Here is a 55,254-nt window from a genome sequence, read left to right on the forward strand (position 1 = left end):
CCATGCCGAACTCGGCAGTGAAACCGCTCAGCGCCGAGGGTAGTGTGGGGACTCCCCATGCGAGACTAGGTCATCGTCAGGCACCCCTTCCGAAAAGCCCCGGCCCCATGGTCGGGGCTTTTTACTGTCCGGCTCATGGCCGCGCCGGTCACGCCCGGCGGGCAGTCATGGGCGGCCCTGCCGGCCGGGATGAGGCGCCGCGGCGCGTGCCGATCGCTCCGGAGGCGTGCTCACACGACTCGGCGGCAGGGCGAGCCCGGGCCTGGCGCGCCGCGCCGGCCCCGCACCCCCTCAGCCGGCGCCGATCTCGCCCAGGGCTTCGATCAGTGCCTGCATCTCGTCCTCGCTGCCGATCGAGATACGCAGGAAATCGCGCAGTTGATCAGTATTGAAGTGCCTGACCAGAATGCCGTACTCCTCCCGCAGCGCTGCAAAGATTTCGGCAGCAGGCTGGCGAGTAGCGCGCACGAGCAGGAAATTGGTCTGCGAGGGCAGGACCTCGAAGCCCATCGCTTCAAGTGCCTGGCGCGTGTGATCGCGGGTCGCCATGACCGCACGCCGACAGTGTTCGAAGTGGTCGCGATCGGCCAGGGCGGCAACGCCGGCTTCGATGGCCAGCATGTCGAGCGGGTAGGAGTTGAAGGAATCCTTGACCCGGTCGAGCCCTTCGATCAGCTCACGCGAGCCGATGGCAAAGCCGATGCGCAATCCCGCCAGGCTGCGCGACTTGGAGAAGGTGCCGGTCACCAGCAGGTTGGGATGCTCTTCGATCAGCGGCACGGCGCTCTCGCCACCGAAGTCGGCGTAGGCCTCATCGATCAGCACCACCCGTTCACGCATCCGCTCGAGCAGTCTGCGAATGTCGGCACGCTCATGACCATGCCCGGTGGGCGCGTTGGGGTTGGCGAAGACGATACCGGCGTGCTCTCCCTCGAAGCCCTCCAGATCCACCTGCCACTGCTCGTTCAGCGGGATGGTGCGGGGCCCGATACCGTAGAGCCGGCAGTAGACCGGATAGAAGCTGTAGCTGATTTCCGGCATCAGCAGTGGCGCGTCATGCAAAAAGAAGGCCTGAAAGGCCAGCGCCAGTACTTCATCGGAACCATTGCCGACAAAGACCTGACTGACATCGACCGAATACTCTCTCGCCAGTGCCTCGCGCAGCGCCGTGGCTTCCGGATCGGGATAACGGCGCAGCTGTTCGCTTTCGAAGTGGCGCAGCACCCGTTCGACGCCCGGTGCCGGCGGCCACGGGTTCTCGTTGGTATTCAGCTTGATCAGCTTCTGGCGAGGCTGCTCGCCGGGTGTATAGGGGGTCAACCGGTGAACCCCCGGGCTCCAGAACTGGCTCATTGATACTCGAACTCGGCATGAGTGGCGACGATCGCGTTCGCGACCGGAATGGGTCAGTTTTCATGATGCCGCCCGGTAGTAGCGAGGTGCAAGGTTCCCTTTGCCGAATTCAGCGGTATCATTAACCGGCTAATCAAAACGGGTCGTACTGGCTGCGACCGCTTCGGGAACGAGAGGAAGAATGTCTGTCAGGGAGTGGATAGCGGGTTTTCGGTCCCGGGTTTCACGGCAGGAGCTGTGGCGCTGGGCCAACTGGTTTGTCTTTTTCAATGGCCTGCTGGCCGCGCTGATTGCACTGCGTCTGGTGGAGTGGGCCGATCCGCGGGACTGGCAGGATCGCCTCTGGACAGGGCTTGCGCTGCCGGCGCATTTTCTGGCTCTGGCCGCGCTGGCACTGCTCGTGCTTTGGCCGCTGCTGCTGCTGCTGCCAAGGCCACGGTTGATTCGGCCGCCGGCCATCGTGCTGGCGACGCTGGCCCAGCTGACACTGCTGATCGATACTGAAGTCTTCGCCCAGTATCGCTTTCATCTCAGCGGTTTCATCTTCGATCTGATGCTGCATGCCGGCGGCGAAGTCTTCTCCTTCTCGGCGCTGACCTGGCTGGTCACCGGTGTCAGTGTTGCCGCACTGCTGGCCATGATGGTCGGGCTCTCCGCGCTCGGTGGCCGCCTGGCCCGCCGCGGGGCCCGGGGCTTCGGCTGGCTGGCCACGGCGGTGACGATCGTGCTGCTGCCGCTGGTGCATGGCTGGCACGCCTGGGCCGATGCACACTACAATCGCGGCATTACTTCCCTCGACCGGGTACTGCCGCTGTTCTACCCGGCGACCGCCAAGCGGTTCTTTACCGATCACGGCTGGGTCGATCTACAGCAGCAGCGCGATCATCGCCCGACCGATCTTGCGGTGCATCATGACCAGGACCATGCGCTCGATTATCCGACCCGGCCCCTGCAGTGCGACCGGCCGGCCGAGCGGCCCAATGTGCTGATTGTCGGCATCGACGCCTGGCGTGCCGATACCCTCGATGCTCAGGCCACACCCAATATTGCCGACTTTGCCCGAGGCGAGCACATCCTGCGCTTTCGCCATCATCTGTCAGGCGGCAACTCCACCAAGGCGGGGTTGTTCAGTCTCTTCTACGGTCTGCCCAGCACCTACTGGGATGCCTTCGCCGCCAGTCAGCGGGCGCCGGTGATGATGCGTCAGTTCCAGCGTGACGGCTATGATCTGAAGGTGCTGGGCTCGGCCACCCTGACCAGCCCGGCCTTTGATCGCACTGCCTTCTCCTCGGTCAGCAATCTGCGGACCTCCACGCCCGGGGCCACCCCCTGGCAGCGCGATGCGCGGATTACCCGGGATTTCCTCCATTATCTGGAGCATCGCCCCACCGGTGAAACGGGCGAACCGAAGCCCTTCTTCGGCTTTCTGTTCTATGACGCCGTGCATGGTTACAGCGTGCCCCCGGACTTTCCGCACCCCTTCCAGCCCTACTGGCAGAAGGTGCAGCATCTGGAGCTGGGGCCGAATTTCGATCCCGCACCGTACTACAACCGCTATCGGACCGCGGCGCGGTATGATGATCGGCTGATCGGGAAGATACTGGCAGATCTGCAACGAAAGGGGCTGCTGGAGAACACCATCGTGATCTTCACCAGCGATCATGGCGAGGAGTTCAATGACAACCATCGCAACTTCTGGGGCCATGGCAGCAACTTCACCGATGCCCAGACCCATGTACCGCTGATCATCCACTGGCCCGGGCGGGCGGCCATGAGTATCGATCGCACCACCAGCCACATGGACATCGTCCCGACGCTGATGAAACAGGTGCTGGGCTGTCAGGCACCCGCTTTTGCCTATGGGATCGGGCAGTCACTGTTCGATCACGAGCCCCGGCGCTGGTGGCTGATCGGCAGCTACATGGATTACGCCGTCCGGACCCGGCAGCATATCGTCGAGGCTTATCCGGGTGGCAACTATCAGACCTTCGATCTGCACAACAGACCGGTCGAGGATTTTCAGCTCGATCAGCAGATCGCTCTGCAGGTGATCCGGTCGTTGTCACGCTTTTATAAGTAAGACCGTTATCCGTAATACCGTGACGGGAGGTCGCATGCGCGGCAGGGCAGTTACAGGGTGTGGCAGGGCAGGTGGCACCCTGTTGGCACTGATGCTGATCTTCGGGGTGCTGGCGCTGCCCCATCAGCGCGAGATGCTGACCCCGCTGGCCGGGCTCCGGGCCCCCGTCGAGCTGCCGGTCATCGTCCTGCTGCTGGCACTCACGCCACGCGCACTGCGGACACCGGTCTGCACGCTGATGGCCGTGCTGCTGACCCTGCTGACGCTGTTCAAGCTGGCCGACATGGTGGCGCTGGTCGCCTACTGGCGCATCTTCGACCCGGTCGCCGACTGGCGCCTGCTGATGCCGGCGTGGGATTTCCTCAGCGGCAGCCTGGGTCGTGGCCCGGCACTGGCGCTGCTGGTTGGGGCTGCGGTAGTGCTGCTGCTGCTGGCATGGCTGCTGCAGCGTGCCCTGTTGCGCATTGCCCGCCGTGCCCGGGCCGCGCTGCAGAGCCATGCCGGACGGCGCGGCTGGCAGGGGGGTGCGGTACTCTATGCCGTCTGGCTGGCCGGCACCCTGGCGCTCGGCCAGCCAGCGCCGAACCAGCAACCGGCGGCGCCGGCGCACTCGAGTCGACTGCTGCTGGCGCATGTGCAGCAGTCATGGCGCAATCTGCACGAGCTGGCCGAGCTGCGCCGGGAGGTGGCCCGGCATCCCGATATTGATGTGCCCACTGCCCGACTGTTCTCGCAGCTGGCCGGCAAGGACATCGTGATCGTCTTTCTCGAATCCTATGGACGCAGTGCCCTCGAGGACCCCCGTTACGCGCCGCAGCTCGAACAGCGCCTGCGCACCATCGAGGGCGAGCTCGAGCGCAGCGGGTTTCGCACCCGCAGCGCCTGGGTGCATTCGCCCACCGTGGGAGGACAGAGCTGGCTGGCGCATACCACGCTGCAGACCGGGCTGTGGATCGACAGCCAGCGGCGCTACAACTGGGTCATCGGCAGTCAGCGGGTGCCACTGGCCCGGCTGTTCGGGCGCGCCGGCTGGCGTACCGTGGATGTCTCACCGGCCATTACCTCGGACTGGCCGGCGGGACGCTGGTTCGGCTTCCAGCGGACTCTGGATGCACGCAACCTGGGGTATCGGGGCAGACCCTACAACTGGATCACCATGCCCGATCAATACACCTACTCGGCCTTCCAGCGTCTCGAACTGGGACGTGATGATCGGCCGCCACTGATGGCAATGATTTCCACGGTCTCGAGCCATGCGCCCTGGGTGCCGGTACCCCCCATGGTGGGCTGGGAGCAGGTGAAGGAGGGGCGCATCCTTTCCCGGTGGGCCGATGCCAATGACCCGCCCTCGGTCGTCTGGCAGGACAGCGATCGGGTAAGACACCAGTACCGCAAGGCGATCGACTACTCGCTTCAGGCGCTGGGGTCATTCGTTGCCTATTATGGTGACGACGACCTGGTGGTCATCGCCCTGGGGGATCACCAGCCGGCCTCGATCATTACCGGTAACCACGCCTCGCGCGAAGTACCGGTGCATCTGATGACCCGTGATCGCGAAGTGTTGCAGGCATTCGGTCGGTGGGGCTGGACCCGGGGCATGATTCCCGGCGAGACGTCGGCGACCTGGGGCATGGATGAGTTCCGGCAGCGGCTGATCAAGGGATTCAGCGGCTCGTCAGCAGCGCCTGCCAGCGAATCTCCCGCGGATGGTTGATAAGCTACCTAATGATCGCCATATCCTCGTTCACGGCAACAGTCCTGTCCGGCGAGCGTGCTGCCGGACATCATGGCAAAGGAGATTCGTGTGGCATACCCGACACTGTTCACCCCGCTGAAGCTGGGTTCGCTGGAGATTCCCAACCGGGTAATCATGGCGCCGCTGACCCGGGCACGGATGCCCGATCGCATTCCCGGCGAAATGCACGCCACCTACTACGGCCAGCGTGCCGGCGCCGGCATGATCATCTGCGAGGCCACCAATGTCTCGCCCACCGCGGTCGGCTACGTCTATACTCCCGGCATCTGGAACGATCAGCAGGAAGCCGGCTGGAAACAAGTGGTCGAGGCCGTGCATGCTCGCGGTGGCCGTATCGCCATGCAGCTCTGGCACGTGGGCCGGGTCTCCAACGAGCGGGTCCAGCCGAACGGCCAGAAGCCGGTGGCGCCCAGTGCCATTCGTGGTGAGGGCGCCCAGTGCTATGTCGAGTTCGAGGACGGCACCTCCGGGCGCGAGGATGCCAGCACGCCGCGGGCGCTGGAAACCGAGGAGATCCCCGAGCTGGTGGAGAGCTACCGCCAGGCCGCCGTTCGCTCGAAGCGGGCCGGCTTCGACATGGTCGAGGTGCATGCCGCCAACGCCTATCTGCTGCAGCAGTTCATGGCGACCGGCTCGAATCAGCGTACCGATCGCTACGGCGGTTCACTGGAGAATCGCGCCCGGGTGGTGCTGGAGATCGTCGACGCCGTGGCCAGCGTCTACGGCTACGACCGGGTCGGCATCCGCATGTCGCCGTTCATCGAGATCTTCGGTCTCAAGGACGACGAGTCCGAGGCGATGATGTATTATATGGCCGAGCAGCTCAACGTGCGCGGCCTGGCCTATCTGCACATCAACGAGCCGGACTGGGCGGGCGATGACATTCACCTCACCGACGATTTCCGGCGTGCCGTGCGCGCGCGTTTCCGCTACGGGGCCCTGCTGTTCTGCGGTCACTATACCGCCGAACGGGAACAGGACCTGATCGAGCGCGGGATCGGTGATGCCGCCGTGTTCGGTCGCCCCTTCATTGCCAATCCCGATCTGCCGGAGCGTTTCCGGACCGGGGCCGCGCTCAACGAACCCGATCCCGATACCTTCTACGGGGGCGGGGCAGAAGGCTATATCGACTACCCCTTCCTCGAGCAGCAGACCGACCGCTGAACGGATCGCTGCCCGCACTCATGCACCCCGGCCTGCCCGGGGTGTTTTTGTGACTGGCCGATGTGGTGGTGATGGCGCTATGCTGGGACGCCACCAGCCCAACGGCGGTGTTATTCCATGCATCAGGAGGAAGCTCATGCAGATCAGGACGTTGCTGGCCGGGTCCGCCATGCTGGCGCTGCTTGCCGGCTGTGCCGGTTCGGGTACCCAGAGCGGTGGCGAAACCGATACCAGCGCCATGCAATCCCAGGCGGCCACCTATACCGGCACCCTGCCGTGCCGCAGCTGCAAGGGCATCGAGCTGACGGTCAATCTGAAGGGCAGCGAAGAGGCGCCGAGTGCACAGCGCACCTTTACGCTGGACGCGGAGTACCTGCAGCATCCCCAGAATCCGCCCACCGAACACTATCAGGGGAACTGGGAAGTGCTCAGCGGCACCCAGAATGATCCTTCCGCCACGGTCTACGAGCTGACCCCCAACGGTGAGGGCCAGACCTACTACTTCGAGAAGGTGGATCCACAGCATCTCGAACTGATCGATCCCCAGCTGCGCCGTTTCGAGAACGGGCAGAATCTGCAGCTGACGCGTCAGTAGATCGCGCGGCACCGTCAGGGCGTCATGCGGCGGCCTGACGGACTACCGGGCAAGGGCGTCGTGTTTGCAGAGGGCAGCCGGCGCTGCAGCAAAGGGCGGTCGCGACCGCCCTTTTGTCGTATGCAGCCATCACGATGGCCGTGATGCAGCGAGTTCAGCATGGCGAAAGCGAAAACAGCCTTTGTATGCACCGAGTGCGGTGCCGAATTCTCCAAGTGGCAGGGCCAGTGCAGCAACTGCCGGGAGTGGAATACCCTGACCGAGCTGCGGGTGGCTCCGGCCCGGCCCGGCAGCGCCGGCGGTGGCGGCGGCCGCCAGGGCTACGCCGGCAGCAGCTCATCGAGCGTGACCGATCTCTCGGCGGTCGATCTCTCCGAAGTGCCGCGCTTCTCCTCCACCTTCGGCGAGTTCGACCGGGTACTGGGGGGTGGTCTGGTCCCCGGCTCGGCGATTCTGCTCGGCGGCAGTCCCGGCGCCGGCAAATCCACCCTGCTGCTGCAGACCGCCTGCAAGCTGGCCCAGCAGCGCAGCGTACTGTATGTCACCGGCGAGGAGTCGCTCTCCCAGGTGGCGATGCGCGCTCATCGCCTGTCGCTGCCGACCCGGGGGCTGAAGATGCTGGCCGAGACCAGCGTGGAAACGGTACTGGGGACCGCCGAGCGCGAACATCCGGATGTACTGATCATCGACTCGATCCAGACCATGCATCTGGAGGATCTGTCGTCGGCCCCGGGCGGGGTGGCCCAGGTGCGCGAAGCCGCGGCGGCACTGACCCGTTACGCCAAGCAGAGCAATACGGTGCTGATGCTGGTAGGCCATGTCACCAAGGATGGCAGCCTCGCCGGGCCGAAGGTGCTCGAGCACATGATCGACGCCTCGCTGCTGCTCGAAGGGGATACCGATTCGCGCTTTCGTACCCTGCGCGGGCAGAAGAACCGCTTCGGCGCGGTCAACGAGCTGGGCGTGTTCGCGATGCTCGAACAGGGCCTCAAGGAGGTGAAGAACCCCAGTGCCATCTTTCTCTCGCGCAGCGAGGAGCAGGCTGCCGGCAGTCTGGTGATGGTGGTCTGGGAGGGCACCCGGCCGATTCTGGTGGAAGTGCAGGCGCTGCTGGATGAGTCGGCGATGGGCAATCCGCGCCGGGTGGCGGTGGGCGTCGATGCCCAGCGGCTGTCGCTGCTGCTGGCGGTGCTGCACAAGCATGGCGGACTGTTTACCGGCGATCAGGATGTCTTTGTCAACGTGGTTGGTGGCGTCAAGGCGCTGGAAACCAGTGCCGATCTGGCGATCGTGCTGGCAGTGGTCTCCAGTCTGCAGAATCGGCCATTGCCGCGGGAGCTGGTGGTGTTCGGTGAAGTGGGGCTTTCCGGCGAGATCCGCCCCGTACCCAGCGGTCAGGAGCGCATTGTCGAGGCCGCCAAGCACGGCTTTACCCGGGCGATCGTGCCGCGTGGCAATGCGCCGCGCAAGGCGCCGGACGGCATGGAAGTGGTCGCCGTGGAGAAACTGGCGGATGCCCTCGACGCCCTCTGAATGCACGATCGTCCGATCGGGCACTGTGCTTCGAATCGGAGTGCGTTAGCATGGCCCCCGAAGGCGCCCCGGCGACGGATGCCGGGGGCGCGCAATGATCACAGGAGCGACCGATGACCTCGATTCGCCTGACCCAGTACAGCCATGGCGCAGGCTGCGGCTGCAAGATCGCCCCGGATGTGCTCGATTCGATTCTGGCCGCGGCCGGGCAGGGCGCGTCCAGCGACCGGCTGATCGTCGGCAACCAGGGGCGCGAGGATGCCGCCGTCTATGACCTGGGAGACGGCCAGGGGCTGATCGCCACTACCGATTTCTTCACCCCGATTGTCGATGATCCGTTCGATTTCGGCCGCATAGCCGCCACCAATGCCATCAGCGATGTGTTTGCCATGGGCGGTCGGCCGATTCTGGCGCTGGGCATCCTGGGCTGGCCGGTGGACACGCTGGCCGCGAGCATCGCCGGCGAAGTGGTAGCCGGTGCCCAGATGGTCTGTCGCGAGCAGGGGCTGGCCCTCTCCGGCGGCCATTCGATCGACTCGCCCGAGCCGATCTTCGGACTGGCGGTCAATGGTCTGGTCGAGCTCGATCATCTCAGACTCAACAGTGGCGCCCGCCCGGGCGACAAGCTCTATCTCACCAAGCCGCTGGGAGTGGGGATCCTCACCACCGCCGAAAAGCGCGGCTGGCTCGACGCCGAGCATCACGGGCTGGCACGCGACACCATGCTCAGGTCCAATGCCATTGGCCGCGAACTGGCGAAGGTCAAGGGCGTGCACGCCATGACCGATGTCACCGGGTTCGGACTGGCCGGTCATCTCAGCGAGATCTGTACCGCCAGCGGAGTGGCGGCACGCATCGATTTCAACCGGCTGCCGCGGCTGCGGGCCGCCGAGGGCTATCTGCGCCGCGGAGCGGTGCCGGGCGGGACCGGGCGCAACCGGCAGGCGCTGGGCACACTGCTGCCGGAGATGGACGAGGCGCACTGGCAGTGGCTGTGTGATCCGCAGACCTCGGGCGGGCTGGTGATCGCGGTGGATCCCGCCTGGGAGGACGACGTCGAGCGTATCGGGCGTGAGCGCGGTCTGAGCCTGGAAGCCTTCGGCGAGTGCGTCAGTCGCGAGGGCGATGCCGTCATCCAGGTGCGTGGCTGAGCGTGTCGATGCCCTATCAGCTGCCGGCCAGTCTGGAACTGCTGCATCACCGCCCGCCACTGATCGACGTGCGTGCGCCGATCGAGTTTGCCCGCGGCGCCGTGCCCGGCGCCATCAATCTGCCGCTGATGGATGATGACGAGCGCCGTCGGGTGGGGGAACGCTACCATCGCAACGGCAACGAAGCCGCGGTTGCGCTGGGCCATCAGCTGGTCAGCGGCCGACTGCGCGAGCGGCGGCTTGACGCGTGGCGCGACTTCATTGCCGCCCATCCGGGGGCAATGCTCTACTGCGCCCGCGGGGGCCAGCGTTCCGCCATCGCCCAGCGCTGGCTGGCCGAGGCGGGCAGCGAGGTGGCGCGGCTGCAGGGCGGGTACAAGTCGGCCCGCCAGACCCTGATGCAGGCCACCGAACAGGCGGCCCGCGCGCCGATGGTGGTGGTCTCGGGGCTGACCGGCTGTGCCAAGACCCGGCTGCTGCTGGCGCTGGAGCATGGCGTCGACCTCGAGGGGCATGCGCGCCACAAGGGCTCGAGTTTCGGCCGCCAGCCGGTGGAGACGCCCACCCAGATCGATTTCGAACATCAGCTGGCGCTCGATCTGGCCGAGCGGCCGACTCCCTTCGTGCTCGAGGACGAGTCGCGCTCGATCGGCGCCGTCGAGATTCCGCTGCCGCTCTGGGAGGCCATGAAGCCGGCGCCCCGGGTGCGGGTGGAGATGCCGCTGGACTGGCGGATCGAGCAGATCCGGCGGGATTACATCGATGACCTGTGGGTGCGCTATCGCGATCACTACGGCGAGTGGCTCGGCTGGACCCTGATGCGGCGGCAGCTGGTCAGTGCGCTGGTGCGGCTGCGCAAGCGCCTGGGCCAGGATCGGCTGGACCGGCTGCTGAACCGGCAGCAGCACGCCTTTGCCCAGCACCGGCGCAGCGGCGACAGTCGCGCTCATCATGGCTGGCTGGCACCGCTGCTGCAGGAGTATTACGACCCGCTCTACCATCATCAGCTGGCGCGCAGCGGGCAGCAGGCGCTGTTCGTGGGGGACTGGCAGGCGTGCCTCGAGTTCGTGGCGGACTACTGCCAGCGCCACCACGGTGAACCGATACTGGCGCAGTCGGTGGCTCCCTGAAGCTCCGCCCGGCAGGCGCTGGCGTCAGCGGCCGGGCACTAGTACATGAAGGGCTGCAGCCAGTCCGTCATCAGCCGGTCGAGCGTCGGTGCCAGGCGATCCAGCCGCCGCTGGCCGTCACGCATCTCGTCAAAGGACTGGACCCATGGGCCGGTCAGCGCGTGCACGCTGTCATCGGCACCGTCGAGGCAGTCGTTCAGCCAGCCGCGGGTGGTTTCGAGATGACATTGCAGGGCGACCACGCGGGCGCCGTCCCAGCTGAAGCCCTGCACCGGACTGGCCTCGCTGGCGCCGATCGGCGTACTGTCCTCGGGCAGGCCGAAGATCTCCTGATGCCAGTGAAAGGCGTCAAAGCTCTCCGGCAGGTCGAGATCGCAGCGATCACTGCGGGTGACCCGGTGCCAGCCCAGTTCCGGCTGGGGCGAACGCGACACGATGGCACCCAGCGCATCAGCGATCAGCTGGGCCCCGAAGCCGATCCCCATGACCGGCCTGGAGCTCTTCAGGACCCGGTCGATCAGCTTGCGTTCGCGCCGGATCCAGGGGTGCGCGGCATCGTCATGAATACTCATGGCGCCACCCAGCACGATCAGGGCATCGAAGTCGTGCAGCTGGGGCGGGGGGAGCTCTCCGGTATACAGCGGCCGCATGTTGAAGCTGTGACCCATGCTGGCCAGCCAGTCGGCCAGCCGCCCCGGGCCCTGCGCGGGTGTGTGCTGAAGGAAATAGATGTGCATGATAGAGGCAATGATGGACAACGCGACTGCAGGCGTCCAGTGGGAGCAACGGCATGCGTGCGGAACTGCGTGAGCAGGTCACGACCATTATCGCGAGCATCCCGGCGGGTCGGGTGACCACCTACGGACGCATTGCGAAAATGACCGAAGGGGCGACCGCCCGCTCCGTCGGCGCGGTACTGCGCACCCTGCCCGAAGGGCACCGGTTGCCGTGGTTTCGGGTGGTCGCCGCCGGTGGTCGGCTGGCCGATCACGAGGGCGCGAGCGAACAGCGTCGTCTGCTGGCGGCCGAAGGCGTGGTGTTCGACGAGCGCGGCCGCATCCCGGCGCACTGTTTCTGGCCGGAGTGACACCGACCGGCGGGCGTGCCCCGGTCTGCCGCCGGCAGGGAACCTGTCCCGCACCAACGATGGAGGAGTACCCGGCATGAGCGCCGACAACCCGATCGACTTTCCCGGCGAGCTGCATCGCGCCCTTGAGCGACTCGATCCACGCCCCGGACTGGCCTTCATGGCGGCACTGTGCGAGCGCCTGCTTCCCAATCACCTGCTCTATGCCGAGCTGACCGGCGATGGGGACGCCAGGGGCGTGCGAGCGGTGATGGATCTGATCTGGGAATCACTGACGGTACGCGAGGCCCGCATCGACTTCGAGCGTCAGGCGGAGAAGCTGGCCGCCTGCGAGCCGGAGAGTACCGATGACAGCTTCGGTACCCGCTCGGCGCTGGAGGTCACGCTGGCGCTCTCGTCCTGTCTGGATGTGCTGCGCGGCAGTGCCGTGGGCGCTCCGGTCGAGGTCAGCCGTATCTCGATCGGTGGGGTCGAGCGCTATATCGACATGGTCGAGGGGGCGCAGTGGGCGGATGACAGTGAGCGTGAGGCGCGGCTTGCGGCGCATCCGCTGATGGCCGACGAGCGCGCCTTTCAGCAGGCGGTATTCGATGAGCTCGAGGCCGGGGCGCTGGATCGCGAGCGACTGAAGGCGCTGCGCCGACTGGGCCGCAACGATGGAGTCAGCAACCTGGGGCTGTCACTGGAAGAGTAGCCGAGAGGCACCCGGCATCGCCGGGTGCGGGCACGGTTACAGCCGGACCTCGATGCCGTGCTCGGCCATGTAGCGCTTCGCGTCCTCCACGCTGTATTCGCCGAAGTGAAAGATGCTGGCGGCCAGGACCGCGTCGGCGCCCCCTTCCTTCACCCCGGCGACCAGGTGGTCGAGACTGCCGACGCCGCCCGAGGCAATGAGCGGTACCGAGACGGCATCACTGATGGCGCGGGTGACGCCGATGTCGAAACCCTCACGGGTGCCGTCGCGATCCATGCTGGTCAGCAGCAGCTCACCGGCGCCGTAATCGACCATCTTCTGCGCCCACTCGATGGCGTCCAGCCCGGTGGGGGTGCGGCCGCCGTGGGTGAAGATCTCCCAGCGCGGTGATTCGCCCTCGTCACTGACCCGCTTGGCATCGATGGCCACCACGATGCACTGGCTGCCGAAGCGCTCGGCGGCCTCGCGCACGAATTCCGGATGCGTCACCGCGGCGGTGTTGATCGATACCTTGTCGGCACCGGCATTGAGCAGGGCGCGAATATCGTCGCAGGTACGCACGCCGCCGCCCACGGTCAGCGGGATGAACACCTCGCCGGCGATGCGGCTGACCATCTCCAGGGTGGTGCCGCGCTTTTCGTGGCTGGCGGTGATGTCGAGAAAGGTGATCTCGTCGGCGTTCTGCTCGTTGTAGCGCCGGGCCACTTCCACCGGGTCGCCGGCATCACGGATGCCGACGAAATTGACGCCCTTGACCACCCGGCCGCCGTCGACGTCCAGGCAGGGAATGATGCGTTTTGCCAGGGTCATGGTCGCTGGACCTCGCCTGCGTTGCGATCAATGGTGTCACACAGCATCTGGGCCTCGGCGAGATCGAGCCGGCCCTCGTAGATGGCCCGACCGGTAATGGCGCCGAGAATGCCCGAGGGGGCCACGTCCGCCAGCTGCTGGATGTCGTCGAGCGACGTGACCCCGCCCGAGGCGATCACCGGTACGCCCCCGTGGCTAGCCATTTCCACCGTGGCCTCGATGTTGACCCCCTGCATCATGCCATCGCGGGAGATGTCGGTATAGACGATGGCCGAGACCCCGTCGCTGGCGAAGCGCCGGGCCAGATCGACAGCGCGTACCGAAGAGACCTCCTCCCAGCCGTCGGTGGCGACATGACCATCACGAGCGTCGATGCCGACGATGATGTGGCCGGGGAACTCGCGACACATCGCGGTGACGAAGTCCGGGTCCTGGACGGCGCGGGTGCCGATGATTACCCAGGAGACGCCGGCGTCGAGATAGCGGGCAATGGTCTCGCGCGAGCGGATGCCGCCGCCGATCTGGATCGGCAGGTCGGGGAACTCGGCCGCGATGGCATTGATCGCTTCGGCGTTGACCGGGCTGCCGGCAAAGGCGCCGTTGAGATCGACCAGATGGAGGCGGCGGGCGCCGGCCTCGACCCAGCGCGCCGCCATGGCCACCGGATCGTCACCGTAACTGGTGGCCTCGTTCATGCGGCCCTGTCTGAGCCGCACGCACTGCCCGTCCTTGAGATCGATGGCGGGGATAACCAGCATGCAGGAGATCCTCGTGCTGACGGGCGCCCGTTCAGGGCGACCATTGAATGAAGTTGGAAAGCAGCCTCAGCCCGGCCCCGGCGCTCTTCTCCGGGTGGAACTGGACGGCGAAGGTGGCGTCACGCCCGGTGGCGACATGCGCGCGGACCGTGCCGTAGTCGATGTAACCCATGACATGAGCATCCTCCTCGGCCTGCACGTGGTAGCTGTGCACGAAGTAGAAGCGCTCGCCGGTCGGGATGCCCTCCCAGAGCGGGTGCATGTGGTGCTGGTGCACCCGGTTCCAGCCCATGTGGGGCACCTTGAGCCGGTTGCCGTCGGCATCGCGCATGGTGTCATCGAAGTGGCGCACCCGGCCGGGCATGTAGCCCAGACACCAGACGCCGCCGTTTTCGTCGCTCTTGTCCATCAGCATCTGCTGGCCGACGCAGATGCCCAGCAGCGGCTTGTTGCCATCCGCCAGCATCTCCTTCACCAGCCCGGTCAGCTCGGTATGCTCGAGCTCGCTCATGCAGTCGCGAATGGCGCCCTGACCGGGCAGGATCAGGCGGGTGGCCCCCTTGATGGCGCGCGGATCCCGGGTGATGGTGACCCGTTCGTTCTCGGAGACATGCTCGAGCGCCTTGGCCACCGAGTGCAGATTGCCCATGCCGTAATCGATGATGGCGATGGTCATGCCGATAACTCCTGTTGCCGCACAGCAAGAATGGGGCGGGCGCCGGTCACAGGCTGCCCTTGGTCGAGGCGATGCGACCCGCCATGCGTTCATCCGGCTCGACCGCCATGCGCAGCGCCCGGCCGAAGGCCTTGAACAGGGTCTCCGCCTGGTGATGGGCGTTGATGCCCCTGAGGTTGTCGAGATGCAGCGTCGCCCGGGCGTGGCTGGCCAGTCCGGTGAAGAATTCGCGGAACAGCTGGGTGTCGAAGCTGCCGATGCGCTCGCTGGTGAAGTCGGCCTGCATGTAGAGCCCGGGACGACCGGAGAAGTCGATTACCACCCGTGACAGGGCCTCGTCGAGCGGGACATAGGCGTGCCCGTAGCGGGTGATGCCGCGCTTGTCGCCCAGCGCTTCCAGCAGGGCCTGGCCGAGGGTGATGCCGATGTCCTCGACCGTATGGTGATCATCGATGTGGCGGTCGCCCTCGGCGTGCACCTCGAGATCGATCATGCCGTGACGGGCGATCTGATCGAGCATGTGCTCGAGAAAGGGCACGCCGGTCTCGGCTGTCAGTGTACCACTGCCGTCGAGATCGACGCTGACCCTGACCCGGGTTTCACTGGTGTCGCGCGTAATGCTGGCGCGACGCGGGGCTGGGGTACTCATGGGCTCTCCTCGCGGGCCTGGGACCAGGAATGCCGAAACCGGAAGCGATACCCGGTAACCGGGCGCCGTCGGCGCCCTGAAGGCAGGGGTTGCATTATAGAGAACCCGGGGCGCCATCCGCTACACTAGCGGCCGGATGCGCGTCGCGGGGAGCGGTGTCATGCAGCGATACGCCATGGCAGCGGTCGGGTCCGGCTGAATGGGCGCGCATGCCGGAACTTCAGCCGGTTCGGGGTGACAGACAAGAGTGCATCAGATGAAGCGACTGTTTCGTATCCTGCTGGCCGGAATCGGCGTACTGGCCCTGCTGGCAGTAGCCGGGGTGGTCTATGTTACCACCTTCGTCGATCCCAATGATCTCAAGCCCCGGCTGGTCGAAGCGGTCGAGGAGCGCACCGGGCTCAACCTGTCGCTCAACGGCCCGATCTCCTGGACCTTCTATCCGCGACTGGGCGTGACCGTCGAGGATGCCGTGGCACGCCTGCCCGATCAGGATCAGGTCAGCGAGCCGTTTGCCGCCTTCGACCGCGCCGATGTCAAGGTTCGGCTTGCCCCGCTGATTACCGGTGATGTCTCGGTGGACGGGGTCACGCTCGATGGGCTCAAGCTCAATCTGGTCCGCGATGCCGAGGGGCATGGCAACTGGCAGACCCTGGCCGAGGAAACGGCCGAGCGGGCCGAGCAGGGGGCGGATGACAGTCGGCCGCCGCAATCGGGCAACGGATCGCAGGGCGGTGTCAGTCATGCGGCAGAGCGCCCGCTGTCAGTGGATATTGCCAGCGTCGAGGTCATCAATGGCCGGGTACACTATCTCGATCGGCAGAAGCACAGGGATGCCACGCTCTCGAAGCTGAATCTCGGTGCCAGCAACGTCAGTCTGAACGATGATTTTCCGCTGCAGCTGTCGTTCGACATGGCCAGTGTCAGTCCGGCGCTCAACGGCCACCTCGAGCTCGGCGGCAGTGCCCGGCTGAACCTGCGCGAGCAGCGTTACGCCATGAACGGCTTCACCCTGGAGACCGATCTGCAGCTGCCGATGCTCAACGATACCCGGAGTCAGCACTTCTCGCTGACCGGCGACCGGCTCGCGGCCGATATCGCGTCGCGCCACTATCAGCTCGAGGGTGGTGCGCTTGCTGCCGAGCTGCATCTGGCTGCCGACGAGCGTCAGACCCTGCCGCTGCAGGCGAACTTCAACGCCGAGGCCGATCTCGGCGAGGGCACGGCCCGGCTCAACGACCTGGTCATCACCAGCGGCAATGAGCTGCATCTGGCCGGTGGCCTGCAGGCCAGCTCCCTGACCGACAATCCGAGCTGGCAGGGCGAGCTTCATCTCGACCCGCTGAATCTGCGCCAGTGGCTGGGTCGCTTCGGCCGGGCGCCGGAGAGTGCCGACGCACAGACCCTGACCCGGGTGGCCTTCGACACTCGGCTTGAGGGCAGCCGGCAGCTGGCTGCCTTCCACGATCTCTCGCTGAGGGTGGATGACACCACCCTGACGGGCAGCGTCGGCGTGGGCATGCACGGTGAGCGGCTGAACTTCGATCTGACCGGCAACACCCTCGACCTGGATCGCTATCTGCCGCCGCGTGAACAGGCCGGCGCGCAGGAGGATCGGACCGCCATGCTGGAGCTCATGGGGGTGCGTCCGGCGCTGGCGGCCAGCGAAGGCGCCGAACTGCTGCCGGTCGAGCTGCTGCGTTCGCTGACCCTCGACGGTCGGCTGCGACTGGATGCGCTGGCGGTCCACGGGGCGAAACTCTCCGGCGTGCTGCTGAAGGTGGCCGGCAGTGATGGTCGCCACCGGCTCGAACAGCTGACGGCCGGGCTCTACAACGGCACCTTCAATGCTTCCGGCACGCTGGATGTGCGTCAGACCCCACTGCAGCTGACGTTCAAGGAGCAGCTCGAGGGCGTGCAGCTGCAGCCGCTGCTGGCGGATGTGGCCCGGCGCGGCCAGCTGATGCGCGGTACCCTGACGCTCGATGGGCAGTTCCGCTCGCGTACCAATCGGCTCGACACCCTGACCCGCAACCTCAACGGCAAGGCTTCGATGAGGGTGACGGACGGGGCGCTGCTGGGGGCCAACATTTCGCAGCAGCTGTGCACGGCCGCTGCGGCCCTGCAGGGGCGCAGTTCCGACCGGGAGTGGAGCGATGACACGCCCTTCGAGACGCTCAGCGCCACGGCGACGATTACCGACGGTGTGGTCAACAATGACGACCTGCAGGTCGCCATTCCGGGCATCGAGCTGAGTGGCCGGGGACAGGCCAACCTGGCGACCCACCGCTTTGCCTACCAGCTGGGCGCCCGCTTCGTGGATACCGCCGACAGTCAGGCATGCCGGGTCACCGATGCCCTGTCACAGGTGCGCCTGCCGGTGCAGTGCGCCGGTGATTTCTCGGATCCGCCGGCCCAGTGGTGCCATTTCGACCGTGACGCCTTCGGCAAGGTGCTGACGAAGATGGCCGCTTCGAAGGGGCAGCGCGAACTCGGTGACCAGCTCGACAGGCAGCTGGATGGCAAGCTGGGCAGAAAGCTCGAAGAGAAGCTGGGTGAAGAGGGAAGCAGGAATCTCAGGGATCGCCTGGAAGGCCTGTTCAAATAGTACCAAGCCCGTCACGGCACTCTCCCGCAGGAGGGTGCCGTCTCCGGCAGGAATGTCATGAACGACGAGAATCACTCCGCGACCCGGGCCCCGGACGAGGCCCGGTGGCAGGCCATCGAACTCTCGCCGGCCACCTTCGGCCAGCGGCTTTTGGCGTGGTTCGACCGTCACGGCCGCCATCATCTGCCCTGGCAGCAGGAGCAGACCCCCTATCGGGTCTGGGTCTCCGAGATCATGCTGCAGCAGACCCAGGTGGCCACCGTGATCGACTACTACCAGCGTTTCATGACGCGCTTTCCGGATGTGCAGGCGCTGGCGGCAGCCGAACAGGATGAGGTGCTGCATCTGTGGACCGGGCTCGGTTACTACGCCCGGGCGCGCAACCTGCACCGGGCCGCGCAGGTGGTGGTCGAGGCACATGCCGGTGTCTTTCCGACCCACAGCGTCGAGGCGCTGGCCGCGCTGCCGGGGATCGGCCGCTCCACGGCCGGCGCCATCATCGCCCTGTCGACCGGCGCCCGGGCGCCCATTCTCGACGGCAACGTCAAGCGGGTACTGACTCGCCTGCATGCCGTGCCGGGCTGGCCGGGCAGGCCGCGGGTCGAGCGTACCCTGTGGCAGCTGGCCGAGCGCTATACGCCGCATGAGCGGGTGGGGGACTTCACCCAGGCGATGATGGATCTCGGCGCCACGATCTGCACGCGTCGGCGTCCGGCCTGCCTGCTGTGCCCCTTCGAGGATGCCTGTGCCGCGCATGCCCGCGGGGTCGAGCATGACTTCCCCGCGTCGAAGCCGAAAACCGCCAGGCCGACCCGCGAGACCTGCTTTCTGATGCTGCGCGACCGCCGGGGCCGGGTGCTGTTGCAGCAGCGTCCGGCGCAGGGTGTATGGGGCGGGCTGTGGTGCTTTCCCCAGTTCGATTCGCTGCAGGAGGCGCGCGACTGGCTCGCTGCCCATGCCCCCCGGGCCACGCTCGAGTCGCCGTGGAGCGCGTTTACCCACGCCTTTACCCATTTTCGCTATGCAATCACCCCGCTGCCGGCGCTTGTCGATGCTCCGATCGGCGTGAGCGAGGGCGAGCGCTGGTATGACCCCGAACAACCGGACAGCGTGGGGCTGGCGGCGCCGGTGCGCACGCTGCTCGACAGGCTGGCTTCGTCAGCCACACTGGTGTGAGACAATCGGCGCTTTGAATCCGCAGGGAGAGTGACATGGGACGCACGGTATTCTGCCGCAAGTATCAGCAGGAGATGGAAGGGCTCGACATGCCGCCGCTGCCCGGCAAGAAGGGCCAGGAGGTGTACGAGAACGTCTCGAAGCAGGCCTGGGAGGAGTGGCAGGCCCAGCAGACCCGGCTGATCAACGAAAAGCACCTCAACATGCTGGAGCCGGAGACCCGGCGTTATCTGATGGAGCAGATGGAACGCTTTCTGGATAACGAGGAGGTCGACCAGGCGCAGGGCTACGTACCGCCCTCTTCCTGAGGCCGTGAGCAGGCGTCATGGCAGTCGATTCGGGAAAATCTTCGCCAGGTGCTTGACCCATGGTCCGGTTTTCGGTTTAATACGCAGCCGTTGGCGACGGCCAGATAGCTCAGTCGGTAGAGCAGTGGATTGAAAATCCTCGTGTCGGCGGTTCGATTCCGTCTCTGGCCACCATCTGGTGGGGTATAGCCAAGCGGTAAGGCACCGGTTTTTGGTACCGGCATTCGCAGGTTCGAGTCCTGCTACCCCAGCCACGCCAGCCTCCTTCCAAAAGGAATTCCCGCTGCCGGCATAGCTCAGTTGGTAGAGCAACTGACTTGTAATCAGTAGGTCCGGGGTTCGACTCCTCGTGCCGGCACCATTGATTTTTCCAGTTTTATCAATGGTTTGGAAGACATCAAAGGCCGCCGTCAGGGCGGCTTTTTTGTGTCCGTGCGTACCATTCGACGTACTGAACCGGCGGTTTTCAGCGCTCATCCGACGACCCAACTACCGGGTTGCCAATGATCCTGCCCGGGACCGGCACCGAGGGTGCGGATATCCCCCTTCATGAGCTGCCTCGGGAAAAGTGCCTCGGGCCGCGAGACTTCGCGCCATTTTTCTGTCAGAATTAAAATGATAATAATTCGTATTGTTATACCGGAGGAGTTCAGGGGGTCGCGCAGCTGACAGGCGCAGCTGCCCGATAACGCCGAACCGGTCCGGCAAGGTGAGGATGATCGCGGTCGGCACGTGCCGTCCGGGAGCTCGCCTTCCCCTTGCGAACACCCATCCATCCTGTCCTGTACCCGTTGCCGGAGGAGCGTACTCTGCCGTCACGGCTATCGGGCCCGAACTGCCGGGAGAATGGCAACAATGAGGTCGAGTCTGAAGTTCCCGTTCAAATGTTCGCTGCTGCTGGGAGCCGGGCTCTGCCTTGCTGTGACGGCAGCGGTGGCGCAGGCACGGACTGTCGCTACCGCCCATGGCGAGATTGACATCGATGGCCGGCCCGAACGGGTGGTGACCCTGTACGAGGGGGCTCTGGATGCGGCCCTGGTGGCAGGCGTAACGCCGCTGGGGGCGGTAGCGACCCGAGGGGGCAAGGGCGTGGCCGCATACCTGCAGTCGCAGGCCGGGGATGTCGCCATTGTCGGTACGGCCAGGGAGACCAATATCGAAGCGGTGGCGGCGCTGGGGCCGGACCTGATCCTGGCTGCCCCCTCCCTTTCCGATGAGCAGTATCAGCTGCTGTCACGACTGGCGCCGACGATCGTGCCGGCCGATACCGGCTTTCGGCCCGATGCCTGGAAGGAGCAGGCGCGACTCTACGCCCGGGCACTCGACCGGGAAGCGCCGGTGAGCGCAGCCATTGAAGCGGTCGAGCAGCGGGCCGATGCGCTGGCGGAACAGCAGCCTGCAGGTGAAACGACAGCTACGCTGGCACGCTGGATGCCCCACGGTCCCATGATCATGTCCACCCGGCTGTTTTCCACCGGTCTGCTTGCGGCCAGTGGCTATGCGGTCAGGGACGGCGGTGCCGTCAGGGAGGGGCGTCCGCATAGCGATCCCCTGAGCCTGGAAAACCTGGCGCGCATCGACAGCGATCGGTTGTTTCTGGCAACGCTGAATGATGACGGGGACAAGGCGCTCGCCGCGGCCCGCCGGTCGCCGGCATTCGAGCGCCTGCAGGTAGTGGACGACGGCCATGTCGTGGCCGTCGATGGACAGCTGTGGACCAGCGCCTCGGGGCCGCTTGCCGCCCAGCGCGTGCTGGACGATATCGAGCAGGCGCTGGCGCAGTGAAGGGCGTTTTCCGGACAGCGGGGGCGCATGACTGAAAGGACTGCTGCCGGGCGCGTGGCGCTCCCCCGGCTGATGCTGATGCTGCTGGCTGTTCTCGGGCTGGTCATGCTGACCAGCCTGCTGTTCGGGGCCGGAAGCGTAGGCCCCGAGGCCGCCTGGCGTGTTCTGGCCGGTGGTGGCAGTGGCGATGAGCGTTTCACGGTACTGTCGCTGCGCCTGCCGCGCGCGCTCGTGGGACTGGCAGTGGGGGCCGCTCTCGGCATCGCGGGAGGGCTGATCCAGGCGGCGGCACGCAACCCGCTGGCGGAACCGGGGCTGCTCGGTGTCAGCGCCGGAAGCGCACTGGCGGTTGCCGTGGCGCTGGTGCTGGGGGCCAGCGCGGCCACGCTCAGGGTGTCCGTGGCTCAGCTCGGTGCCCTGGTCGGCTGTCTGCTGGTGCTGGCGGCGGCCCGGCTCAATGGTGCCGGCAGTGATCCGGTGCGGCTGGTGCTGGCGGGGGCGGTGCTGTCAGGACTGCTGGGCGCACTGACCTCACTGCTGCTGCTGGCGGATCAGCGCAGTGCCGATGAAATCCGCTTCTGGATCGTGGGCAGCCTGGCCGGTCGGCGGCTGCAGGAGCTCAAGGCCATCCTGCCGAGTCTGGCCGTTGCCGGAGTGCTTGTCATGCTGATCGCCCGCCCGCTGGCGGCCATGGCACTGGGCGAGCGGATCGCCACGGGGCTGGGACATCATCCCGGCCTGATCCGCCTGCTGACCGTGCTTGCGGTGGCCCTGCTGGTCGGCGCCGCTACGGCAGTAGCCGGGCCGATTGCCTTCATCGGGCTGGTGGTCCCGTTTGCGGCCAGAGCCCTGGCCGGCCCTGATGTTCGTCGCACCCTGTGGCTGGCACTGCCGCTGGGTCCCATCCTGACGGTGGGCGCCGATATCCTGTCGCGTTTGCTGATAGCGCCCTCGGAAATGCCGCTGGGCGTGATTACGGCACTGATCGGGGCACCCGTGCTGATTGCCGTGGTCCGTGCTCACCGATTACCTGCGGTCTGAAAAGCATGAAACCCGATGCCGCTGACTTGTTGATGACCTGCTCCGCTGACCGCGATGGCGTACCGGCGCCCGCCGGCTTCCGGCGGCTGGGGGGTGTGGTGTGTGGCAGGGAGTATTCGCTGCTCATCGATCGCCGGGCTGCCCTGGCCAACCTGCTGCTGCTGGCGGCGGTGCTGCTGGTCGCGGTGCTGGCGCTTTCGCTGTGCAGTATCACGCTGTCGCCGCGACAGGCGCTGGCGGGGCTTTTCGGAACCGGCGAGGCGATTCATGTGTTCGTGGTGCAGGAGCTGCGGCTGGTGCGCCTGATGGCCGGGCTGGCGACCGGCGCGGCCTTCTCGCTGGCGGGCTGTTTGATGCAGACCGTGGCCCGGAACCGGCTGGCGACGCCCGGCATCATCGGTATTGACAACGGCGCCACCGCCTTTGCTGTTGCCTCTGTCGTGGGGCTCGGCGTCGGTCTGGCGCCGCCGCCAATGGCCCTGGCCGGAGCCGCGACGGCAACGGTGGTGACCTTTGCTCTGGCCTGTGATGTCGGCACCCGGGGGTATCGTTTCATCGTGGCGGGCATCGGCGTCGGAGCGGTGTTCGGCGCGCTGACGCAGCTTTTGATGATGCGGGTGGCGATTGATGTCGCCAATGCGGCCTATCCCTGGACGGTGGGCAGTCTCAATGCCCGCAATTCCGAGGCACTGCGCTGGCTGCTGATCGGTCTGCTCCCGGGGTTCGCAGTGGCTCTCCGACTGGCGCGGGCGCTGACGATACTGCGCTTTTCCGATGCCATTGCCCGGGGGCTGGGCTATCGCGCGAGTGCCTGTCGCCATGCTGCCCTGGCGCTTTCGGTGACACTTACGGCGCTGGCTGTCGCCGTGGCCGGCCCGGTGGGGCTGGTGGCCCTGATCGGGCCGGAAATGGCCCGTCGGCTCTCCTCGCCACGCGGGGTGCCGCTGACGGCAGCGATGCTGGCCGGTGCACTGCTCATGACCCTTGCCGACCTGGTCGGGCGACTGCTGCTGGCTCCCATCGAGGTGCCGGTCGGTATCGTCACGGCCATTGTCGGCGCGCCCCTTCTGCTGTGGATGCTGCTGCGCCCCGAGGCGAGGTTGACGTGATGAGTGAAGCGAACGATACGGTTTCGACGCTGGCTGCCAGCCGGCTCACCCTGGGGTATGGGCGTGGGCGTGCCAGGCGCCCGGTCATCGCCGGGCTCGATCTGTCCCTGCCGCCCGGTCGGGTGACGGCCATCGTCGGCCCCAACGGCTGTGGCAAGTCGACCCTGCTGGCCGGACTGGCGCGTCTGCATGCGCCGGATGGTGGCGCGGTACTGCTTGATGGCCATGATATCCGGCGACTGCCGGTGCGCGAGATGGCGAGAAGGCTGGCGCTGCTGCCCCAGGAGGCACAGGCGCCGGAGGGCTTGACCGTGGCAGAGCTGATCCGCTTCGGGCGTCAGCCGCATCAGCGACTGTTTCAGCAGTGGTCGGCCCGGGATCGGCGTATCGTGGATGAGGCCCTGACCGCTGCTGATCTGCACGAGCTTGCGGATCGGCCGCTGGAGGCGATGTCCGGCGGGCAGCGTCAGCGTGCCTGGATTGCCATGGCGATCGCTCAGCAGACGCCCCTGCTGCTGCTCGATGAGCCGACTGCGGCACTGGATCTGGGTCACCAGCTCGAGGTCTTCGAGCTGCTCCGGGGGCTGGCCGCCACGGGCAAGACACTGGCCATGGTGGTACATGACCTGGCCAGCGCCTGCCGCTTTGCCGATTATCTGGTCGCCATGAAGGAGGGTGCCATCGTGGCAGCGGGCGCGCCGCGGGAGGTGGTCACGCAGCAGCTGGTACGCGATCTCTACGGGGTCGAGTGTACCCTGCTGGAGGACCCGATCACCGGTAGTCCCGTGCTGACCGGCCTGCGTGCCCTGAAATGAGGGTATCGGCCGTGCGGAAGAGTGGCTCCGGCGTGGGATGATTTTACGCAACCCTTCATTTTCCGCGCTGCCGGCCGATGCTGCTTGTGGCGTTGCGCCCTGTTGCCGAGACCTGCCTGATGAATATTGCCCCTCCGAGCCATGGCGATGCCAGTCGCCCTCCGCCCAGCTGCTTTCTCTGTGGCAGTCAGCTCTTCGTGATCGATCCGGCTGATATCGACGAGAGCCGGGTAAACTGCGCCCGCTGTCGGGCCTATCTGGGGCGGGTTGACGATCTTCTCAGCGAACTCACCCTGCGCAATCGCGTCCCGTGGGGCTGATCGGGGCCGCCGGGCTTGCACCTCACGCAGTAAAGGTCATGATGAGGCCTTCATTCACCGGCGGTGTCGGATGCATGGATATTCGTTTGCTGCACGGCCGCGAGATGGCGCCCTGGCTCGATGAGCTGGCCCGCCTGCGGATCACCGTTTTCCGTGAGTTCCCCTATCTCTATGATGGTTCGGCCGCCTACGAGGCCGACTATCTGCAGACCTATGTCGAGTCACCCCGGAGCCTTTGCGTTCTGGTACTGGATGCCGACCGGGTGGTCGGCGCCTCGACCGCCCTGCCGCTGACGGACGAGACCGAGGAGTTCATGCGCCCCTTTCGCACGGCGGGCTGGGCCCCGGAACGGATCTGTTATTTCGGTGAGTCGATTCTTCTGCCTGAGTGGCGGGGCCAGGGACTGGGCGTGCGCTTTTTCGAGGCCCGTGAAGCGCACGCCCGGCAGCTGGAGCATGTCGACCGGTGCGCCTTCTGCGCCGTGGAACGGCCCGCGGATCATCCGTTGCGCCCGCCAGACTATCGACCGCTCGATGAGTTCTGGCGCCGGCGCGGCTACCGTCATCATCCCGAATTGCGCACCGACTATGTCTGGCAGGATGTCGATGCGTCACGGCCCTCTGCCAAGCCGCTCTCCTTCTGGATGCGCAAGCTGCCCTGAGCGCTTGATCCGTCAGTCGCTCAGCCCCTGCAGCCAGCGCCCGCGTACCAGCCGACCGTCATGATAGTCGCAGCGGTAGGTAACCGGCAGCCGGGGGTCGAAGCGGCTCAGACCCAGCAGTACGCCACGGACAATGACCACGTCGTCATCGTCATCGTGGCTGATTCGTGAGGTGACATCGGTGGCCCGGGTGACCGGCGCATAGGCCAGCATGGTGGTGGCACAGGCCTGTTGCAGATCCTCGGTATCGTGGCCGGGGTGGGTGTTGATCTCCAGCGGAGCGGCGGCCGGACGAGAGAGGTCTTCCGGAACCCCTCCGGCGCAGGCAGAGAGCGCGCATAGAGCGGAGAGCAGCAGTGTCGTGCGAAGCAGCATGGTGGTGAATTCTCCCGTTGGCATGCGTCCCTTCGGACCCGTCAGCGAAGGTGACCACCCCCATGCAGTATCCCGCTCAGGGTCGGCATGGCAGGCCGTTACAGCCTGCCACGTCAGTACACCCGCCCGCTGTGCCAATAGCAGTGGCCGATGATCTGCACGTTGCCGAGCTGCTCCGGCTCGATGATCTCCGGTGCATAATGATCGTTGTCCGAGGAGAGCCGCAGGGCGCCACTGGCCAGTCGCTGTACCCGCTTGATGCGCAGCTCGTCGCCCACGCGGATCAGGAAGACGCCATCGGGTCGGATGATGGAACGATTGATCAGCACCGTATCGCCATCCTTGAGGGTACCGTCCATGGAATCGCCGCGGACGCGTACGGCCACCAGGTCCTTGAGGTGCAGGCCCTCCTTGAGGATCCAGTCGTGGCGAAAGCTGAGAAAGGTCTCCACCTGCTCACTGTCGAACAGCTGGCCCGGCCCGGCCGCAGCCTCGATGTCATAGAGTGGCACGCCCACGAAATCGCGCAGGGCGAAATGCGACGGCAGGTCGCTGTCCGGCTCGCTCCAGGCGGGCGTCGCCGGCATTTCCCAGGGCGGCGCGCCCTTGCCCATGATCAGCCAGTCCAGGCTGGCATCATATTCAACTGAAAGTTCAATACACTCATCGATCGGGACCGTTCCGCGCTTCTTCCAGTTGTGTATGGCACTGGTGGACTTGCCAAAGCGCTGAGCCAGCTGATAGTCGGATGAAACGCCAAGTAGCTGTTTCATGCGGGCCATGATGGCATTGGTCATAGCCAGACTTTCGCTGTCCCCGGTGGGCGACATAGTCATAATTGATCGCCTTAAAGTTGACCAATCCCCTTAAAGGGCATAGATTGTGAGCCGTAAATGATGAACTTATAGGAGCTTACTACAGGTTGCCGCCGTTGTCCGCCGCTTTGCATGCCGGATTGTGCTGATCCGGGCGAGAGCGATGACAGGTAACCGGGCTCCGATACAACGAGAGGAGGTATATTCATGGAACGACGCAACAACATGCGGCTGAGCTGCCCCCACTGCGGTGAATTTGCCCGTATTCGCAAGAGTCAGCAGCTGACCCCGGTCTATCGGGAGGCCACCGTCGAGTGTCAGAACCCGGATTGCGGCTGGCGGGGCAAGATGGCGCTGGAAATGACCCAGACCCTGACCTTCAGCCAGCAGCCCAATCCGGAGATCCGGCTGCCGATGTCCCCCCGGCTGCGGGACAGCATTCGTGAACAGCTGACGCAGTAGGATTGACATGGAGTGCGATACGATCATGGAACAGGTCAGGGAGAAGATGCAGCCCCGGGGTACGCTGTGCGAAACCGGGGCGCTGACCATCATTCGCGATGGCGAGGTCCATCGCTACGAGCGGGCGATGCTGCTGACCTTCGAGGAAGTGGAGCAGCTGCAGGAGGCGCTGGCCTCCCGCCACTGCGCCTGGCGCTTCCAGCGGGAACCCGGGCCGCAGCATTCGTGACCGGCACCGTGCTGCCGGTCCGGCATTTCAGAGCTCGAACAGGCGGCCCCATTCCACGTCGGTCTGGTGATGCTTGAACTTCATCAGGCCGGCGGTCGGTGTAAAGGTCAGCTCGCCGAAATAGACCTGACCATCCACCAGGTAGAAATCGACCCGCACGTAAGAGAACCCTTCCGACAGTTTCAGGGCGAGCTCCTGAGCGTGATCGAGCAGAGCCGGCTTGGGCATCGGCTGACCGCTGCTGAAGCGATCCTCGCGCACCTCCACCATGTTCCACTGCTGGTCATAGAAGTCCACCCGATAATCGGAAAAGCGGTCATGGGTGACCTCGATGAAGACCACCGGTTCCTGGCCGCTCGGCCGAAAGACATGGAACTTGTAATCCTTGGGCACATTGCCGTTTTCATCCAGCAGCAGTCGCTCGATGATCAGGCGCGGCTTGATGTCCTGATAGTGCGCTTCCCGCGAGATTCTGGAGAAGTCCTCCCCGAGCCAGGCCTGACTGAGGTTATAGAGCATGGGGTAAGGGTAGTCCCGCTTGTCCCGCACCAGCATGTTGTAGCCGAAGCCGTGATTGGCCTTCATGACGAAACTGGCCGGCAGCTCGTGATAGATATCCGGCGTCAGCTCCTCACAGATGGCGTGACATGGCACCAGGTGTTCGCCGCCGATCACGCCGGCGACGTGATCCCGGGCAGCAATCTTGTCACTCAGGATCGAGTAGCTCGGTTCGGGATACAGCTTGCGATAACAGATCTTCTCGTTGAAGGTCTGCGGGTGCTCGAGATCGGGGAATCTGCCGAATACCCGACGATAGCGCAGCGCAACATGCAGCCGGTCGGGCAGTGCCTGCATGATGCGGTGGCGCAGACTACCCACGGCCTGGTTCAGGCGCTGTCCGAGGGGAGGTTTACCGCCTGACTCGCCATGCGCATTCATAGCGGTTCCTGTACCGATGGATAGTGAGCCTTGCATGACATTCCTGATGGCCCTGGGCATGGGCTCTCCTTCTCTGATTCGTGCCGGACGTGCTGCACCCCGGTTTTACGGAGTCACGGTCCATGTTGAGTGCAGCCGTCCTTGTCCCTGGCATGCGCGGTCGGCAGCAGAGCGATGAGCCGGTCTGGATGAGTTGCCGGAAGGCGAAAGTCGACCAGGCCCGGGATCATCACGGTGCGGTGATCGACACTGCGCTCGGTTCCTTGTCTCTGAACAGTCTTTCTGTTGAACACCCTGACGCATCGCACCATGGGTCAGGTCGTGCCATCCCGTGCGCCAGACGATGTCATATCTCGGTTACAAGGGTGGCACGTCGCCCCGATAAGCGATGTGCTGAAATGGTTGTATTGTGTTGGCTCGCTTCAATAACAGCCAGGCCGATCAATCGGCATGTTCCATGACCGGCAGCCGACAGCGCGGTGCGGCAGGCAGTCAGCCTTGCGGCCGGGCTGCCGGTCGTTCATCGGTCAGCAGTGACAGTGTTGCTTCGAGCCTTTCAGCAGCCATCTCACGTGTGATGAACACCAGTGTGGACTGCTGCCTGCCATCCGGCCAGTCTTCCAGCTGCCGGGGAGGCTGAAGTGTATGCTGTACGCCGTGAACCACGCTCGGTCGCGGTTCGTCGGCGATGGCCAGTACTGCCTTGAGGCGCAGGAAGTCGGGGCCCATCAGGGACTCGATGTGTGCAAGCCAGCGCGCTAGGCGCGAGCGCTCAATGGGCTCGGTGAGAACAATGCAGTGTGCCCGGGTCCGGTCGTCGTGAGCGTGATCGTCGCTCGGCAGCATCAGGGGCGCGCCGCGCACGGGTGTCAGCGAGCCGGCGACCCTGGTGGCGGGAGCGATGGCTGCTGCCGGGGCGAGCAGGGCCTCCGCCGCGATCATGCCGTCCCGGATGCACTGCTGTCCGGCAGCGGGATTGAGCCGGGTCAGCCGCTGCTGCAGGGCCGTCACCCGCTCGTCATCGGCGGCATCGGTTTTGGTAATCAGCAGCAGGTCCGCCATGCCGGCCTGGGCGCGTGCTTCGGGATGGCGCTCAAGGCTCGCCTCGCCATGCAGGGCATCAATGGTCGTGATCACGCCATCGAGCCGGAAGTGCCGGGCAACGCGCTGCGCCGCCAGTACGGTGTGCAGAATGGGCGCCGGGTCGGCCAGGCCGGAGGTCTCGATGATGACCCGATCGAACTGGCGCTGCCCCTCGCGTGAAAAGCGCCACACACTGTCACGCAGCGTGCGGGTGAGATCACCGCGCACCGCACAGCACAGACAGCCGCTGCTCAGTTCCACCACCTGCGTTTCGTGACTGGCGCTGAACAGCTGATGATCCAGGCCGATGTCACCGAACTCGTTGATGATGACCAGCGCCCGGGACATGGCCGGCTGACGGACCAGCTGATTGAGCAGGGTGGTCTTGCCGCTGCCGAGAAAGCCGGTCAGGACGGTCACGGGGATGCGCTGGTGGCGGCTGTCGGTCATGAAGGCGTCCGGGGGCTGCTGCACTCTGCGCGACTCTAGCAGAGTCTCGGGTCGACTGCCCGAACCGGGAATCTTGCCCGGCGGTCATGAACAGGGTACCGGTCAAAGTGCCACGCTGCCGATCAGCCAGCCATTGTACCCGCCAAAACAGGCCAGCAGTGCGGCGCCTTCGAAGCGGTTGATGCGACCCTGCCTGCCCCGGGCATAGCCCAGCATGAAGAGCGCCAGCGTCAGCGTCATCATTACCGGCATGTCGCGGTAGAGCACTGCCGGTTCGACCGCCATCGGATGAATGGCCCCGGCGATACCCACCACGGCCAGGGTGTTGAACAGATTGGAGCCGATCACATTGCCCAGGGCAATCTCGTGCTCACCCTTGCGGGTGGCAATGATCGAGGAGGCCAGCTCCGGCAGGGAGGTCCCGATCGCCATGATGGTCAGCCCGACGATCAGATCGCTGATGCCCAGTCCGCGGGCCGTTTCGACCGCGCCCCAGACCAGAATGCGCGAACTCACGATCAGCAGGATCAGGCCGATGGCAAGGCGCAGCATGGCGGCGGTCGGTGACCCGGAGGCGTCGGCATACCCGGCGCTTGCTTCGCCTGAATAGGTATCGCGCTGCGGGCGCATGCCCTGCCGGATGGACCAGCCCATCAGACAGCAGAACACGCCCAGCAGTACTATCGCGTCAGGGCGTGAAAGGCGGCCATCCCAGAGCTGCCAGATCGCCAGCCCGGTGACCACCGCCAGCACGGGCAGTTCGATGCGCAGTAGGCGTGAGCGCACGGCAATGGGTGCGATCAGGGCGGTCACGCCCAGGATGAGGGCGATGTTGGCGATGTTCGAGCCGTAGGCATTGCCGAGCGCAATACCGGGATTGCCCTGAAGGGCTGCCAGGGCCGATACCACCATTTCCGGCGCGGAGGTTCCGAAGCCGACGATAACCATGCCGACCAGCAGTGGCGGCATGCCGAAGTGGCGTGCGGTCAAGGCCGCGCCCTCGACAAAGCGCCCGGCGCTCCAGACCAGCAGCAGCAGGCCGAATACGACAGCCGTCAGGGAAAGTATCATGAGGTCTTCGTTCCGTTGCGTTACCCGATGATGCGTCCCTGACTGTAGCAGTCCCGGTGCTCGCAGGGTGGTCCGCTGGTGCACCTTCCGGGTCGCTCCGGACGGGCCAGGAAGCCGTCCGGCACGGACATTGCCTGCCGGCTGCGAACATGGGGTCCGGATTGCGGTCGGGAGCGGGCACGGCAAGGGACAGTCAGAGTCGCCCGGGCAGTCGGCAAATGTTGCCTGACATGTTGCCTCAGCCATGCCCGATACAGTCCATCTGATGCCTGATTGATCAAATTCCGACCATGGCGGCATTCAGATGTGTCGTAAGCCACTGTCCGGACAAAGAAAAGGGCCGCTGATGGCTCAGCGGCCCTTGTGCTGTTTGGTGGAGGCGGCGGGAGTTGAACCCGCGTCCGCCGGTGCTCGCCCTTCGGATCTACATGCTTAGTTCCGTCTTTTGATTTAGCCGCATCGGCTCCGACGATCAGGATCCGATACAGCGAGTCTTCCGGATTTTAACGAATGACGTGAAGACGCCGTCATTCGCGATCCTGTCAGCTTTGGCTCACGCCCATCCACGATGAACAGGCACATCGCTTCAGGGTAGAAAGATTACCCGCAGGGTTTATGCTGCGAGTGCACCTTCCTGAGCATAGGTTTCGTCGTTTGCGACTATCTTTAAAGGTAACGTTGGATTTACGAGATACGCTACGCTCTCGGCATGCACCTCAGGGGTCACTACCGGCGTCGAATCCGGAACGCCCCCGATACGTTATACAGTGTAGTCATGAATCCCGGTCATGTACAGCCATCCGGACGGCCGGATTCAGCGCGTGGTACGCATGATGCGCGCCTTCTGACGCTCCCAGTCACGCTTTTTCTCGGTATCACGCTTGTCGCGCTGCTGCTTGCCCACCACCAGCGCCAGTTCGCACTTGACCAGCGGGCCCTTCCAGTAGAGGCGCAACGGCACACAGGTATGCCCCTTGTCCTGGGTGCGCGAGAAGATCCGGGCGATCTCCTTTTTGTGCAGCAGCAGCTTGCGGGTGCGGTCCGGTTCCACTGCGGTGTGGGTGCTGGCCGTGGTCAGGGGCGTGATGTGCGTGCCCAGCAGCCAGGCTTCGCCACGACGCACCAGGATGTAGGTGTCCACCAGCTGGCAGCGTCCGGCACGCAGGCTCTTGACCTCCCAGCCTGCCAGGGAAACGCCGGCCTCGAAGGTTTCCTCGATGAAATATTCATGCCGAGCCTTGCGATTCTGGGCAATCAGATTGCCACCTTGCGCCTTGCCTTTCTTCTTGCCCATGGGTGTCCTGTGTCATGTCTCGGATGAAACGGGAAGTGTAAGCTATTCTTTACGCAGTGCATCGAAGGCCGCCGAAGCGGCGGCTGCTGCGTGTTACAATGCGTTTTCCATTCGATTCAAACCGGCCATGATACGCCTGCAGGGGCATGGCCGTCAGCGGAGAGGTGAATGCCTACAGTCAATCGCTCGGCGCTGGTTCGACATACCGACCGACAGATGTTCGACCTCGTCAACGATTTTTCCAGCTACCCCGAATTCCTGCCCGGCTGCCGCCATGCGCGGGTCATCGAGGAGCGTGACGATCTGCTGATCGGTGAGCTGACGCTCGGTCGGGGCGGCATCGAGCAGACCTTCAGTACCCGTAACGAGCTGCATCCTCCCCAGCGCATCGAGATGAGGCTCAATGAGGGCCCTTTCAAGCGCTTTGAAGGCCAGTGGCTGTTTACCTCGATGGGGGACGAGGCATGCCGGGTATCGCTGAACCTGGAGTTCGAGTTTTCCAGTCGACTGATCGGCATGGCCTTCGGCCGACTGTTCGGTCAGATCGCCGGTCAGCTGGTGGATGCCTTCGTCAGACGTGCCGATGAAGTCTATGGCAGGTGAGCGAATCGATATCGAGCTGGTCTATGCCGAACCCCGCGACCAGCAATTGATTGCACTGGAAGTTACCGCGGGCACCACCCTGCTCGAGGCCTTCGAGTTCTCGGGATTGCGCCACCGCTGTGCCGCACTGAAGGATGTGCCGGCCACGGCACTGGATTTCGGCATCTTCGGCGAGCCGGTGGCCGAGCCGGCCTCCCGGGAGTTGCGTGCGGGAGACCGTATCGAGATCTATCGCCCGCTCAGGCGGGATCCGAAGCAGGCACGCCGCGCACGAGCCCGACAGCAGCGCTGATGCCGGGCTGAAACGGTGAGCCTGCCACGCGGCCGTGCTGCCGCGCGTTCAGTAACCACCGCCCTGATCGGGAGAAACCACCTCGCCGGGCTGAATGGCCGCCCCGGAAGCGGGAGCGCCCTTGTCCGATGCCCGTTCACTGGCATCGATATTGCCCGATTTCTCGATTCCGGCCAGCTGGTTGTTGTCGAAATTCAGCGTCACCCGCTTGCGAATCACCTCGCCTTCGGCCGTTTTCAGGCGATAGACGTAATCCCACACCGATGCATCGAAGGGGTCGTCCAGCAGCGGGCTGCCCATGACCTGCTGGACCTGCTGTCTGCTCATTCCGGGCTGGAGCCGGGAGACCATGTCGGGCGTGATCAGGTTGCCCTGCGGCAGGTCTCTCTTGTAGACGCATCCTGCTGTCAGAATACTGATAAAGCAGCAAAAAGCGACGAGTCTGAACGTGTTTTGCATTTGCCCCTGACTTTCCCTATCGTTTGCCTTAGCCGATCATACCCGATACATCAAGTGACTGCGAAGAGATGCCATGTCCGATAGAAATCAGGAACTGCGCAAGGCGGGGCTGAAGGTCACCCTGCCACGTGTGAAGATCCTGCAGATCCTGGAAGCCACCCGGGAGGAAGAGGAGCTCCACATGAGCGCCGAGGACGTCTACAAGGCGTTGCTCGACTCCGGTGAAGATGTGGGACTGGCTACGGTGTATCGCGTGCTGACCCAGTTCGAGGCTGCCGGTCTGGTGGTGCGACACAACTTCGACGGCGGTCATGCCGTGTTCGAAATGTCCCAGGAGGAGCATCACGACCACATGCTCTGTCTGGAGAGCGGTGAAATCATCGAGTTCTACGATCAGGACATCGAACGACGCCAGCGCGAGCTGGCCGAGCAGCGCGGCTATGAGTTGGTGGATCATGCCCTGGTGCTGTATGTACGGCCCAAGGGATCGACGGCAACCCGCCAGGATAGCGGCGGCAACCGGCGCTGAGACATGGCACCGGTCGGCGGTCCGACGGACGCCGTGAGACAGGCGCATTGAAAGGGGCGCTGCAGCCGGGCTGCAGCGCCCCTTTCATCTTTGCTTCTCCGACTTGAGGAACGTGTTCGGCCAGCGGGCCGATCAGCGCATTCAGTCAGTGGGCCGAGTGCTGACTGCTGGCGAGCATCTCACGGGCGTGTGCCAGCGTATGGTCGGACAGATTGACCCCGCCGAGCATGCGGGCCAGCTCGCGAATCCGGCCGCTTTCGTCCAGCAGCGCCATCGAGGTATGGGTGCTGTCCTCGCCCGCCTGTTTTTCGATGTGCAGATGCTGATGGCCCTGGGCTGCCACCTGGGGCAGGTGTGTCACGCACAGGACCTGACCATGGGTGCCCAGCTGGCGCAGCAGCTGACCGACGATTTCCGCGGTGGCGCCGGAGATGCCGACATCGACCTCGTCGAAGACCAGCGGTGCCATGGTACTGTGCCGGGCAGCCACGACCTGGATGGCCAGACTGATGCGCGACAGCTCACCGCCCGAGGCCACCCGGGTGAGCGGGCGGGCCGGCTGCCCCGGATTGGCACAGATCAGAAAGCGGACATGATCGAAACCGTCGGGCTGGGCGCTCTCCCGCTTGTTGACGGCGACCTCGAACTCGGCCTTTTCCATGCCGAGAAAGGCCAGCTGCTCCTGTACCGCACTGCCCAGTTCGACTGCCGCCTGATGACGTTGCTCCGAAACGGAGCGTGCCAGTTCGCGCCAGTTCTCCCGGGCTTCCTCGCTCTCGCGGGTGAGGGTGTCGATATCCTGCTCATCGTTGTCGAGCTGGCTGAGCTCATCGCGCAGCCGCCGGTGCAGCGCCATCACCTCTTCCGGCATGACATGGTGCTTGCGGGCAATGCGGTGTACCTCTGCCAGGCGCTCCTCGACACGCTCCAGCCGCTCGGGATCGAGTTCGGTGGTCTCGACGTGGTGATGCAGTTCACGGCCGGCTTCCTCGAGCTGAATGCGGGCGCTGTCGAGCATCTCGCGGACCTCGGCCAGTCTGCCGCGATCGGCGCCGGGCAGCTGATCGAGGCGCTGCATGGCCCGTGAGAGCCGCAGCAGGGCGCCATCCTCGTCGTGATCGCAGCAGTCCGCGGCGAAGCGGGCATCGCCGACGATCTGTTCGGCGTTGGCCAGTTCGGTCTGCTGCCGTTCCAGCTCCTCCAGCTCGTTCTCTTCCAGTGCAAGGTGATCGAGCTCCTCGACCTGGTAGCGCAGCAGCTGCCGGCGTGCCCGGGTTTCGTCGTCCGCTTCCCGGGCCTGCTTGAGCCGGCGGCGGATCTGCTGCCACCGGCGATGGCAGTGCTTCAGCTCTTCCACCCGGGGCTGCAGCCCGGCAAATTCGTCGAGCATGCGCAGATGGGCCTCTTCACGCAGCAGAGCCTGATGGGCATGCTGGCCGTGAATGTGAATCAGCTGCTCGCCGAGGGAGCGAAGATCCGCAATGGTACAGGGCGTGCCGTTGATCCAGGCCTTCGAGCGCCCTTCACTGGCGACGGTGCGGCGCAGCAGACACTCCTCATCATCCAGTTCACGCTCTCGCAGCCAGGCGCGGGCTTCCGGCAGATGGCTGACGTCGAAGCGGGCCGACAGCTCGGCCCGGCGCGCACCATGGCGCACGCTGCCGGCATCGGCACGTTCGCCCAGACAGAGCGACAGCGCGCCCAGCAGGATCGACTTGCCGGCGCCGGTTTCGCCGGTAATGGCCGTCATGCCGCTGCGGAAGTCCAGTTCCAGATGTTCAACGATGGCGTAATCACGGATGGTGAGCTGTGCCAGCATGCTCGCTCCCTGTATAAAATTACGGGTCTGGTTTTTTATACAGTTATCGCTTCCGGGCTTCAATCCCTGCCTGATCGCCTGCCCGTTTACCCTTCGGCCTTGCCAGCCGTACCGGGAGAGCCGGAGAGAGCGGCATTTTACCGGTGTCTGCAGGGGAATGACTTGAGATCGCAGCGATCATCCCCATTACAGGGCGCAGACAGCGCCGCCATCGTGTCGGCACCGTCCGGTTGCCGTTTGCACGGCAAAACCGGAGAGGCAACGGTTTGAACAGGAGGCTTCTCGTATGGCCAGAGATCCACAGCAATCCGGTGGTGATGAAGAGCTCGAGCGCGCGCAGCGTGATGCCGAGCCGCAACCGCTGGAAGACGACGAGCAGCAGACGCCGGAGAGTCTCGGCGAAACGCTGGAAGAGAGCGATGCCCTGCACGAGGAAGGGGAGACGCTCGAGGCAAATGATGCCGAAGCCGATGTGCTGGCCTCGCGTGTGGCCGAGCTGGAGTCCCAGCTCGAGCAGGCCAGGGATCAGCAGACAAGGTCAGCCGCGGAGGCCCAGAACGCCCGGCGCCGCGCCGAGCAGGATGTCGAAAAGGCCCGCAAGTTCGCTCTGGAGAAGTTCGTCAAGGAGCTGCTGCCGGTGGTCGACAGTCTCGAGAAGGCGCTGGAGAACATGGGCGACGAGGCCACCGAAACGCATCGCGAGGGGGTGTCGATGACCCTCAAGATGCAGCTCGATGTGCTCGGCAAGTTCGGAGTGGAACAGCTTGACCCCGAGGGGGAACCCTTCGATCCCCAGTATCACGAAGCCATGTCGATGGTGCCCAGCCCGGAGCTGGAGCCCAACACCGTCATGAACGTGATGCAGAAGGGGTACAGCCTCAACGGCCGGCTGGTTCGACCTGCCATGGTCGTGGTCAGCAAGACCCCGGAGGAGCAGGGCTCCTGAACTGCTGAGCCGGGAGAATCCGGACAGGCCTTGAAAGCGGTCCGGGTGTCCCCCACATAAGCAGACAACCACGCGGCAGTCGCCGCAGATGATTGAGTCAGACGATTTTTTCGAGGTGAGACCATGGGACGCATTATCGGTATCGACCTGGGAACGACCAACTCCTGCGTGGCCGTTCTCGATGGTGACAAGACGCGGGTCATCGAAAACGCAGAAGGTGCACGCACGACGCCTTCCATCGTTGGTTATACCGATGATGGCGAGACGCTGGTGGGTCAGGCTGCCAAGCGTCAGGCCGTCACCAACCCGTCCAACACGCTGTATGCCATCAAGCGCCTGATCGGCCGCAAGTTCAACGACGACGTGGTCCAGAAGGACATCAAGATGGTGCCCTTCAAGATCGTCGAGGCCGACAACGGCGATGCCTGGGTACAGGTCAACGACCAGAAGATGGCGCCGCCGCAGGTCAGCGCCGAAGTGCTCAAGAAGATGAAGAAGACCGCCGAGGACTATCTCGGCGAGGAAGTCACCGAAGCGGTCATCACCGTGCCGGCCTACTTCAACGACTCGCAGCGCCAGGCTACCAAGGATGCCGGTCGCATCGCCGGGCTCGAGGTCAAGCGTATCATCAACGAGCCGACGGCGGCCGCACTGGCCTATGGCATGGATCGCAGCGGCGGTGATCGCACCATCGCGGTCTATGACCTGGGCGGCGGTACCTTCGATATCTCGATCATCGAAGTTGCCGATGTCGATGGCGAGAAGCAGTTCGAAGTGCTGGCCACCAACGGCGATACCTTCCTGGGCGGCGAGGACTTCGACCTCAAGCTGATCGACTATCTCGTTCAGCAGTTCCAGAACGATTCGGGTATCGACCTTTCCGGTGACTCGCTGGCCATGCAGCGTCTCAAGGAAGCTGCCGAAAAGGCCAAGATCGAGCTGTCGGCCGCGCAGCAGACCGAGGTCAACCTGCCCTATATCACGGCCGATCAGAACGGTCCCAAGCACATGGCCGTCAAGGTCACGCGGGCCAAGCTGGAATCGCTGGTCGAGGATCTGGTGCAGCGTTCGCTGGAGCCCTGCAAGACCGCCATGGAAGATGCCGGCCTGTCCAGCAGCGAGATCCAGGACGTGATCCTGGTCGGCGGTCAGACCCGCATGCCGCTGGTGCAGAAGAAGGTCGCCGAATTCTTCGGCAAGGATGCCCGCAAGGACGTCAATCCGGACGAGGCCGTGGCGGTCGGTGCCGCGCTGCAGGGCGGCGTGCTCGGCGGCGACGTCAAGGACGTGCTGCTGCTTGACGTGACCCCGCTGACGCTGGGTATCGAGACGCTGGGTGGCGTGATGACGCCGCTGATCGAGAAGAACACCACGATCCCGACCAAGAAGACCCAGACCTTCTCGACTGCCGAGGACAACCAGACGGCCGTGACCATTCACGTGCTGCAGGGTGAGCGCAAGCAGTCCGGGCAGAACAAGTCGCTGGGTCGCTTCGATCTCTCCGACATTCCGCCGGCGCCGCGCGGCGTGCCGCAGATCGAGGTGGCGTTCGATCTCGATGCCAACGGTATCCTCAACGTCTCCGCCAAGGACAAGGCGACCGGCAAGGAGCAGTCGATCGAGATCAAGGCTTCCGGCGGTCTGACCGAGGAAGATATCGATCAGATGGTCAAGGATGCCGAAGCGCATGAGGCCGAGGACAAGAAGTTCGAGGAACTTGTGCAGCTGCGCAACCAAGCCGACGGCATGATTCACGCAGCGCGCAAGACGCTTGATGAAGCCGGCGACAAGGCCAGCGATGAAGAGCGTCAGCAGATCGAGACTGCCATCAGCGAGCTCGAGGAAGCGAACAAGGGTGATGATCAGGAGCACATCCAGTCGAAGCTCGATGCCCTGACCGAGGCTTCCGGTAACCTGGCCCAGAAGATGTACGCCGAGCAGGGTGAAGACCAGAGCGGCGGACAGGCTCAGGGCAGCACCGGCAATTCCGATGATGATGTGGTCGACGCGGACTATGAAGAAGTCAACGACGACCAGAAGAAGCAGTAAGGCAGGCACCTGTCTGAGGCGCGACGCGGGAGCCCTGCTCCCGCGTTGTTTTTGCGGGTGTGTGACTTCGGAGGGCGCAGTGATTCATGGCCAAACGTGACTATTACGAGATACTCGGCGTCGACCGCAACGCCGATGCCAGAGAGATCAAGAAGGCGTATCGACGCCTGGCACAGAAATACCATCCTGACCGCAACCCCGATGATGACAATGCGGCAGAGAACTTCCGCGAAGTTTCCGACGCCTATGAAGTCCTGAGCGACGACGAGAAGCGTGCAGCCTACGATCAGTTCGGCCATGCCGGCGTCGACGGCCAGGGCGGTGGCGGCGGCGGCGGTTTCGGCGGTGCCGGAGCCGGCGGTTTCAGCGACATCTTCGGCGACGTGTTCGGCGACATCTTCGGCGGTGGTGGCCGACGCAACCCCAATGCACCGCAGCGCGGCGCCGATCTGCGCTACAACCTCGAGGTCGATCTCGAGGATGCCGTGGCCGGTACCACGGTCGATATCCGCGTGCCGCGGCTGGTCGAGTGTGAGCGCTGCAGCGGTGATGGCGCCGAGCCGGGGACCAACAAGAAGGGCTGTCCGACCTGTCACGGCATGGGCCAGGTGCGCATGCAGCAGGGCTTCTTCGCGGTGCAGCAGACCTGTCCGACCTGCCATGGCCGGGGCGAGGTGGTCGAAAGTCCGTGTCGCAAGTGCCATGGCGAAGGTCGGGTGCAGGAGACGCGCACCCTGTCGGTGAAGATTCCCGCCGGTGTCGACACCGGTGATCGCATTCGTCTCAACAGCGAGGGCGAGGCCGGGGTCAACGGTGGTCCGGCAGGCGATCTCTATGTTCAGGTGGCGATCAAGAGCCACCCGATCTTCGAGCGGGATGGGCGCGACCTGCACTGTGAGGTGCCGATCAGCTTCGTGGATGCCACCCTAGGCGGTGAGCTGGAAGTGCCGACCCTCGAGGGACGCGTCAAGCTCAGGATTCCCGCCGAGACGCAGACCGGCAAGCTGTTCCGGCTGCGCGGCAAGGGCGTCAAGCCGGTACGCGGTGGTTCGCCCGGTGACCTGATCTGCAAGGTCGTGCTGGAGACCCCGGTCAATCTGACCGAAGAGCAGCAGCAGCTGCTGCGCCAGTTCCAGGAGAGCCTGGATGGCACCGGCACCAAGCACTCGCCGCGCAAGAGCAGCTGGTTCGACGGTGTGAAGAAGTTCTTCGAGGACATGCGTTCCTGATCGCCTGATCGGGATACAGCCGATCCGGCCCCATCCGTTGCTTCGGATGGGGCCTTTCATCGTCGGCCGACGGGCCATTCGCGGTTTCGCAGCAGCGGGGCGCTGAACTACGCTGTTATCGAAAGTCCTGATCGGTGCAGCCGATCCGTACCACACCCTTCAGCAGGAGTTCTCTCATGTCGGTCATGTATCAGACCTCGGTCGCGGTCTCCGGTGGTGGACGCAACGGTCATGCACGCAGCGATGACGGCATCCTCGATGTCGACCTGGCCATGCCGGGCAGTGGCGAATCGGCCACCAATCCCGAACAGCTCTTTGCCGCCGGCTATGCGGCCTGCTTCGCCAGCGCCGCCAAGGCGCTGGCGAAGCAGCAGGGGCATGAGCTCGAGGATATTCCGGTGACCGCCGAGGTGGCACTGCACTCGGAGAATCACGACTACTCGCTGGGCGTGAAGCTGATCGCCGAAGTGGCGCTGCCGCAGGCGGACGCCGAGGCGCTGATTCGGCAGGCCCACGAAATGTGCCCGTATTCGAAGGCCACCCGCGGCAATCTCGAGGTCGAACTCGAGGTCCGGGGGCAGTAATCGGCTGATGCCCGCCGGCCGATGCGCTCTGCCGGCGGGCGCCTTTTCCCTTTACCCTGCCAGACGGCACCCCTGTCATCATGAGTTCGAATGGCCCCTGATCGGATTCTCCGTCATCTGTCGTTCACCGTGGCACTGGCGAGTGCCCTGGTGCTCTCCGGCTGTGCCGGCCCCTCGGTCGATTCGGCCGCGGGTAGCGTACAGCGAGGCGAAGCCTCCTATTATGCCAGCCGCTACGTCGGCCGGCAGACCGCCAGCGGCGAGCGTCTGAGTGCGCAGCAACTGACGGCGGCTCATCGCAGTCTGCCCTTCGGCACCCGGGTGCGGGTGATCAATCTCGACAATGATCGGCAGGTGACCGTGCGTATCAATGATCGCGGGCCCTTTACTGCGGGCCGGATCATCGACCTCTCCCCGCTGGCGGCACGGCGGCTGCACATGCTGCAGTCGGGCACGGCGCCGGTACGCCTCGAGGTGCTGGCGCGGTAGGGCTTACTGCCCGTCGACAGTGATATCGAGGCAGCTGAGCAGGGTGGACTGCAGCAGACTGTAGTTGTCATCGCTGACCATCAGATAGCGGTGGGCGTCGATTCGGGTCAGTCCCTCGAAGTTGTCCAGCCGCCAGCCATCGGCGCTGGAGAGTCGCGCCAGCGTGGTTACCGAAGTGCTGCCATCCTCATTGAGCCGGGTGCGGCGCAGGCTGATGACCAGCGGGTGGGGCGGGTCGAAGGCGCGTTCCAGCGTCAGCAGCTCTTCGTCCGCGGGCTGTCCGGGTACCGTCAGTGGCGCCATTGCGGTCAGCCCGCTGGCCGGCTCGTCTGCCAGCACATAGTGCCACTGTTGCCCGCGGTCATTGAACAGCCGGGTCGTGCGTGCCGCACTGTCCCGGGGCGGTTTCTCCAGCCCTGCCATCAGCCCGTGTCGCGCCGTCAGTGTCATGGCCTCGACGCCACCGTTGTAGCGGGCGCCTTCAAGCGCCTCGGGACGCATCGGTGCGGCCACGGCCTGCCCGGTCAGCGAAAAGCGCTGGAGGCGATGATCACGCTCGAAACCGATCAGCAGGGTGGCTGGCGTTTCGGTCGTGTCCAGGGTCATTGATTCGGCATCGGCCCGGGGCATCTCCAGCGCCCGGCCATCACGGTCGCGCAGGCGATGCGAGGCCGTAATGACCAGCTCGTCGAGCTGGCCGCGCTCGAAGCGGGGCCGGGCCTGAAACAGCCAGCCCCGATCGGAGAGCAGGTAGAGGGTATCGGTCCTTGCCTGCCAGGCGAGATCGGAGAGTCCGCCAAGCTCGACATCCTGCGGGGTGTGATCGGACAGTCGCAGCGTGCCGCACCAGTCGACATGCCGCGAAGGCGGAGCGTTGGCATTGCCCATGTCGACCGGCCCGGCCAGGATGCAGCCGGACAGGGCCGGCAGGACAGTCAGGATCAGAAGCTGAGCGCAGAGGGCGCGGGGCATGCAATGGACTCCAGCAGTCGGGACGGCAGCACGGGAAGCAATGGTATAGTGTCAGGACATCTTCGAACATGACAGGAGCAGGCATGACGCGCATTGCCGTGGTAGGCGCCGCCGGGCGCATGGGTCGCATTCTGATCGAGGCGACCCAGCGTGACGAACAGGCCGAGCTGAGCGCGGCCGTAGTACGCCCGGAGAGTTCGCTCATCGGCGCCGATGTCGGTGAGGTGACCGGGCAGGGGCGACTGGGCGTGGCGCTGAGCGGCTCGGTCGAAGAGGTGATCGGGCAGTTCGATGTGCTGATCGATTTCACCACCCCGGCGCTGACGCTGGAGAACCTGGCGCTGTGTGCCGCGTACGGCAGGCGCATGGTCATCGGTACCACCGGATTCAGCGATGAGCAGCTTGCCGAACTCGAGGGCTACGCCGATCGGCTTCCGTTCGTGTTTGCCGCCAACATGAGCACCGGCATCAATCTCACCACCAATCTCTTGACGACCGCGGCACGTGCGCTGGGTGACGCCGGTTTCGATATCGAGATCATCGAGGCTCATCACCGTCACAAGGTCGATGCCCCTTCAGGGACCGCGCTGATGCTGGGGGAGGCCGTGGCCGAGCCGCTGGGGCGTGACCTGAAGCAGGAGGGCGTGTTCGAGCGTCATGGCCAGATCGGCGCGCGCCGCGAGCGCGAGATCGGTTTTTCCACCATCCGCGGCGGCGACATTGTTGGCGAACATACCGTGCTGTTTGCCGGCGATGGCGAACGCATCGAGATCACCCACAAGGCGTCGAGCCGGCTGACCTTCGGCAATGGTGCCGTGCGGGCCGCACACTGGCTGATGGAACAGGGCCCGGGGCGCTATGACATGCAGGATGTGCTGGGGCTGAAAGGCTGACTCTATCCGAAGGGCTACCGCTGCTATCCGTTTCAGGGTGAATCGTCATGACCGATCTACCCGCCTGTCTCGTGACCGACCGTCTGACATTGCTGCCGATCAGCGTCGATGATGCCGAGGCACTGCACGCTGCCCTGTTTGAGTCCATGACAGTACTGATGCCGTGGCTGGCATGGGCGAGCCCCGAATCGACACTGCAGGAGCGGCGTGATTTCTGCAGGCAGGCTGAGTGCGCGCTGCACGATAGAACGGGAGTCACGTACGCACTGTGGCTTGCAGGAGATCAGGTGCCCAACAGACTGGCGGGCGTCATGGACGTGCAGGATATCGACTGGCAGGTACCGGCAGGCACGCTGGGTTACTGGTGTCATAGGGCTTTTCAGGGGCAGTGGTTGATCACCGAGGCGCTGCAGGCGTTGAGTCACGCATTACTGGTCGAATATGGTTTCCAGCGACTGGCGCTGACCTGTGATGAACGCAACCTTGCCAGCTGCCGAGTCGCCGAGCGGTCCGGTTATCGTCTGGAAGGTATCCGGCGTCATGACTGCCGCGATCATTTTGGAGAGCTGCGCAATACCTGCTGTTATGCGCGCCTGAGAGGGGATGAAGGATGAAAGGGGCATGAGCCGTCTGGTGTGCGGGTGGCCACCGCTCTGGTGGCTGTCGCTGAAGGGGCTGGCGGGACGCTATCGTTACCGGGGGCCGGTCAGCGATCACTTCGACGGTGAGCGCTTTCACAATGTACCGCCCCTGCCCCCCAGGGCGCCGGGCGCCTTTCGCCAGTGGCGCGAGGAGCGCCGCCAGCGTCCGGCCTGGCAGTGGCGTGATCTCGCAGTCGGGCCGACGCCGCCGGCGCGGTCGGCACCGGATGAACTTCGGGTGACCCTGGTCAATCATGCCACCTTCCTGATCCAGTCGGGCGGTCTCAACGTACTGACCGATCCGGTCTGGTCGAAACGGGTCAGTCCGCTCAGCTTCGCCGGGCCGGCCCGCTTTCATCCGCCGGGGCTGACGCTCGAGCAGCTGCCGCCGCTGGATGTCATCTTCGTCAGTCACAGCCACTACGATCACTGCGATCTTCGGTCGCTGCGCCAGCTCGCGCACCGTCACCCGCAGACGCTGCTGGTCACGGGGCTGGGCAACGAGACACTGATGCGTGAGCTCGGCTTTGTTAATGTCGTGGCGCTGGACTGGTGGCAGACGCACACCCTGGCCGGCAGTGCCCGGCTGACATTCACCCCGGCGCAGCACTGGAGTGCCCGGACCCGGCATGATGCCCGGCGTACCCTGTGGGGCGGCCTGTGGCTGGAAACGAGGGGGGCCGGGGCGCTCTATTTTGCCGGCGACAGCGGCTTCAGCGCGCCCCTGTTCACCAATCTGGCCGAGCGGCTGGGCACGCCCCGCTGTGCGCTGCTGCCGATTGGCGCCTTCCGCCCCGAATGGTTCATGGCGCCGGTCCACATGGGGCCGCGGGAAGCGGTTGAAGTACACCGCCTGCTGGGCTGCGAGGTCAGTATTGCCTGTCACTTCGGCTGCTTCGCGCTGGCCGACGAGGGTCAGGAGGAAGCTCAGCAGACGCTGGCGGAGGCGCGCGCGAAGGCCGGCATGGCGGCGGCCGCGTTTCGGGTGCCCTGTCCGGGGCAACCGATTGTGGTCGAGCCGCCAGCGGTAATCGGGGCCGGGCACGATGGCGTGAGCGATCGGAATCGGGTATGATCGGCCCAATTTGGCCGGGTAAAACCCGAGGCCCTGTCAGACTGCAAGCGGGAGGAGATTCTTCGGGATTTCTTCCCGCTTTTTTGCAACCTGACATCGCCCGGGAGGCATTCGACGGCCGTTTCGGTTTGCTCTTTCACGCCCGGTAGCGCTCACGGCGAAGGGTCACCCGGTGGGTGCCCCGTGTGCCTGAGGCCGCCGGCGATCAACTTGCCCCGGGGAGGATGTTGCGTTGATCAAACCTGCGATACTGGCGCTCGAGGATGGCAGCGTATTTCACGGTCAGGCCATCGGCACCGATGGCCTGACCAGTGGCGAGGTGGTATTCAATACTGCCATGACCGGCTATCAGGAAATTCTCACCGACCCCTCCTACTCCCGTCAGATCGTCACCCTGACCTATCCGCATATCGGCAATACCGGCATCAATGACGAGGATCTCGAGTCCACGCGCATTCAGGCGGCCGGACTGGTCATTCGCGATCTGCCCCGGCTGGTCAGCAACTTTCGCAGCGTGCGCTCGCTGGATGAGTACCTGCGGGCCCAGCGCGTGGTCGGTATCGCCGACATCGACACCCGCCGGCTGACCCGGCTGTTGCGTGACAAGGGGGCCCAGAACGGTGCCATCCTCGCCGGCGCCGAGGCCGAGGGTGACGATGCCGAGGCACGAGCGCTGGCGGCAGCCAGGGATTTCCCCGGGCTCAAGGGCATGGATCTGGCCGACCAGGCCAGCGTGACCGATATGGCCGACTGGCATGTCGGGGAGTGGACCCTGGGGGCCGGACACGCCGATCTGGCCGGGCGCGAGCAGCCCTGGCACGTGGTGGCCTATGACTATGGTACCAAGCACAACATCTTTCGCATGCTGACCAGCCGGGGCTGCCGGCTCACCATCGTGCCGGCCCGCACGCCGGCCAGCCGGGTGCTGGAGCTGCAGCCCGATGGGGTGTTTCTGGCCAACGGGCCGGGCGATCCGGAACCCTGCGACTATGCCATCGAGGCGATCCGCACGATTCTCGAGACCGGCACCCCGGTGTTCGGCATCTGCCTGGGGCATCAGCTGCTGGCGCTGGCTTCCGGAGCTCGCACGGTGAAGATGAAGCAGGGCCACCACGGCGCCAACCATCCGGTGCTCGATCTGGAGACCGGCCATGTGCTGATTACCAGTCAGAACCATGGTTTCGCTGCCGACGAGGCCACGCTGCCGGCCAACGTGCGGGCGACCCACCGCTCGCTGTTCGATGGCACCCTGCAGGGGATCGAGCGCACCGACTGCCCGGCCTTCAGCTTCCAGGGGCATCCCGAGGCCAGCCCCGGCCCGCATGACATGGCACTGCTGTTCGACCGCTTCGTGTCGATGATGGCAACCCGCCGTCAGGCCGCATGAGCGTCGCCCCCGGTCGCTGCCGGCCGGGGCAGATGTGCTGCCACCCCGTTTTCGAACTTCCAACGCTGCGATACCGTCATGCCAAAACGAACCGATCTGCACAGCATCCTGATCATCGGCGCCGGCCCCATCGTCATCGGCCAGGCCTGCGAATTCGACTACTCCGGCGCCCAGGCCTGCAAGGCCCTGCGTGAAGAGGGCTACCGGGTGATCCTGGTGAACTCCAACCCGGCCACCATCATGACCGATCCGGTGATGGCGGATGCCACCTACATCGAGCCGATTACCCGCGAGGCGGTGGCGCGCATCATCGAGCGCGAGCGCCCGGACGCGCTGCTGCCGACCATGGGTGGGCAGACCGCGCTGAACTGCGCCCTCGAACTCGAGCGTCACGGGGTGCTGAAGCAGTTCGGCGTCGAGATGATCGGCGCCAATGCGCAGGCCATCGAGAAGGCCGAGGATCGCGACCTGTTCGACAAGGCGATGAAGAACATTGACCTGGAGTGCCCCCGGGCACGGGTGGCGCACGCCATGGAGGAGGCCTGGGAGATCCAGGCGGAGCTCGGCTTTCCCACCATCATCCGGCCCTCCTACACCATGGGCGGCTCCGGCGGCGGCGTGGCCTACAACAAGGAGGAGTTCAAGGAGATCTGCGAGCGCGGTTTCGATCTTTCCACCAATCACGAGCTGCTGATCGATGAATCGCTGCTGGGGTGGAAGGAGTACGAAATGGAGGTGGTGCGGGACAGGAACGACAACTGCATCATCGTCTGCGCGATCGAGAACTTCGATCCCATGGGCGTGCATACCGGGGATTCGATCACCGTGGCGCCGGCCCAGACGCTAACCGACAAGGAGTATCAGATCATGCGCGACGCCTCGCTGGCGGTGTTGCGCGAGATCGGCGTCGAAACCGGCGGCTCCAATGTCCAGTTCGGGATTCATCCCGATACCGGGCGCATGGTGGTCATCGAAATGAACCCGCGCGTGTCGCGCTCTTCCGCGCTGGCTTCCAAGGCGACCGGGTTCCCGATCGCCAAGGTCGCCGCCAAGCTGGCGGTCGGCTATACCCTCGACGAGCTGCAGAACGACATCACCGGCGGCGCCACGCCGGCCTCGTTCGAGCCGGCGCTGGACTATGTCGTCACCAAGATCCCGCGCTTCACCTTCGAGAAGTTCCCGCAGGCCAACGATCGGCTGACCACCCAGATGAAATCGGTGGGCGAGGTGATGGCGATCGGCCGTACCTTCCAGGAGTCGATGCAGAAGGCACTGCGCGGCCTGGAGATCGGTGCCGACGGCTTCAATCCGAAGCTGGCCCACTTCGATGGCGAGTTCATGGCACACCTGCAGGGCGAGCTGCAACGACCGGGTGCCGATCGTATCTTCTACATCGGTGACGCCTTCCGCGCCGGACTGACACTCGATGAAGTGTTCGGCTATACCAACATCGATCGCTGGTTTCTGATCCAGGTCCAGGAGCTGATCGAGATGGAAGCCGAGATCGGCCGCGGCAATCTGGCCGAGCTCGATGCGCGGCGGATGTTCCACTACAAGCGGCGTGGCTTCAGCGATGCGCGCATGGCGCAGCTGCTCGACGTCTCCGAGCACGATCTGCGCAATCATCGCCATGCGCTGAACATTCACCCCGTCTACAAGCGGGTGGATACCTGCGCTGCCGAGTTTCCGACCTCGACGGCCTACATGTACTCCACCTACGAGGAGGAGTGCGAGGCCGACCCCACCGATCGTCAGAAGATCATGGTGCTCGGCGGCGGGCCCAATCGCATCGGGCAGGGCATCGAGTTCGACTACTGCTGCGTGCATGCCGCGCTGGCGATGCGCGAGGATGGCTATGAGACCATCATGGTCAACTGCAATCCGGAAACCGTCTCCACCGATTATGACACCTCGGACCGACTCTACTTCGAGCCGGTCACGCTCGAGGATGTGCTGGAGATCGTGGCGAAGGAGCAGCCGACCGGCGTGATCGTCCAGTTCGGCGGGCAGACGCCGCTCAAGCTGGCGCGCGAGCTGGAAGCGGCCGGCGTGCCGATCATCGGCACCACGCCGGATGCCATCGATCGGGCCGAGGATCGCGAACGCTTTCAGCAGATGATCCACAAGCTGGGGCTGAAGCAGCCCGACAACGCCACTGCGCGCAGTTTCGAGGATGCCTTCGCCAAGGCCGAGAAGATCGGCTATCCGCTGGTGGTACGGCCGAGCTATGTGCTCGGTGGCCGGGCGATGGAGATCGTCTACACCGCCGACGAGCTCGAGAGCTACATGATCCATGCGGTGCGGGTCTCCAACGACAGCCCGGTGCTGCTCGATCACTTCCTCGACTCCGCCATCGAGGTGGACATCGACGCCGTCAGCGACGGTCGCGACGTGGTGATCGGCGGCATCATGCAGCATATCGAGCAGGCCGGGGTTCACTCCGGTGACAGCGCCTGCTCGCTGCCGCCCTACTCGCTGCCCGCCGAGGTGCAGGATCGCATGCGCGAGCAGGTCCGGCGCATGGCGCTGGAGCTCAATGTGGTGGGGCTGATGAACGTCCAGCTCGCCTGGCAGAACGATGAGATCTACGTGATCGAGGTCAATCCGCGCGCCTCGCGTACCGTTCCCTTTGTTTCCAAGTGCATCGGCCGGTCGCTGGCGCAGGTGGCGGCGCGCTGCATGGCCGGCAGCACGCTGGCCGAGCAGTCGTTCTCCCGCGAGCTCATTCCGGGATACTACAGCGTCAAGGAAGCCGTCTTCCCGTTCAACAAGTTCCCCGGCGTCGATCCCATCCTGACCCCGGAAATGAAGTCGACCGGCGAGGTCATGGGCAGTGGCGAAACCTTTGCCGAGGCCTTCTACAAGGCGCAGCTCGGCGCCGGCGAGGCCATTCCGCGGCTCGAAGGGGAGCGTTGCGCCTTTCTGTCGGTACGTGATCCCGACAAGGAGGCCGTTATCGAGGTGGCCCGCTCTCTGCTAACATTGGGCTTCACGCTGATTGCGACCCGGGGAACGGCCCGGGCCCTGAGTGCTGCCGGACTCCCGGTGGACCCGGTCAACAAGGTATTCGAGGGTCGCCCGCACATCGTCGACATGCTCAAGAACGATGAAGTGGCGTATATCGTCAATACCACCGAAGGCCGTCAGGCGATCAACGATTCATCCCTGATTCGTCGCACTGCACTGGCACGCAAGGTCCCCTATGCCACCACGCTGGCCGGGGCGCGCGCGGTATGCATGGCGCTCGAATATGGCAACGAGATTACAGTGCGCAGGCTTCAGGAGCTGCACGCAGGAGCAAGCACATCATGAACAAGGTCCCGATGACCGTCTATGGCGAACAGGCGCTCAGGGAAGAGCTCAATCGGCTCAAGAGCGAGGATCGGCCGCAGGTAATTGCGGCCATTGCGGAGGCGCGTGAACACGGTGATCTCAAGGAGAATGCCGAGTATCACGCGGCGCGCGAGCAGCAGGGCTTCATCGAGGGGCGCATTCAGGAGATCGAGTCCAAGCTCGCCTCGGCCCAGGTGATCGATGTGACCAAAATCGACAAGAACGGCAAGGTGATCTTCGGCACTACCGTGACGCTGATGAACCTGGATACCGATGAGGAGGTCCGCTATCGGATCGTCGGCGAGGACGAGGCCGATATCAAGGGCGGCAAGATCTCGGTGACCTCGCCCATCGCCCGTGCGCTGATCGGCAAGGAGGAGGGTGACGTGGTCAGTGTCTCCACCCCCGGCGGCGAGGTCGAGTACGAAATCAGCCTGGTCGAGCACCTCTGAGCATGACCATTGCCCGGACGCGGGATGTCCGGGCAATGGCCGTCATTGTTTCGCTGCATTGGTCAGCAGCGGATCACCCCTCCAGACTCGCCCGCGGGTCACTGCGAATGGCGTGCCACATTGGACAGCCGGGGATTGGCCCGCGGATTGTGGCGATAGAGCAGGGCGGTCTTGCCCAGCGTCTGGACGATTTCCGAGCGGGTCTGCTCGGCCAGTGCGTCGATGGCCGCAGCCCGTTCCCCGCGACCCTCCACGGCCAGGCTGAGCTTGACCAGCTCGTGATCGCTCAGGGCGCGCTCCAGTTCATTGATGACTCCCGCGGAAAGACCGTTGCCGGCAATCCGCACGATCGGATGCAGATGATGGCCGATACTGCGAAGGCTTTTTCTTTGTGCCGCTGACAGGCTCATGATATGTTGCAGACTCGATATCGCTGGATGTTAACCCTCCAGTTTACTTCAGTTCATGCCCTGCCCGCCAATCCGGTGACGGGTGCGTCCGACCCCGACTCCCGACAGGTGTTCTCGTGACTCGCTCGACAACCCGCAAAGGCCGCTCTTCCGGCTCCGGTCGCCAGCGCAACAGCTGGATGAAGGAGCACTTCAGTGATGCTCACGTTCAGCGCAGCTGGGCTGACGGCTATCGCTCCCGGGCCAGCTACAAGCTGCTTGCGATCGACCAGCACGATCAGCTGCTCAAGCCCGGCATGACCGTGGTGGATCTGGGTGCGGCACCGGGAGGCTGGAGTCAGGTGCTGGCCGAGCGCATCGGCGATCAGGGCATGGTCGTGGCCTCGGACATCCTGGAGATGGATCCGGTCCCCGGCGTTACCTTTCTTAAGGGTGACTTTACCGAGGAGGCGGTGCTGGGGGATATGCTGGCAGCACTGGACGGTCGCGCAGTGGATCTGATCGTCTCCGACATGGCGCCCAACATGAGCGGTCAGGCCGCCATCGATCAGCCCGGTGCCATGCATCTGGTGGAGCTGGCGCTCGATCTGGCCGAACGGATTCTGCGCCCGGGCGGAGATTTTCTGGCCAAGGTCTTTCAGGGGGAGGGGTTCGACGACTACCTTGGAGACATGCGCCGGCGCTTCGATCGGGTGATGACACGCAAGCCTGAAGCCTCCCGCGCCCGTTCACGGGAAGTCTACCTGCTGGGCCGGGGATTCAGGGGATGAACGAACGAGCATTGACTTGCTTTTGCCGGGGCCTGCCCCCATGCAGGGCTTATGCGGCCTGTACGGCAGGCAGATTCACGCAGTGAGGGTACTCCCTTGAACGACATGGCGAAGAACCTGATTCTCTGGTTGATCATCGCGGCAGTGCTGCTGACGGTGTTCAACAACTTCAGTGTCGATAATGCGCCGCAATCGATGAACTACTCCCAGTTTGTCCAGCAGGTGCAGAACGACAGGATCAACAAGGTCACCATCGACGGCTATACCATCCGCGGTGAGCGCAAGGACGGGTCCGATTTCCAGACCATCCGGCCCGCGACCGAGGATCCGAAGCTGATGGATGATCTGCTCGGTCACAACGTGACGGTCGAGGGCAAGAAGCCCGATGAGCCGAGCATCTGGTCACGGCTGCTGATCGCCAGCTTCCCGATCCTGATCATTCTGGCCATCTTCCTGTTCTTCATGCGGCAGATGCAGGGCGGCGGCTCCGGCAAGGGCGGCCCGATGAGCTTCGGCAAGTCCAAGGCCAAGCTGCTCTCGCACGAGAACATCAAGACCACCTTCAAGGACGTCGCCGGCTGCGACGAGGCCAAGGAGGAAGTCGAGGAGCTGGTCGACTACCTGCGCGATCCCGGCAAGTTCCAGCGTCTGGGCGGTCAGATTCCGCGCGGGGTGTTGATGGTGGGGCCGCCCGGTACCGGCAAGACCCTGCTGGCCAAGGCGATTGCCGGCGAAGCCAAGGTGCCCTTCTTTACCATTTCCGGTTCGGACTTCGTCGAGATGTTCGTCGGTGTGGGGGCCTCCCGCGTACGTGACATGTTCGAGCAGGCCAAGAAGCAGGCGCCCTGCATCATCTTCATTGACGAGATCGATGCCGTGGGCCGCTCGCGTGGCTCGGGCATGGGCGGCGGTCACGATGAGCGCGAACAGACACTCAACCAGCTGCTGGTCGAGATGGACGGTTTCGAAGCCAATGAAGGCATCATCGTGATCGCGGCCACCAACCGTCCCGACGTACTGGACCCGGCGCTGCTGCGCCCCGGTCGCTTCGATCGCCAGGTGACGGTGGGTCTGCCCGATATTCGCGGTCGCGAGCACATTCTCGGCGTGCATCTGCGCAAGGTGCCGCTGGCGGAAGACGTCAAGCCCGAGATGATTGCGCGTGGTACGCCCGGCTTCTCCGGTGCCGACCTGGCCAACGTGGTCAACGAGGCCGCGCTTTTCGCGGCGCGCAAGAACCGCCGGCTGGTGGGCATGAACGAGCTCGAGATGGCCAAGGACAAGATCATGATGGGCGCCGAGAAGCGCTCGATGGTCATGAACGAGAAGGAGAAGCGCAACACCGCCTATCACGAGTCGGGCCATGCCATCATCGGGCTGCTGATGCCCGAGCACGATCCGGTCTACAAGGTCACCATCATTCCGCGTGGCCGGGCGCTGGGTGTCACCATGTTCCTGCCCAACGAGGATCGCTACAGCTATACCCGCCAGCAGCTCATCTCGCAGATCTGCTCGCTGTTCGGCGGCCGGATTGCCGAAGAGATGACGCTGGGCCCCAACGGGGTAACCACGGGGGCTTCCAACGACATCAAGCGGGCGACCGAGCTGGCACACAACATGGTGGCCAAGTGGGGGCTCTCCGCCGAGATGGGCCCGCTGATGTATGACGAGGACGAGTCCCACCAGTTCCTTGGTGGCCCCGGTCAGGGCGGCGGCAAGTTCAGCTCGCCGGAAACCAGTACGCGGCTGGACAAGGAAGTGCGCCGCATCATCGATGAGTGCTATCAGCAGGCGCGCCAGATCCTCGAGGACAATCGCGACAAGCTCGACAGCATGGCCGAGGCGCTGGTGAAGTACGAGACCATCGACACCGACCAGATCCGCGACATCATGGAAGGGCGTGATCCCCGCCCGCCAAAGGACACCAATGATGATGATCCTGGTGGCGGTGCTCATGCCGACAGTACTGATGACGCCAGTACCGGCGAGGAAGAGGGTGAGGACGGCCGGCGTCGGCCCTCGGATCCGCTGGGGGGTACGGCAGGTCAGTAGATAACGCCGCTGCTGGCGAACACAGGAAGCCGCCCCCGGGCGGCTTCCTGTGTTCTGGGCCGGCTGCCGTTCGATGCCGATGGCCGGGCGGTTGGGTCAGTGATGCGGAGCCGGTATAGTGACCGATTCCCAGCGATAACCAGGAGCCGCGCCGGCCATGCTGTCGATCGACCTTGCAACGCCCCGGGTCATGGGCATTCTCAACGTGACCCCCGACTCCTTTTCGGATGGCGGGCGACATCAGGCGCCGGATGCGGCCCTGCGTCAGGCCGAGGCCATGCTGCGCGACGGTGCCACGCTGATCGATATTGGCGGTGAGTCCACGCGTCCGGGCGCCTCACCCGTCAGCCTGCAGGAGGAGCAGGACAGGGTGCTGCCGGTGCTCGAGCGTCTGGTTGACGAGCTTGGGGCGGCGGTTTCGGTGGATACCAGTGCCCCCGAGGTGATGCGTGAAGCATCGCGACGGGGCGCGGTAATGATCAATGATGTTCGTGCCCTGCGCCGCCCCGGCGCCTTGGCAGCGGCCGCCGAGAGCGAGCTGGCGATCTGTCTGATGCACATGGTCGGCGAGCCCGATACCATGCAGCAGCAGCCCCACTATGAGCTGCCCATCGAGCATGCCGTGCGCGATTTCCTCGCAGGGCGCGTTGACGCGTGCCTGCAGGCCGGCATCGCCCGGGAGCGTCTGGTGCTCGATCCGGGATTCGGGTTCGGCAAGACGCTTGCGCACAACCTGCGTCTGATGAATCGTCTAGAGTATCTGCAGGAACTGGAACGGCCGATGCTGGTGGGGATCTCCCGCAAGGGCATGATCGGCCGGGTTCTCGAACGTGATGTTACGGAACGCGTGCCGGGCGGGCTGGCGCTGACAGCGCTGGCCGTACGCGCTGGGGCACGAATCATTCGAACGCATGATGTGGCCCCGACAGTGGATGTGGTGCGCATGACGCGGGCCGTCATGCAGGAAGGCAGAGAGCAATGAGTCGACGATATTTCGGCACCGACGGTGTGCGCGGCACCGTGGGCACACCCCCGATTACCGCGGATTTCGTACTGCGGCTGGGCTGGGCCGCCGGCAGGGTACTGGCACGCCGCTATCCGCGACCGCGAGTGATCATCGGCAAGGATACCCGTATCTCGGGCTACATGTTCGAGTCCGCGCTGGAAGCCGGGTTCTCCGCGGCCGGTGTCGACGTGGCCCTGCTGGGGCCGATGCCGACGCCCGGCATTGCCTATCTGACCCGGACCTTCCGTGCCAGTGCCGGCGTGGTGATCAGTGCCTCGCACAACGCCCATCAGGATAACGGCATCAAGTTCTTTTCGGGAGAAGGCACCAAGTTCCCCGACGAGCTGGAAGCCGAGATCGAGGCGGAGCTCGATGGTCCGCTGGCGACGGTCGGGCCCGATCGGCTGGGCAAGGCGGTGCGCATCGATGATGCTGCCGGCCGCTATATCGAGTTCTGCAAGTCCAGCGTGCCCGGACGGTTCAGCCTGCACGGCATGAAGCTGGTGATCGATTGCGCCAACGGTGCTACCTACCATATTGCGCCCAGCGTGTTCCGCGAGCTGGGGGCGGATGTCACGCTGCTGGGCTCCACGCCCGACGGTCTCAACATCAATCAGCAGGTTGGCTCGACTTCGCCCGAGACCATGCAGGCCCGGGTGCTCGAAACCGGTGCCGATCTGGGTATCGCCTTCGATGGTGATGGCGACCGGGTCATCATGTGTGACGCCTCGGGCAGGCTGATCGACGGTGATGACATCCTCTACATGATTGCGCGTGACCGCCAGGCGCGCGGGGTGCTGGCCGGCGGCGTGGTTGGTACGCTGATGAGCAACTTCGGGCTGGCCGCGGCACTCGAGAAGCTCGGTATCCCCTTCGAGCGGGCCAAGGTGGGTGACCGACACGTGCTCGAGCGCATGGAGTCGCTGGGCTGGAGTCTGGGCGGAGAATCTTCGGGGCATATCGTCTGCGGCGATGCCCAGACCACGGGGGATGGCATCGTGTCGGCGCTGCAGGTGCTGGCGATCATGATCGTCGAAGACCGTTCCCTGGAGACCCTGATGGGAGGGTACGAGAAGGCGCCCCAGGCGCTGGTCAACGTGCGGCTCCGGGAGGGGGTCGACAAGGAGGCGCTGCTGGCTTCCGAGTCCGTCCGGATGGCGGTAACCCGGGTCGAGACCGAGCTGGGGGAGAATGGCAGGGTGCTGCTGCGACCCTCCGGCACCGAACCCCTGATTCGCGTCATGGTCGAGGGCCGGCCGCACCTGGATGTGCAGGGGCTGGCCGAA

At 64.8% G+C, this 55,254-nt stretch carries 54 protein-coding genes, 3 tRNA genes, 1 rRNA gene and 1 other RNA gene (1 of these 59 only partly in view); 42 read left to right on the plus strand and 17 right to left on the minus strand.

Annotated features, from left to right (window positions below):
• Positions 1–82 (plus strand): 5S ribosomal RNA (gene rrf, locus C7446_RS16935); the annotation flags it as partial.
• Positions 83–291: 209 nt separating this feature from the next.
• On the opposite strand, the gene hisC is transcribed toward rrf, so the two are convergent.
• On the minus strand, positions 292–1,353 hold the full coding sequence (gene hisC, locus C7446_RS15385; protein ID WP_121174005.1) for a histidinol-phosphate transaminase: 1,062 nt from the start codon (positions 1,351–1,353) through the stop codon (positions 292–294).
• 181 nt (positions 1,354–1,534) lie between these two features.
• Between hisC and C7446_RS15390 the strand changes: the two genes are divergently transcribed.
• The 7 genes from C7446_RS15390 to mnmH all read left to right on the plus strand — a co-directional run bounded on the left by C7446_RS15390 (position 1,535) and on the right by mnmH (position 10,762).
• Positions 1,535–3,433, plus strand: coding sequence for a DUF3413 domain-containing protein (locus C7446_RS15390; protein WP_121174006.1), 1,899 nt, complete (start codon positions 1,535–1,537; stop codon positions 3,431–3,433).
• Positions 3,434–3,467: 34 nt separating this feature from the next.
• Positions 3,468–5,147: an alkaline phosphatase family protein gene (locus C7446_RS15395; protein ID WP_147408785.1), complete on the plus strand. Its 1,680-nt coding sequence runs from the start codon at positions 3,468–3,470 to the stop codon at positions 5,145–5,147.
• Between the two features lie 90 nt (positions 5,148–5,237).
• The gene (locus tag C7446_RS15400; RefSeq protein ID WP_121174008.1) at positions 5,238–6,353 is read left to right on the plus strand and encodes an alkene reductase; all 1,116 of its coding nucleotides are present in this window, start codon (positions 5,238–5,240) and stop codon (positions 6,351–6,353) included.
• Between the two features lie 136 nt (positions 6,354–6,489).
• Positions 6,490–6,948 carry a copper resistance protein NlpE N-terminal domain-containing protein gene (locus C7446_RS15405; protein WP_121174009.1) on the plus strand — a complete coding sequence of 153 codons (459 nt, stop codon included), beginning with the start codon at positions 6,490–6,492 and terminating at the stop codon, positions 6,946–6,948.
• A 159-nt stretch (positions 6,949–7,107) separates the two neighbouring features.
• Complete coding sequence (gene radA, locus C7446_RS15410; protein ID WP_121174010.1) at positions 7,108–8,481, plus strand: DNA repair protein RadA; 1,374 nt, start codon at positions 7,108–7,110, stop codon at positions 8,479–8,481.
• Between the two features lie 113 nt (positions 8,482–8,594).
• Positions 8,595–9,632: a selenide, water dikinase SelD gene (gene selD / locus C7446_RS15415; protein WP_121174011.1), complete on the plus strand. Its 1,038-nt coding sequence runs from the start codon at positions 8,595–8,597 to the stop codon at positions 9,630–9,632.
• An 8-nt stretch (positions 9,633–9,640) separates the two neighbouring features.
• Positions 9,641–10,762, plus strand: a complete 1,122-nt coding sequence (mnmH, locus tag C7446_RS15420) for a tRNA 2-selenouridine(34) synthase MnmH (RefSeq protein ID WP_121174012.1) — start codon at positions 9,641–9,643, stop codon at positions 10,760–10,762.
• Between the two features lie 38 nt (positions 10,763–10,800).
• Here mnmH and C7446_RS15425 read toward each other — a convergent pair whose 3' ends face one another.
• The gene (locus tag C7446_RS15425; protein WP_245977874.1) at positions 10,801–11,520 is read right to left on the minus strand and encodes a type 1 glutamine amidotransferase; all 720 of its coding nucleotides are present in this window, start codon (positions 11,518–11,520) and stop codon (positions 10,801–10,803) included.
• A gap of 32 nt (positions 11,521–11,552) precedes the next feature.
• On the opposite strand from C7446_RS15425, the gene C7446_RS15430 reads away from it, so the two are divergent.
• Both C7446_RS15430 and C7446_RS15435 read left to right on the plus strand, forming a co-directional pair.
• Positions 11,553–11,849 carry an MGMT family protein gene (locus tag C7446_RS15430; RefSeq protein ID WP_121174014.1) on the plus strand — a complete coding sequence of 99 codons (297 nt, stop codon included), beginning with the start codon at positions 11,553–11,555 and terminating at the stop codon, positions 11,847–11,849.
• Positions 11,850–11,925: 76 nt separating this feature from the next.
• Entirely contained in the window at positions 11,926–12,543 is a 618-nt protein-coding gene (locus C7446_RS15435; protein WP_121174015.1) for a YjaG family protein, read from the plus strand.
• Positions 12,544–12,579: 36 nt separating this feature from the next.
• Here the strand turns inward: C7446_RS15435 and hisF are convergent, their stop codons facing one another.
• The 4 genes from hisF to hisB are packed head-to-tail and all read right to left on the minus strand — an operon-like array spanning position 12,580 to position 15,436.
• Complete coding sequence (gene hisF, locus C7446_RS15440; protein WP_121174016.1) at positions 12,580–13,353, minus strand: imidazole glycerol phosphate synthase subunit HisF; 774 nt, start codon at positions 13,351–13,353, stop codon at positions 12,580–12,582.
• Positions 13,350–14,111: a 1-(5-phosphoribosyl)-5-[(5-phosphoribosylamino)methylideneamino]imidazole-4-carboxamide isomerase gene (gene hisA / locus C7446_RS15445; protein WP_121174017.1), complete on the minus strand. Its 762-nt coding sequence runs from the start codon at positions 14,109–14,111 to the stop codon at positions 13,350–13,352. The genes hisF and hisA overlap by 4 nt, the downstream gene beginning before the upstream one ends.
• A gap of 31 nt (positions 14,112–14,142) precedes the next feature.
• Positions 14,143–14,787, minus strand: coding sequence for an imidazole glycerol phosphate synthase subunit HisH (gene hisH, locus C7446_RS15450; RefSeq protein ID WP_121174018.1), 645 nt, complete (start codon positions 14,785–14,787; stop codon positions 14,143–14,145).
• Positions 14,788–14,833: 46 nt separating this feature from the next.
• Positions 14,834–15,436: an imidazoleglycerol-phosphate dehydratase HisB gene (gene hisB / locus C7446_RS15455; RefSeq protein WP_121174019.1), complete on the minus strand. Its 603-nt coding sequence runs from the start codon at positions 15,434–15,436 to the stop codon at positions 14,834–14,836.
• A gap of 256 nt (positions 15,437–15,692) precedes the next feature.
• On the opposite strand from hisB, the gene C7446_RS15460 reads away from it, so the two are divergent.
• From C7446_RS15460 to C7446_RS15515, 12 genes are all read left to right on the plus strand, one after another.
• On the plus strand, positions 15,693–18,044 hold the full coding sequence (locus tag C7446_RS15460) for an AsmA family protein (RefSeq protein WP_121174020.1): 2,352 nt from the start codon (positions 15,693–15,695) through the stop codon (positions 18,042–18,044).
• A 57-nt stretch (positions 18,045–18,101) separates the two neighbouring features.
• The gene (gene mutY, locus C7446_RS15465) at positions 18,102–19,220 is read left to right on the plus strand and encodes an A/G-specific adenine glycosylase (RefSeq protein ID WP_121174021.1); all 1,119 of its coding nucleotides are present in this window, start codon (positions 18,102–18,104) and stop codon (positions 19,218–19,220) included.
• A gap of 35 nt (positions 19,221–19,255) precedes the next feature.
• Positions 19,256–19,528 carry an oxidative damage protection protein gene (locus C7446_RS15470; protein WP_121174022.1) on the plus strand — a complete coding sequence of 91 codons (273 nt, stop codon included), beginning with the start codon at positions 19,256–19,258 and terminating at the stop codon, positions 19,526–19,528.
• Positions 19,529–19,626: 98 nt separating this feature from the next.
• Positions 19,627–19,702 (plus strand) — tRNA-Phe (locus C7446_RS15475).
• Between the two features lie 5 nt (positions 19,703–19,707).
• Positions 19,708–19,782, plus strand: a tRNA-Gln gene (locus C7446_RS15480).
• Between the two features lie 31 nt (positions 19,783–19,813).
• A tRNA-Thr gene (locus tag C7446_RS15485) sits at positions 19,814–19,889 on the plus strand.
• 494 nt (positions 19,890–20,383) lie between these two features.
• On the plus strand, positions 20,384–21,313 hold the full coding sequence (locus C7446_RS15490; protein ID WP_245977875.1) for an ABC transporter substrate-binding protein: 930 nt from the start codon (positions 20,384–20,386) through the stop codon (positions 21,311–21,313).
• 27 nt (positions 21,314–21,340) lie between these two features.
• Positions 21,341–22,354 carry a FecCD family ABC transporter permease gene (locus C7446_RS15495; protein WP_425454116.1) on the plus strand — a complete coding sequence of 338 codons (1,014 nt, stop codon included), beginning with the start codon at positions 21,341–21,343 and terminating at the stop codon, positions 22,352–22,354.
• Positions 22,355–22,386: 32 nt separating this feature from the next.
• Complete coding sequence (locus C7446_RS15500; protein ID WP_170150109.1) at positions 22,387–23,463, plus strand: FecCD family ABC transporter permease; 1,077 nt, start codon at positions 22,387–22,389, stop codon at positions 23,461–23,463.
• Positions 23,463–24,278: an ABC transporter ATP-binding protein gene (locus C7446_RS15505; protein ID WP_121174026.1), complete on the plus strand. Its 816-nt coding sequence runs from the start codon at positions 23,463–23,465 to the stop codon at positions 24,276–24,278. The genes C7446_RS15500 and C7446_RS15505 overlap by 1 nt, the downstream gene beginning before the upstream one ends.
• Before the next feature lie 119 nt (positions 24,279–24,397).
• The gene (locus C7446_RS15510; protein WP_147408786.1) at positions 24,398–24,598 is read left to right on the plus strand and encodes a hypothetical protein; all 201 of its coding nucleotides are present in this window, start codon (positions 24,398–24,400) and stop codon (positions 24,596–24,598) included.
• A 74-nt stretch (positions 24,599–24,672) separates the two neighbouring features.
• On the plus strand, positions 24,673–25,260 hold the full coding sequence (locus C7446_RS15515) for a GNAT family N-acetyltransferase (protein ID WP_121174028.1): 588 nt from the start codon (positions 24,673–24,675) through the stop codon (positions 25,258–25,260).
• A 12-nt stretch (positions 25,261–25,272) separates the two neighbouring features.
• Here C7446_RS15515 and C7446_RS15520 read toward each other — a convergent pair whose 3' ends face one another.
• Positions 25,273–25,659 carry a hypothetical protein gene (locus C7446_RS15520; protein ID WP_170150110.1) on the minus strand — a complete coding sequence of 129 codons (387 nt, stop codon included), beginning with the start codon at positions 25,657–25,659 and terminating at the stop codon, positions 25,273–25,275.
• 89 nt (positions 25,660–25,748) lie between these two features.
• Positions 25,749–26,471: a LexA family transcriptional regulator gene (locus tag C7446_RS15525; RefSeq protein ID WP_121174030.1), complete on the minus strand. Its 723-nt coding sequence runs from the start codon at positions 26,469–26,471 to the stop codon at positions 25,749–25,751.
• A 186-nt stretch (positions 26,472–26,657) separates the two neighbouring features.
• Here C7446_RS15525 and C7446_RS15530 point away from each other — a divergent pair, with 186 nt between their 5' ends.
• Together C7446_RS15530 and C7446_RS15535 are read left to right on the plus strand one after the other, a co-directional pair.
• Positions 26,658–26,912, plus strand: coding sequence for an Ogr/Delta-like zinc finger protein (locus tag C7446_RS15530; protein WP_121174031.1), 255 nt, complete (start codon positions 26,658–26,660; stop codon positions 26,910–26,912).
• Positions 26,913–26,937: 25 nt separating this feature from the next.
• Positions 26,938–27,141, plus strand: coding sequence for a hypothetical protein (locus C7446_RS15535; protein ID WP_170150111.1), 204 nt, complete (start codon positions 26,938–26,940; stop codon positions 27,139–27,141).
• A 27-nt stretch (positions 27,142–27,168) separates the two neighbouring features.
• Here C7446_RS15535 and C7446_RS15540 read toward each other — a convergent pair whose 3' ends face one another.
• The 5 genes from C7446_RS15540 to smpB all read right to left on the minus strand — a co-directional run bounded on the left by C7446_RS15540 (position 27,169) and on the right by smpB (position 31,978).
• Positions 27,169–28,020: an ATP-grasp fold amidoligase family protein gene (locus C7446_RS15540; protein ID WP_170150112.1), complete on the minus strand. Its 852-nt coding sequence runs from the start codon at positions 28,018–28,020 to the stop codon at positions 27,169–27,171.
• A gap of 552 nt (positions 28,021–28,572) precedes the next feature.
• On the minus strand, positions 28,573–29,613 hold the full coding sequence (locus tag C7446_RS15545) for a CobW family GTP-binding protein (RefSeq protein ID WP_121174034.1): 1,041 nt from the start codon (positions 29,611–29,613) through the stop codon (positions 28,573–28,575).
• Positions 29,614–29,715: 102 nt separating this feature from the next.
• Complete coding sequence (locus C7446_RS15550; RefSeq protein ID WP_121174035.1) at positions 29,716–30,684, minus strand: calcium/sodium antiporter; 969 nt, start codon at positions 30,682–30,684, stop codon at positions 29,716–29,718.
• A gap of 371 nt (positions 30,685–31,055) precedes the next feature.
• Positions 31,056–31,438: a transfer-messenger RNA gene (gene ssrA, locus C7446_RS15555) on the minus strand.
• 60 nt (positions 31,439–31,498) lie between these two features.
• Positions 31,499–31,978 carry an SsrA-binding protein SmpB gene (gene smpB / locus C7446_RS15560; protein ID WP_121174036.1) on the minus strand — a complete coding sequence of 160 codons (480 nt, stop codon included), beginning with the start codon at positions 31,976–31,978 and terminating at the stop codon, positions 31,499–31,501.
• Between the two features lie 168 nt (positions 31,979–32,146).
• On the opposite strand from smpB, the gene C7446_RS15565 reads away from it, so the two are divergent.
• Positions 32,147–32,581 (plus strand): type II toxin-antitoxin system RatA family toxin, encoded by a 435-nt coding sequence (locus tag C7446_RS15565; RefSeq protein WP_121174037.1) that lies wholly within the window; start codon positions 32,147–32,149, stop codon positions 32,579–32,581.
• Positions 32,571–32,873 (plus strand): RnfH family protein, encoded by a 303-nt coding sequence (locus tag C7446_RS15570; RefSeq protein WP_121174038.1) that lies wholly within the window; start codon positions 32,571–32,573, stop codon positions 32,871–32,873. The genes C7446_RS15565 and C7446_RS15570 overlap by 11 nt, the downstream gene beginning before the upstream one ends.
• A gap of 48 nt (positions 32,874–32,921) precedes the next feature.
• On the opposite strand, the gene C7446_RS15575 is transcribed toward C7446_RS15570, so the two are convergent.
• Positions 32,922–33,200 (minus strand): outer membrane protein assembly factor BamE, encoded by a 279-nt coding sequence (locus C7446_RS15575; RefSeq protein WP_245977876.1) that lies wholly within the window; start codon positions 33,198–33,200, stop codon positions 32,922–32,924.
• 205 nt (positions 33,201–33,405) lie between these two features.
• Here C7446_RS15575 and fur point away from each other — a divergent pair, with 205 nt between their 5' ends.
• Positions 33,406–33,861, plus strand: coding sequence for a ferric iron uptake transcriptional regulator (gene fur, locus C7446_RS15580; protein ID WP_121174040.1), 456 nt, complete (start codon positions 33,406–33,408; stop codon positions 33,859–33,861).
• A 145-nt stretch (positions 33,862–34,006) separates the two neighbouring features.
• On the opposite strand, the gene recN is transcribed toward fur, so the two are convergent.
• Complete coding sequence (recN, locus tag C7446_RS15585; protein ID WP_121174041.1) at positions 34,007–35,680, minus strand: DNA repair protein RecN; 1,674 nt, start codon at positions 35,678–35,680, stop codon at positions 34,007–34,009.
• Positions 35,681–35,966: 286 nt separating this feature from the next.
• On the opposite strand from recN, the gene grpE reads away from it, so the two are divergent.
• From grpE to C7446_RS15610, 5 genes are all read left to right on the plus strand, one after another.
• The gene (grpE, locus tag C7446_RS15590) at positions 35,967–36,626 is read left to right on the plus strand and encodes a nucleotide exchange factor GrpE (protein WP_121174042.1); all 660 of its coding nucleotides are present in this window, start codon (positions 35,967–35,969) and stop codon (positions 36,624–36,626) included.
• Between the two features lie 123 nt (positions 36,627–36,749).
• Entirely contained in the window at positions 36,750–38,675 is a 1,926-nt protein-coding gene (gene dnaK, locus C7446_RS15595) for a molecular chaperone DnaK (protein WP_121174043.1), read from the plus strand.
• 86 nt (positions 38,676–38,761) lie between these two features.
• Positions 38,762–39,904, plus strand: coding sequence for a molecular chaperone DnaJ (dnaJ, locus tag C7446_RS15600; protein WP_121174044.1), 1,143 nt, complete (start codon positions 38,762–38,764; stop codon positions 39,902–39,904).
• 176 nt (positions 39,905–40,080) lie between these two features.
• On the plus strand, positions 40,081–40,488 hold the full coding sequence (locus tag C7446_RS15605; protein WP_121174045.1) for an Ohr family peroxiredoxin: 408 nt from the start codon (positions 40,081–40,083) through the stop codon (positions 40,486–40,488).
• A 90-nt stretch (positions 40,489–40,578) separates the two neighbouring features.
• Complete coding sequence (locus C7446_RS15610) at positions 40,579–40,977, plus strand: septal ring lytic transglycosylase RlpA family protein (RefSeq protein ID WP_121174046.1); 399 nt, start codon at positions 40,579–40,581, stop codon at positions 40,975–40,977.
• A gap of 3 nt (positions 40,978–40,980) precedes the next feature.
• Here C7446_RS15610 and C7446_RS15615 read toward each other — a convergent pair whose 3' ends face one another.
• A complete protein-coding gene (locus tag C7446_RS15615; protein ID WP_121174047.1) occupies positions 40,981–41,949 on the minus strand; it encodes an esterase-like activity of phytase family protein in 969 nt (322 codons plus the stop codon).
• Between the two features lie 83 nt (positions 41,950–42,032).
• On the opposite strand from C7446_RS15615, the gene dapB reads away from it, so the two are divergent.
• The 6 genes from dapB (at position 42,033) to greA (ending at position 49,730) form a co-directional block, all read left to right on the plus strand.
• The gene (gene dapB / locus C7446_RS15620; RefSeq protein WP_121174048.1) at positions 42,033–42,842 is read left to right on the plus strand and encodes a 4-hydroxy-tetrahydrodipicolinate reductase; all 810 of its coding nucleotides are present in this window, start codon (positions 42,033–42,035) and stop codon (positions 42,840–42,842) included.
• Between the two features lie 47 nt (positions 42,843–42,889).
• Complete coding sequence (locus tag C7446_RS15625; RefSeq protein WP_121174049.1) at positions 42,890–43,456, plus strand: GNAT family N-acetyltransferase; 567 nt, start codon at positions 42,890–42,892, stop codon at positions 43,454–43,456.
• Positions 43,457–43,463: 7 nt separating this feature from the next.
• Positions 43,464–44,558 (plus strand): MBL fold metallo-hydrolase, encoded by a 1,095-nt coding sequence (locus C7446_RS15630; protein WP_211327964.1) that lies wholly within the window; start codon positions 43,464–43,466, stop codon positions 44,556–44,558.
• Between the two features lie 232 nt (positions 44,559–44,790).
• Complete coding sequence (carA, locus tag C7446_RS15635; RefSeq protein ID WP_121174050.1) at positions 44,791–45,945, plus strand: glutamine-hydrolyzing carbamoyl-phosphate synthase small subunit; 1,155 nt, start codon at positions 44,791–44,793, stop codon at positions 45,943–45,945.
• 78 nt (positions 45,946–46,023) lie between these two features.
• Positions 46,024–49,257, plus strand: coding sequence for a carbamoyl-phosphate synthase large subunit (gene carB / locus C7446_RS15640; protein WP_121174051.1), 3,234 nt, complete (start codon positions 46,024–46,026; stop codon positions 49,255–49,257).
• Positions 49,254–49,730 carry a transcription elongation factor GreA gene (greA, locus tag C7446_RS15645; protein WP_121174052.1) on the plus strand — a complete coding sequence of 159 codons (477 nt, stop codon included), beginning with the start codon at positions 49,254–49,256 and terminating at the stop codon, positions 49,728–49,730. Before carB ends, greA begins: the two co-directional genes overlap by 4 nt.
• Positions 49,731–49,828: 98 nt before the next feature.
• Here the strand turns inward: greA and C7446_RS15650 are convergent, their stop codons facing one another.
• Positions 49,829–50,140 (minus strand): YhbY family RNA-binding protein, encoded by a 312-nt coding sequence (locus C7446_RS15650; protein ID WP_121174053.1) that lies wholly within the window; start codon positions 50,138–50,140, stop codon positions 49,829–49,831.
• 116 nt (positions 50,141–50,256) lie between these two features.
• Between C7446_RS15650 and rlmE the strand changes: the two genes are divergently transcribed.
• From rlmE to glmM, 4 genes are all read left to right on the plus strand, one after another.
• A complete protein-coding gene (gene rlmE, locus C7446_RS15655) occupies positions 50,257–50,910 on the plus strand; it encodes a 23S rRNA (uridine(2552)-2'-O)-methyltransferase RlmE (protein ID WP_281272361.1) in 654 nt (217 codons plus the stop codon).
• Between the two features lie 96 nt (positions 50,911–51,006).
• Positions 51,007–52,962, plus strand: coding sequence for an ATP-dependent zinc metalloprotease FtsH (ftsH, locus tag C7446_RS15660; RefSeq protein WP_121174055.1), 1,956 nt, complete (start codon positions 51,007–51,009; stop codon positions 52,960–52,962).
• Between the two features lie 157 nt (positions 52,963–53,119).
• A complete protein-coding gene (folP, locus tag C7446_RS15665) occupies positions 53,120–53,944 on the plus strand; it encodes a dihydropteroate synthase (protein ID WP_245977877.1) in 825 nt (274 codons plus the stop codon).
• Positions 53,941–55,254, plus strand: the 5' portion of a protein-coding gene (gene glmM / locus C7446_RS15670) for a phosphoglucosamine mutase (RefSeq protein WP_121174056.1). The gene runs 48 nt beyond the window's last position; the window shows 1,314 of its 1,362 coding nt (coding positions 1–1,314); its start codon is at positions 53,941–53,943; the stop codon falls past the right edge of the window. Before folP ends, glmM begins: the two co-directional genes overlap by 4 nt.

Source organism: Kushneria sinocarnis (assembly GCF_003633775.1).
Taxonomy (GTDB): domain Bacteria; phylum Pseudomonadota; class Gammaproteobacteria; order Pseudomonadales; family Halomonadaceae; genus Kushneria; species Kushneria sinocarnis.

What these genes read in the sequence shown, in the direction of transcription:
- radA (WP_121174010.1), top strand. Translation starts at nt 7,108, where the DNA reads ATGGCGAAAGCGAAAACAGCCTTTGTATGCACCGAGTGCGGTGCCGAA.
- C7446_RS15495 (WP_425454116.1), top strand. Translation starts at nt 21,341, where the DNA reads ATGACTGAAAGGACTGCTGCCGGGCGCGTGGCGCTCCCCCGGCTGATG.
- hisB (WP_121174019.1), bottom strand. Translation starts at nt 15,436, where the DNA reads ATGAGTACCCCAGCCCCGCGTCGCGCCAGCATTACGCGCGACACCAGT.
- C7446_RS15570 (WP_121174038.1), top strand. Translation starts at nt 32,571, where the DNA reads ATGGCAGGTGAGCGAATCGATATCGAGCTGGTCTATGCCGAACCCCGC.
- C7446_RS15630 (WP_211327964.1), top strand. Translation starts at nt 43,464, where the DNA reads ATGAGCCGTCTGGTGTGCGGGTGGCCACCGCTCTGGTGGCTGTCGCTG.
- hisC (WP_121174005.1), bottom strand. Translation starts at nt 1,353, where the DNA reads ATGAGCCAGTTCTGGAGCCCGGGGGTTCACCGGTTGACCCCCTATACA.
- C7446_RS15575 (WP_245977876.1), bottom strand. Translation starts at nt 33,200, where the DNA reads ATGAGCAGACAGCAGGTCCAGCAGGTCATGGGCAGCCCGCTGCTGGAC.
- mnmH (WP_121174012.1), top strand. Translation starts at nt 9,641, where the DNA reads ATGCCCTATCAGCTGCCGGCCAGTCTGGAACTGCTGCATCACCGCCCG.
- C7446_RS15615 (WP_121174047.1), bottom strand. Translation starts at nt 41,949, where the DNA reads ATGCCCCGCGCCCTCTGCGCTCAGCTTCTGATCCTGACTGTCCTGCCG.
- C7446_RS15625 (WP_121174049.1), top strand. Translation starts at nt 42,890, where the DNA reads ATGACCGATCTACCCGCCTGTCTCGTGACCGACCGTCTGACATTGCTG.
- C7446_RS15460 (WP_121174020.1), top strand. Translation starts at nt 15,693, where the DNA reads ATGAAGCGACTGTTTCGTATCCTGCTGGCCGGAATCGGCGTACTGGCC.
- C7446_RS15510 (WP_147408786.1), top strand. Translation starts at nt 24,398, where the DNA reads ATGAATATTGCCCCTCCGAGCCATGGCGATGCCAGTCGCCCTCCGCCC.
- hisH (WP_121174018.1), bottom strand. Translation starts at nt 14,787, where the DNA reads ATGACCATCGCCATCATCGATTACGGCATGGGCAATCTGCACTCGGTG.
- hisA (WP_121174017.1), bottom strand. Translation starts at nt 14,111, where the DNA reads ATGCTGGTTATCCCCGCCATCGATCTCAAGGACGGGCAGTGCGTGCGG.
- C7446_RS15535 (WP_170150111.1), top strand. Translation starts at nt 26,938, where the DNA reads ATGGAACAGGTCAGGGAGAAGATGCAGCCCCGGGGTACGCTGTGCGAA.
- C7446_RS15435 (WP_121174015.1), top strand. Translation starts at nt 11,926, where the DNA reads ATGAGCGCCGACAACCCGATCGACTTTCCCGGCGAGCTGCATCGCGCC.
- smpB (WP_121174036.1), bottom strand. Translation starts at nt 31,978, where the DNA reads ATGGGCAAGAAGAAAGGCAAGGCGCAAGGTGGCAATCTGATTGCCCAG.
- hisF (WP_121174016.1), bottom strand. Translation starts at nt 13,353, where the DNA reads ATGACCCTGGCAAAACGCATCATTCCCTGCCTGGACGTCGACGGCGGC.
- folP (WP_245977877.1), top strand. Translation starts at nt 53,120, where the DNA reads ATGCTGTCGATCGACCTTGCAACGCCCCGGGTCATGGGCATTCTCAAC.
- carB (WP_121174051.1), top strand. Translation starts at nt 46,024, where the DNA reads ATGCCAAAACGAACCGATCTGCACAGCATCCTGATCATCGGCGCCGGC.
- C7446_RS15650 (WP_121174053.1), bottom strand. Translation starts at nt 50,140, where the DNA reads ATGAGCCTGTCAGCGGCACAAAGAAAAAGCCTTCGCAGTATCGGCCAT.
- C7446_RS15505 (WP_121174026.1), top strand. Translation starts at nt 23,463, where the DNA reads ATGAGTGAAGCGAACGATACGGTTTCGACGCTGGCTGCCAGCCGGCTC.
- C7446_RS15405 (WP_121174009.1), top strand. Translation starts at nt 6,490, where the DNA reads ATGCAGATCAGGACGTTGCTGGCCGGGTCCGCCATGCTGGCGCTGCTT.
- C7446_RS15390 (WP_121174006.1), top strand. Translation starts at nt 1,535, where the DNA reads ATGTCTGTCAGGGAGTGGATAGCGGGTTTTCGGTCCCGGGTTTCACGG.
- fur (WP_121174040.1), top strand. Translation starts at nt 33,406, where the DNA reads ATGTCCGATAGAAATCAGGAACTGCGCAAGGCGGGGCTGAAGGTCACC.
- C7446_RS15530 (WP_121174031.1), top strand. Translation starts at nt 26,658, where the DNA reads ATGGAACGACGCAACAACATGCGGCTGAGCTGCCCCCACTGCGGTGAA.
- C7446_RS15500 (WP_170150109.1), top strand. Translation starts at nt 22,387, where the DNA reads ATGACCTGCTCCGCTGACCGCGATGGCGTACCGGCGCCCGCCGGCTTC.
- C7446_RS15610 (WP_121174046.1), top strand. Translation starts at nt 40,579, where the DNA reads ATGGCCCCTGATCGGATTCTCCGTCATCTGTCGTTCACCGTGGCACTG.
- C7446_RS15545 (WP_121174034.1), bottom strand. Translation starts at nt 29,613, where the DNA reads ATGACCGACAGCCGCCACCAGCGCATCCCCGTGACCGTCCTGACCGGC.
- C7446_RS15605 (WP_121174045.1), top strand. Translation starts at nt 40,081, where the DNA reads ATGTCGGTCATGTATCAGACCTCGGTCGCGGTCTCCGGTGGTGGACGC.
- C7446_RS15470 (WP_121174022.1), top strand. Translation starts at nt 19,256, where the DNA reads ATGGGACGCACGGTATTCTGCCGCAAGTATCAGCAGGAGATGGAAGGG.
- C7446_RS15565 (WP_121174037.1), top strand. Translation starts at nt 32,147, where the DNA reads ATGCCTACAGTCAATCGCTCGGCGCTGGTTCGACATACCGACCGACAG.
- C7446_RS15490 (WP_245977875.1), top strand. Translation starts at nt 20,384, where the DNA reads ATGAGGTCGAGTCTGAAGTTCCCGTTCAAATGTTCGCTGCTGCTGGGA.
- dnaJ (WP_121174044.1), top strand. Translation starts at nt 38,762, where the DNA reads ATGGCCAAACGTGACTATTACGAGATACTCGGCGTCGACCGCAACGCC.
- C7446_RS15515 (WP_121174028.1), top strand. Translation starts at nt 24,673, where the DNA reads ATGGATATTCGTTTGCTGCACGGCCGCGAGATGGCGCCCTGGCTCGAT.
- C7446_RS15520 (WP_170150110.1), bottom strand. Translation starts at nt 25,659, where the DNA reads ATGCCAACGGGAGAATTCACCACCATGCTGCTTCGCACGACACTGCTG.
- C7446_RS15430 (WP_121174014.1), top strand. Translation starts at nt 11,553, where the DNA reads ATGCGTGCGGAACTGCGTGAGCAGGTCACGACCATTATCGCGAGCATC.
- grpE (WP_121174042.1), top strand. Translation starts at nt 35,967, where the DNA reads ATGGCCAGAGATCCACAGCAATCCGGTGGTGATGAAGAGCTCGAGCGC.
- dapB (WP_121174048.1), top strand. Translation starts at nt 42,033, where the DNA reads ATGACGCGCATTGCCGTGGTAGGCGCCGCCGGGCGCATGGGTCGCATT.
- dnaK (WP_121174043.1), top strand. Translation starts at nt 36,750, where the DNA reads ATGGGACGCATTATCGGTATCGACCTGGGAACGACCAACTCCTGCGTG.
- selD (WP_121174011.1), top strand. Translation starts at nt 8,595, where the DNA reads ATGACCTCGATTCGCCTGACCCAGTACAGCCATGGCGCAGGCTGCGGC.
- C7446_RS15395 (WP_147408785.1), top strand. Translation starts at nt 3,468, where the DNA reads ATGCGCGGCAGGGCAGTTACAGGGTGTGGCAGGGCAGGTGGCACCCTG.
- mutY (WP_121174021.1), top strand. Translation starts at nt 18,102, where the DNA reads ATGAACGACGAGAATCACTCCGCGACCCGGGCCCCGGACGAGGCCCGG.
- C7446_RS15525 (WP_121174030.1), bottom strand. Translation starts at nt 26,471, where the DNA reads ATGACTATGTCGCCCACCGGGGACAGCGAAAGTCTGGCTATGACCAAT.
- greA (WP_121174052.1), top strand. Translation starts at nt 49,254, where the DNA reads ATGAACAAGGTCCCGATGACCGTCTATGGCGAACAGGCGCTCAGGGAA.
- C7446_RS15550 (WP_121174035.1), bottom strand. Translation starts at nt 30,684, where the DNA reads ATGATACTTTCCCTGACGGCTGTCGTATTCGGCCTGCTGCTGCTGGTC.
- recN (WP_121174041.1), bottom strand. Translation starts at nt 35,680, where the DNA reads ATGCTGGCACAGCTCACCATCCGTGATTACGCCATCGTTGAACATCTG.